Annotated in this window: 45 protein-coding genes (2 of these 45 running past the window's edge); 25 read left to right on the forward strand and 20 right to left on the reverse strand. The window is 72.7% G+C overall.

The features are described from left to right. The 4 genes in view from gmd to ACIRQF_RS08215 are tightly spaced (each overlapping or abutting the next) and all read left to right on the forward strand, a layout consistent with a single transcriptional unit that may run on beyond the window. On the forward strand, nucleotides 1-319 hold the end of the coding sequence (gmd, locus tag ACIRQF_RS08200) for a GDP-mannose 4,6-dehydratase (RefSeq protein ID WP_376634534.1). 740 nt of this gene lie to the left of the window's left edge; the window shows 319 of its 1,059 coding nt (coding positions 741-1,059); its start codon lies off the left edge, out of view; it ends in the stop codon at nucleotides 317-319. Then, nucleotides 316-1,383 (forward strand): hypothetical protein, encoded by a 1,068-nt coding sequence (locus ACIRQF_RS08205; RefSeq protein ID WP_404089959.1) that lies wholly within the window; start codon nucleotides 316-318, stop codon nucleotides 1,381-1,383. The genes gmd and ACIRQF_RS08205 overlap by 4 nt, the downstream gene beginning before the upstream one ends. Beyond that, entirely contained in the window at nucleotides 1,380-2,942 is a 1,563-nt protein-coding gene (locus ACIRQF_RS08210) for an oligosaccharide flippase family protein (protein ID WP_404089961.1), read from the forward strand. The genes ACIRQF_RS08205 and ACIRQF_RS08210 overlap by 4 nt, the downstream gene beginning before the upstream one ends. Next, nucleotides 2,905-3,942, forward strand: a complete 1,038-nt coding sequence (locus tag ACIRQF_RS08215; protein WP_404089963.1) for a hypothetical protein — start codon at nucleotides 2,905-2,907, stop codon at nucleotides 3,940-3,942. The genes ACIRQF_RS08210 and ACIRQF_RS08215 overlap by 38 nt, the downstream gene beginning before the upstream one ends. Before the next feature lie 50 nt (nucleotides 3,943-3,992). Here ACIRQF_RS08215 and ACIRQF_RS08220 read toward each other — a convergent pair whose 3' ends face one another. The 6 genes from ACIRQF_RS08220 to ACIRQF_RS08245 are packed head-to-tail and all read right to left on the reverse strand — an operon-like array spanning nucleotide 3,993 to nucleotide 10,350. Beyond that, nucleotides 3,993-5,060 carry an LCP family protein gene (locus tag ACIRQF_RS08220; RefSeq protein WP_376634526.1) on the reverse strand — a complete coding sequence of 356 codons (1,068 nt, stop codon included), beginning with the start codon at nucleotides 5,058-5,060 and terminating at the stop codon, nucleotides 3,993-3,995. Then, entirely contained in the window at nucleotides 5,035-6,174 is a 1,140-nt protein-coding gene (locus tag ACIRQF_RS08225; protein ID WP_404089966.1) for a glycosyltransferase family 4 protein, read from the reverse strand. The genes ACIRQF_RS08220 and ACIRQF_RS08225 overlap by 26 nt, the downstream gene beginning before the upstream one ends. Continuing rightward, a complete protein-coding gene (locus ACIRQF_RS08230) occupies nucleotides 6,171-7,316 on the reverse strand; it encodes a glycosyltransferase family 4 protein (protein WP_404089968.1) in 1,146 nt (381 codons plus the stop codon). The genes ACIRQF_RS08225 and ACIRQF_RS08230 overlap by 4 nt, the downstream gene beginning before the upstream one ends. Next, nucleotides 7,313-8,077 carry a WecB/TagA/CpsF family glycosyltransferase gene (locus ACIRQF_RS08235; protein WP_404089970.1) on the reverse strand — a complete coding sequence of 255 codons (765 nt, stop codon included), beginning with the start codon at nucleotides 8,075-8,077 and terminating at the stop codon, nucleotides 7,313-7,315. Before ACIRQF_RS08235 ends, ACIRQF_RS08230 begins: the two co-directional genes overlap by 4 nt. 2 nt (nucleotides 8,078-8,079) lie before the next feature. Next, entirely contained in the window at nucleotides 8,080-9,126 is a 1,047-nt protein-coding gene (locus tag ACIRQF_RS08240) for an MraY family glycosyltransferase (protein ID WP_404089972.1), read from the reverse strand. Nucleotides 9,127-9,138: 12 nt separating this feature from the next. Beyond that, nucleotides 9,139-10,350: an NAD-dependent epimerase/dehydratase family protein gene (locus tag ACIRQF_RS08245; RefSeq protein WP_404089974.1), complete on the reverse strand. Its 1,212-nt coding sequence runs from the start codon at nucleotides 10,348-10,350 to the stop codon at nucleotides 9,139-9,141. Between the two features lie 166 nt (nucleotides 10,351-10,516). On the opposite strand from ACIRQF_RS08245, the gene ACIRQF_RS08250 reads away from it, so the two are divergent. Beyond that, the gene (locus tag ACIRQF_RS08250; RefSeq protein ID WP_404089976.1) at nucleotides 10,517-11,779 is read left to right on the forward strand and encodes a nucleotide sugar dehydrogenase; all 1,263 of its coding nucleotides are present in this window, start codon (nucleotides 10,517-10,519) and stop codon (nucleotides 11,777-11,779) included. Between the two features lie 109 nt (nucleotides 11,780-11,888). Then, nucleotides 11,889-12,731: a class I SAM-dependent methyltransferase gene (locus ACIRQF_RS08255; protein WP_404089978.1), complete on the forward strand. Its 843-nt coding sequence runs from the start codon at nucleotides 11,889-11,891 to the stop codon at nucleotides 12,729-12,731. 183 nt (nucleotides 12,732-12,914) lie between these two features. Here ACIRQF_RS08255 and ACIRQF_RS08260 read toward each other — a convergent pair whose 3' ends face one another. Continuing rightward, nucleotides 12,915-13,883, reverse strand: a complete 969-nt coding sequence (locus ACIRQF_RS08260) for a GDP-L-fucose synthase family protein (RefSeq protein WP_404089980.1) — start codon at nucleotides 13,881-13,883, stop codon at nucleotides 12,915-12,917. Nucleotides 13,884-14,165: 282 nt separating this feature from the next. On the opposite strand from ACIRQF_RS08260, the gene ACIRQF_RS08265 reads away from it, so the two are divergent. After that, nucleotides 14,166-15,920, forward strand: coding sequence for an immunity 49 family protein (locus ACIRQF_RS08265; RefSeq protein WP_404089982.1), 1,755 nt, complete (start codon nucleotides 14,166-14,168; stop codon nucleotides 15,918-15,920). 66 nt (nucleotides 15,921-15,986) lie between these two features. Here ACIRQF_RS08265 and ACIRQF_RS08270 read toward each other — a convergent pair whose 3' ends face one another. From ACIRQF_RS08270 to ACIRQF_RS08280, 3 genes are read right to left on the reverse strand one after another with little or no spacing between them, the layout of a single operon-like run. Continuing rightward, on the reverse strand, nucleotides 15,987-17,300 hold the full coding sequence (locus tag ACIRQF_RS08270) for an adenosylmethionine--8-amino-7-oxononanoate transaminase (protein ID WP_404089984.1): 1,314 nt from the start codon (nucleotides 17,298-17,300) through the stop codon (nucleotides 15,987-15,989). Continuing rightward, the gene (locus ACIRQF_RS08275) at nucleotides 17,293-17,436 is read right to left on the reverse strand and encodes a hypothetical protein (RefSeq protein ID WP_404089986.1); all 144 of its coding nucleotides are present in this window, start codon (nucleotides 17,434-17,436) and stop codon (nucleotides 17,293-17,295) included. The genes ACIRQF_RS08270 and ACIRQF_RS08275 overlap by 8 nt, the downstream gene beginning before the upstream one ends. Next, nucleotides 17,436-17,600, reverse strand: coding sequence for a hypothetical protein (locus tag ACIRQF_RS08280; protein ID WP_376634503.1), 165 nt, complete (start codon nucleotides 17,598-17,600; stop codon nucleotides 17,436-17,438). Before ACIRQF_RS08280 ends, ACIRQF_RS08275 begins: the two co-directional genes overlap by 1 nt. Nucleotides 17,601-17,855: 255 nt before the next feature. On the opposite strand from ACIRQF_RS08280, the gene ACIRQF_RS08285 reads away from it, so the two are divergent. Next, nucleotides 17,856-18,284: a hypothetical protein gene (locus ACIRQF_RS08285; RefSeq protein ID WP_389752008.1), complete on the forward strand. Its 429-nt coding sequence runs from the start codon at nucleotides 17,856-17,858 to the stop codon at nucleotides 18,282-18,284. On the opposite strand, the gene ACIRQF_RS08290 is transcribed toward ACIRQF_RS08285, so the two are convergent. The 3 genes from ACIRQF_RS08290 to ACIRQF_RS08300 form a co-directional block, all read right to left on the reverse strand. Next, a complete protein-coding gene (locus ACIRQF_RS08290) occupies nucleotides 18,285-19,529 on the reverse strand; it encodes a hypothetical protein (RefSeq protein WP_404089988.1) in 1,245 nt (414 codons plus the stop codon). 183 nt (nucleotides 19,530-19,712) lie between these two features. Beyond that, complete coding sequence (locus ACIRQF_RS08295) at nucleotides 19,713-20,195, reverse strand: DedA family protein (protein WP_404089990.1); 483 nt, start codon at nucleotides 20,193-20,195, stop codon at nucleotides 19,713-19,715. A 343-nt stretch (nucleotides 20,196-20,538) separates the two neighbouring features. Continuing rightward, the gene (locus ACIRQF_RS08300; RefSeq protein ID WP_376634496.1) at nucleotides 20,539-20,952 is read right to left on the reverse strand and encodes a MarR family winged helix-turn-helix transcriptional regulator; all 414 of its coding nucleotides are present in this window, start codon (nucleotides 20,950-20,952) and stop codon (nucleotides 20,539-20,541) included. Nucleotides 20,953-21,160: 208 nt separating this feature from the next. Here ACIRQF_RS08300 and ACIRQF_RS08305 point away from each other — a divergent pair, with 208 nt between their 5' ends. The 4 genes from ACIRQF_RS08305 (at nucleotide 21,161) to ACIRQF_RS08320 (ending at nucleotide 25,085) form a co-directional block, all read left to right on the forward strand. Continuing rightward, a complete protein-coding gene (locus ACIRQF_RS08305; protein WP_404089992.1) occupies nucleotides 21,161-22,072 on the forward strand; it encodes an SDR family oxidoreductase in 912 nt (303 codons plus the stop codon). A 1-nt stretch (nucleotide 22,073) separates the two neighbouring features. After that, the gene (locus tag ACIRQF_RS08310; protein WP_404089994.1) at nucleotides 22,074-22,961 is read left to right on the forward strand and encodes an amidohydrolase family protein; all 888 of its coding nucleotides are present in this window, start codon (nucleotides 22,074-22,076) and stop codon (nucleotides 22,959-22,961) included. A gap of 11 nt (nucleotides 22,962-22,972) precedes the next feature. Next, nucleotides 22,973-24,559, forward strand: coding sequence for a long-chain fatty acid--CoA ligase (locus ACIRQF_RS08315; protein ID WP_404089996.1), 1,587 nt, complete (start codon nucleotides 22,973-22,975; stop codon nucleotides 24,557-24,559). A gap of 67 nt (nucleotides 24,560-24,626) precedes the next feature. Further along, nucleotides 24,627-25,085 carry a MaoC family dehydratase gene (locus tag ACIRQF_RS08320; RefSeq protein ID WP_376634490.1) on the forward strand — a complete coding sequence of 153 codons (459 nt, stop codon included), beginning with the start codon at nucleotides 24,627-24,629 and terminating at the stop codon, nucleotides 25,083-25,085. Nucleotides 25,086-25,272: 187 nt separating this feature from the next. Here the strand turns inward: ACIRQF_RS08320 and ACIRQF_RS08325 are convergent, their stop codons facing one another. Further along, nucleotides 25,273-26,400 (reverse strand): NADH:flavin oxidoreductase, encoded by a 1,128-nt coding sequence (locus ACIRQF_RS08325; RefSeq protein WP_376634488.1) that lies wholly within the window; start codon nucleotides 26,398-26,400, stop codon nucleotides 25,273-25,275. Between the two features lie 214 nt (nucleotides 26,401-26,614). On the opposite strand from ACIRQF_RS08325, the gene ACIRQF_RS08330 reads away from it, so the two are divergent. Together ACIRQF_RS08330 and ACIRQF_RS08335 are read left to right on the forward strand one after the other, a co-directional pair. Beyond that, complete coding sequence (locus tag ACIRQF_RS08330) at nucleotides 26,615-27,241, forward strand: hypothetical protein (RefSeq protein ID WP_404089999.1); 627 nt, start codon at nucleotides 26,615-26,617, stop codon at nucleotides 27,239-27,241. A gap of 104 nt (nucleotides 27,242-27,345) precedes the next feature. Further along, nucleotides 27,346-27,513: an FG-GAP-like repeat-containing protein gene (locus ACIRQF_RS08335; protein WP_404090001.1), complete on the forward strand. Its 168-nt coding sequence runs from the start codon at nucleotides 27,346-27,348 to the stop codon at nucleotides 27,511-27,513. A 126-nt stretch (nucleotides 27,514-27,639) separates the two neighbouring features. Here the strand turns inward: ACIRQF_RS08335 and ACIRQF_RS08340 are convergent, their stop codons facing one another. From ACIRQF_RS08340 to ACIRQF_RS08355, 4 genes are all read right to left on the reverse strand, one after another. After that, a complete protein-coding gene (locus ACIRQF_RS08340; RefSeq protein ID WP_389751998.1) occupies nucleotides 27,640-29,169 on the reverse strand; it encodes a SulP family inorganic anion transporter in 1,530 nt (509 codons plus the stop codon). 14 nt (nucleotides 29,170-29,183) lie between these two features. After that, complete coding sequence (locus ACIRQF_RS08345; RefSeq protein WP_376634480.1) at nucleotides 29,184-29,765, reverse strand: carbonic anhydrase; 582 nt, start codon at nucleotides 29,763-29,765, stop codon at nucleotides 29,184-29,186. A 69-nt stretch (nucleotides 29,766-29,834) separates the two neighbouring features. Beyond that, nucleotides 29,835-30,281 (reverse strand): hypothetical protein, encoded by a 447-nt coding sequence (locus ACIRQF_RS08350; RefSeq protein WP_404090004.1) that lies wholly within the window; start codon nucleotides 30,279-30,281, stop codon nucleotides 29,835-29,837. Between the two features lie 349 nt (nucleotides 30,282-30,630). Further along, a complete protein-coding gene (locus ACIRQF_RS08355; RefSeq protein ID WP_382480993.1) occupies nucleotides 30,631-31,632 on the reverse strand; it encodes a hypothetical protein in 1,002 nt (333 codons plus the stop codon). Between the two features lie 318 nt (nucleotides 31,633-31,950). Here ACIRQF_RS08355 and ACIRQF_RS08360 point away from each other — a divergent pair, with 318 nt between their 5' ends. Then, complete coding sequence (locus ACIRQF_RS08360; RefSeq protein ID WP_404090006.1) at nucleotides 31,951-34,023, forward strand: M4 family metallopeptidase; 2,073 nt, start codon at nucleotides 31,951-31,953, stop codon at nucleotides 34,021-34,023. Nucleotides 34,024-34,118: 95 nt separating this feature from the next. Here ACIRQF_RS08360 and ACIRQF_RS08365 read toward each other — a convergent pair whose 3' ends face one another. Next, nucleotides 34,119-36,719 carry a hypothetical protein gene (locus tag ACIRQF_RS08365; protein ID WP_404090008.1) on the reverse strand — a complete coding sequence of 867 codons (2,601 nt, stop codon included), beginning with the start codon at nucleotides 36,717-36,719 and terminating at the stop codon, nucleotides 34,119-34,121. Beyond that, nucleotides 36,716-40,717 carry a type VII secretion protein EccCa gene (eccCa, locus tag ACIRQF_RS08370; RefSeq protein ID WP_404091735.1) on the reverse strand — a complete coding sequence of 1,334 codons (4,002 nt, stop codon included), beginning with the start codon at nucleotides 40,715-40,717 and terminating at the stop codon, nucleotides 36,716-36,718. The genes ACIRQF_RS08365 and eccCa overlap by 4 nt, the downstream gene beginning before the upstream one ends. A gap of 345 nt (nucleotides 40,718-41,062) precedes the next feature. Between eccCa and ACIRQF_RS08375 the strand changes: the two genes are divergently transcribed. From ACIRQF_RS08375 to ACIRQF_RS08420, 10 genes are all read left to right on the forward strand, one after another. After that, entirely contained in the window at nucleotides 41,063-41,443 is a 381-nt protein-coding gene (locus tag ACIRQF_RS08375) for a hypothetical protein (RefSeq protein ID WP_389751986.1), read from the forward strand. An 82-nt stretch (nucleotides 41,444-41,525) separates the two neighbouring features. Beyond that, nucleotides 41,526-42,905 carry a type VII secretion integral membrane protein EccD gene (gene eccD / locus ACIRQF_RS08380; RefSeq protein ID WP_404090010.1) on the forward strand — a complete coding sequence of 460 codons (1,380 nt, stop codon included), beginning with the start codon at nucleotides 41,526-41,528 and terminating at the stop codon, nucleotides 42,903-42,905. Nucleotides 42,906-42,965: 60 nt separating this feature from the next. Next, nucleotides 42,966-44,441, forward strand: a complete 1,476-nt coding sequence (eccB, locus tag ACIRQF_RS08385) for a type VII secretion protein EccB (protein WP_404090012.1) — start codon at nucleotides 42,966-42,968, stop codon at nucleotides 44,439-44,441. An 88-nt stretch (nucleotides 44,442-44,529) separates the two neighbouring features. Then, the gene (locus ACIRQF_RS08390; RefSeq protein WP_376634465.1) at nucleotides 44,530-44,865 is read left to right on the forward strand and encodes a hypothetical protein; all 336 of its coding nucleotides are present in this window, start codon (nucleotides 44,530-44,532) and stop codon (nucleotides 44,863-44,865) included. A 64-nt stretch (nucleotides 44,866-44,929) separates the two neighbouring features. Continuing rightward, nucleotides 44,930-45,226: a hypothetical protein gene (locus tag ACIRQF_RS08395; protein ID WP_376634463.1), complete on the forward strand. Its 297-nt coding sequence runs from the start codon at nucleotides 44,930-44,932 to the stop codon at nucleotides 45,224-45,226. Between the two features lie 151 nt (nucleotides 45,227-45,377). Next, nucleotides 45,378-45,812, forward strand: a complete 435-nt coding sequence (locus ACIRQF_RS08400) for a hypothetical protein (RefSeq protein WP_376634461.1) — start codon at nucleotides 45,378-45,380, stop codon at nucleotides 45,810-45,812. 41 nt (nucleotides 45,813-45,853) lie between these two features. Then, nucleotides 45,854-48,049 carry a hypothetical protein gene (locus tag ACIRQF_RS08405; protein WP_404090015.1) on the forward strand — a complete coding sequence of 732 codons (2,196 nt, stop codon included), beginning with the start codon at nucleotides 45,854-45,856 and terminating at the stop codon, nucleotides 48,047-48,049. 49 nt (nucleotides 48,050-48,098) lie between these two features. Beyond that, complete coding sequence (locus ACIRQF_RS08410; protein WP_376634457.1) at nucleotides 48,099-48,665, forward strand: YbaB/EbfC family nucleoid-associated protein; 567 nt, start codon at nucleotides 48,099-48,101, stop codon at nucleotides 48,663-48,665. Beyond that, complete coding sequence (locus ACIRQF_RS08415; protein WP_376634455.1) at nucleotides 48,658-48,966, forward strand: hypothetical protein; 309 nt, start codon at nucleotides 48,658-48,660, stop codon at nucleotides 48,964-48,966. The genes ACIRQF_RS08410 and ACIRQF_RS08415 overlap by 8 nt, the downstream gene beginning before the upstream one ends. A 149-nt stretch (nucleotides 48,967-49,115) precedes the next feature. Continuing rightward, on the forward strand, nucleotides 49,116-57,671 hold the 5' portion of the coding sequence (locus tag ACIRQF_RS08420; RefSeq protein WP_404090017.1) for a hypothetical protein. 1,959 nt of this gene lie beyond the right edge of the window; the window shows 8,556 of its 10,515 coding nt (coding positions 1-8,556); the start codon lies at nucleotides 49,116-49,118; the stop codon falls past the right edge of the window.

Consider the following 57,671-nt stretch of genomic DNA (forward strand, 5'->3'; position numbering starts at 1 on the left):
CGTCGTGGCCACCGGCACGAGCTACAGCGTGCACGACTTCCTCACGATGTGCTTCGCGCACGCGGGGCTGGACTGGGAGCGCCACGTCCGCTTCGACGAACGGTACCTGCGGCCCGCGGAGGTGCCCGACCTCATCGGCGACGCCTCGAAGGCGGAGCGTCTCCTCGGCTGGCGGGCCTCGGTCCGTCCCCCGGAGCTCGCCCGCATCATGGTCGACGCAGAACTCGGCAGGAGCACGTCCGCGGTGCCGGGCCCGGCCGCTCCGGCGGCCTCCGCTGCCCTGCCGTCCGCCGGCGTCGTACCCGTACCCCCGCGGTGACGCCACCCCTGGTCCTGCAGGTCGCCAACGAGAGGGTGCTGGGGCCCTCTTCGCGATTCGTACGGGCCTTCGGCCTGCTCGCCTCGGACGGGCTGCTGCGGCACACCGTGGTCTCCCCGCTCGCCGTGCTCGGAGAGGGACGGGAGACGGCGCTGCGCCGACTCCACGCGGAGGTGGGCGAGTTGCGGCCCGCAGCGGTCTTCGTCCAGTCGCCCGGCGCCTTTCCCTGGACCGACGAGGACGTCCGGGCCCTGCTCTCCCTGCTCGGCGACCCGCCGGTCGTGTTCTGGGAGGGTGATGCCTGGGGTGGCCGCAAGCAGCTCACGCCGGCCTCCCAGGCCTGGCTCGGAGCGGCGGACCGCGTGCACTCCGTCGCGCTGGGCCCCCAGGCCGCGCTGCTGCGACGACACTCCCGCGCGTCCGTACGCTACGTCCCGCACGTACTGCCGCTGTCGTTCGACGACACCCCCGTCCCCTCTCCAGGCGAGGCCGTCGACGACGTCGTCGCCATGGGCAACTGCTATGTGCGGTTCGGCTGTTGGGAGCGGGTGGAAGGCGGTCTCGACCGCGCCCGCATGGTCCGCGGACTGCGCCGGCTGCCCGGCTGCCGGCTCTCGGTGTACGGGACGCGCTGGCGCGGGCGCGGGGCCCGGGGGCCGGCGCCGTTCCCCCGTCAGGTCGACATCCTCCGCCAGGGGCGGATCACGGCCGGCTGGGACCACTTCTCCGGATACCCGCGCTACTTCTCCGACCGGCTGCCCATCGCGCTGTACGCCGGACGCCCCCACGTCACCTCCCGTCAGCCGGGTCTGGACTGGCTGCCGGGCCCCGGGACCGGCCTGCACCTCTGCGCGACACCCGGGGAGGCGGTGAGCGCCGTGCAGCGTCTGCTCGCCACGGCCGACGACGAGCTGCACGCCGCCGGACTGCGCGGCCACGCCTGGGTGCGCGACCGCTTCACCGACCGGGAGGCGCTGCTGCACATGCTGGGCGGCCTGGTGGCGCTGCCGCTGCCGCCCGCCGATCCCTGGCAGGCCTTCGTCCGGCCCGTCGTTCCGGCATGAGGCCCCCGTCGAAGGACTCCGCCGTCCCCGCGGCGCCCCCTGCCGGGCGGCCGGCTTCCGCGGCCGGTCCGTCGCCGTCGGGGAGCCGCGCCCGTCACGCCCTGCACGGGCTGCTGTGGAACTACGCGGGCTCCGCGGCGACCATCGTGCTGCAGCTCGGGTACACGGCCTGCACCTCCCGGATGGTGCCGCCCGCCGCGTTCGGCGCCTTCGCCACGGCGGCCGCCGTGGCCGGGGTGCTCGGCTACTTCTCCAACAGCGGCGTGGCGACCTGTCTGCTGACCGCCGAGCGGCTCACCGCGCCCCTCACCTCGACGGCCCTGCGCATCGGCGCGGTGAGCGGCGCCCTGTGCTTCCTGGCGGCGCAGGCGGTCGCCTTCGCCGTGACCGCCCTGTGGGACATGCCCGAAGCGGGGCCGATGCTGCGGCTGGTCAGCTTCCAGTTCCTGACGCTGCCGGCGGCCCTCGCGGCGGTCGCCGCGCTTCGGCGCTGCGGCCGCACCCCGCAGGTCGTACGGCTCGAACTGGTCGGCCACACCACCGGGGCCGCCGCCTCGCTCGGGCTGCTCGCCGCGGGCTGGGCACCCATGGGCCTGGCCGTCTCCGCTCCGACGAGCTCGGCGGTCCTGCTGGCCGGCGCGCTGTGGCTGCTGCGGCGGCAGGACCTTCCCTCCGGCGCCCGGCCCAAGGTCCGCGGGCTCGTGGACGCCTCCGGCTTCTTCAGCGGGTACAGCCTCGCGCAGTACGTGTTCAACAGCGCGCCGCTGTGGCTGGCCGGGCGGCTCGGTGCCGGGGCCGCCGGACACTATTCGCGCGCGAGTCTGTTCACCGGCATCCCCCTGACCGTGCTCTCGCAAGGCATCAGCCTCACCGCCACGCCGGTGCTCGCCGCCGACCGCGGCCGGTCCCGGCAGGCCGTGACCGACGTGCTCTGTCTGGCCTCCGCGATCGCCTTCGTCGGTTTCGGCACCGTCGCCGGACTGGGGCCCGCCGCGCTGAACCTGCTGCTGGGGCCGGGCTGGGGCACGGCGGCCGCGCTGGTCCCGCTGCTGGCCGTGGCCGCGGCCCTGTCGTTGCTGACCTCGGTCGGCGACAGCGTCAACCAGGCACGGGACGACCGGCGTTCCCTGCTGGTCACGCAGGGGTGGGCGGCCGCCTCGATCGCCGTCACGCTGGCGGCGGTCGTCCCCCGGCACTCCCTCACGCTCCTGGCCGCGGCCACCGTCACGGGCCCGCTCACCGGCCACGCGGCGCAGTTGCTGCGCTGGCGCGCCCATGGCGTCGTCGCCCTGGCTCCGCTCCTCCGGGTCCACGCCGCGCACGTCGCGGCCGGGGCCGTGCTGGCGCTGGCCGCCCGCTGGGGTGCGTCGGCGGGTGACACCCCGGTCCACGGGCTGCTGCTCGGCGCCGCGGCGACGCTCGCCGTACTCGTGTGCGCGCTGCCGTTCCGTGCCCGGCTTCCGCTGTACGCCGTGGCCGAGCGCCACGGTCTGCTCCCCCGTCCGTCCACCTGGAGTCTCCGTGGCCAGTCCGCCCCTCGTCCTGCACGTCAGCAATGAACGTCCGCCCGTCAGTCCGGACTACGGCTTTCTGCGCGCCTTTCGCGAGCTGTCCGCCGACGGCGTGCTCCGGCACGAGTGGATCGCGCCGGCCGCCACGCCGGAGCGGATCGCCGGGCTAGCGGCCGGTGCCCGGCCCGACCTCGTCTTCGTCCAGTCGCCCCAGCCGCACCGCTGGACGGAGCGTGCTGTCGCCGGGTTGCTGCGGACGCTCGGTTCCCCGCCGGTCGTCGTCTGGGAGGGGGACGCCTGGGGTGGCCGCAAACGGCTGAAGGCACGCAACGTGGCGTGGCTGCGGCACGCCGACGGCGTCTACAGCGTGGCGCTCGGACGGCAGGCCGAGCTGCTGCGGCGGGCCGGCGGGCGTCCCGTGCGCTACGTCCCGCACGTGACACCGCTCTGCTTCGCCGACTCCCCCGACGAGGCGACCGAGCCGCGCGGCGTCGCGCTGGTGGGTTCCCTGCTCACCTACTGCGGTGTCGAACTCCTCGCGGACGACGGTGAACGCGCCCGCCTGGCACGTGAGCTGGCCCGCGTACCGGGCTGCGAGCTGTCGATCTACGGGCGGGGCTGGCGCGGCGCGCACGCCCGCGGCCCGGTCCCGTACGACGACCAGCTGACGGTGATGCGCCGCGCGCTGATCACCGTGGGCTGGGACCGCTTCCGCGGTCACTCCGGGTACTTCTCGGACCGGCTGCCGATCGCGCTGAGCGCGGGCCGGGTGCACGTCTCCTCCCGACAGCCCGACCTGGGCTGGCTGCCGGGGGCGGAGAGCGGCCTGCATCTCGCGGACACCCCGCGGGAGGCGGCGGAGCGGGTGCGGGACCTGCTCGGCGCCGGGCCCGGGCGGCTGCTCGCCGACGGTGTCCGGGCCGCCGCGTGGGCGCGAGCCCATCTGACCGAGCTGCACGCGCTGCGGCACATGCTGTCGGGGCACCTCCCGGTGCCCGCTCCCCGGTCGGGGCCCTGGCCCGCGATCGCCGCGCTCGGCTCCGTGTAGGGCGCGCCCTTCGGATCGGGCCGGGCCCGGGTGTCCGGCAGGCGCCTCGGTCAGGTCTTGGGACGCCCGTCCGGCCGGTAGGCGTTGTAGAGGTGGTCCGGCAGGGGCCTGTCCTCGCGGAGCGCCTTGAGCAGCGCCTCCCCCTCGCCCCTGACCATCTGGTAGTTGCCCCAGCGGTCCGGGTCCTCCACGCACGGGAGCGTGACGATCCGGACCCGGTCCGCGGGGATCCTGCCCGCGCTGCTCATCAGCGCGAACAGCTCTCCCGGCGATTCGAGGCCGGGGTCGGCGGTCAGCGCGGAGGTCGCGGCGTCGAGGAGCGGCCACAGCCGTGTGGGGCTGCTGAGCGTTCCCGCGTCGCGGAGTTTGCCGTAGAGCGAGCGGACGAACTGCTTCTGCCGCTCGATGCGCTGCAGGTCGCTGCCGTCGCTGACGCCGACCCGGGTCCGTACGAAGGTCAGCGCCTCCTTGCCCTTTACGAGCTGGTGCCCGGGGAGGAGCGTCACCCCGAACTCGGGTTCGCGAACGGGCTCGGTGACGTCGACCTCGACACCGCCGACGGCGTCGATGACCTTCTCGAACCCGGTGAAGCTGACGACCATGTGGTGGTCGACGCGGATGCCGGTGAAGCCCTCGAAGGTGCGGATGGCACAGGCCGCGCCGCCGAACTGGAAGGCCCAGTTGAACTGAGCGTACTGGGCCCGGCTGCGGCTGCCGTCGGGGCGCAGGCAGCTGGGGATGTTCACCATGAGGTCGCGCGGCACGCTCACGGCGGCGGCGCTCCTCCGGTCCGCGGACAGGTGCAGCAGGATCGTGGTGTCGCTGCGCTCGCTGTCCTTGACCGTCTCCAGGTCGGAGCCCAGGAGGAGGATGTTCTGGGCCTTCGGCGCCAGCGCCCGGGGGCGGGAGGCGTGGTCGGCGGCGAGGGCGCGGGCGGCCGCGTCGTCGGTGCGGATGTTCCCGTCGAGACGGGCGTACAGGACCGTGCCCGCTACCGCCGTCACCAGCAGGAGCAGCGCCAGTCCGAGCCCGGTCAGGGAGAGGATCCGCCGGGTCCGGGGAGGGCGTCCCGGGCGCGGTGCGTCCGGTCGGTCAGGTTCTGCCTTGCCTCGTGCCATGAATCAGTCCTTCCACGCCACACGCGAACCTGGCGGCCATTCCCTCGACCGTGTAACGCTTCGCATCCGTCTGGCATGCGCGGCGCAGCCGGGAGAGCTCGCCCGGTTCGGTGAGCAGCCCGAGGACGGCCGCCGCGTACGCCTCCGGGTCGTCGGGGGCGACCAGCGCGTTGCGTCCGCTCTCCAGGTACTCGAACTCCGGTCCGTGGTACGGCCACGGACACGTGATCAGAGGGGTGCGGAGTGCGAACGAGTCGACGGCGCACAGACCGACGGCGCCCGGCACGAGGAGGACGTCCGAGGCGCCGCCGAGCAACGCCTTGTCCCGGTCGCCCACGGTCCCGAGGTACGCCACCGGGCCGCCGGAGGCCTCGGCGGCCTGGACCAGCGGCCGGTGGGCGCCGTCGCCGGCGACGAGCAGCCGGAAGCCGGGCAGCCGCCGGGCGACGCGTCCGGCGGCCTCGATCAGGAAGGGGATGCGCTTGAGCTCGTCGAGGCCGCCGATGTACAGGCCGGTGCGGCCCTGGGTGAGGCCGTGGCGTTCGCGCAGGGCCGCGACGTCGGCATCGGTGACGGCGTCGCGGGCGGCGGCGAGCGCCGTCGTGTCCAGGGAGTTGTGGACGACGGTGACGCGGCGGCGGGGCAGCCCGGCCCGTACGGCATAGGCGCCGCCGGCGTCGGTGTAGGCGAAGAACCAGTCCGCGCGGCGGGTCAGCGCGGCCTTGGTCCAGCGGGCCGCGGGCCCGTGGGCCGACACATGGGTCCGGCCGTGGCCCCAGAGCCCGATGCGGGGGCCTCGCCCGGCCAGGAGCGGATAGGTGTGCAGATGGTGCATGGACTGGGGCAGGACCAGGGCGTCACTGGTGCGGGCGAGTTCGCCGATTGCGAGCCAGACGAGGTCGCGGCCCGCCACCTTCCACACGCGCTGGCGCAGCGCGACGGCCCCGGGCAGTTCGACGGTGTCGCGCCGCGCGGCGGACAGTCCGGTCGGCAGACCGTGGGCCACGGCCAGTTCGATGTTCCGGGCGTCGAGTTCGCCGCGGAGGCGGGTGAAGAAGGGCAGACGGTAGGCGGTGAGGTACGGCACGACCAGGCCCACCCGGGCCGCGGTCACGCCGTCAGCTCCAGGTAGAGCCCGACCATGCGGTCCGTCCAGGCCCGCTCGCCGTACTCCCGCGCGTACACGCTCCGGCAGTGTTCCCGCAGATCGGGGAAGACGCGGCCGGCCGTGTGCAGGGCGTCCGCGAGCGGGGCGTCCCACGAGGTGACCGCTCCGGTGCCCTCGGCAGCGACCGCGAGGGGCACGGACGAGCCTTCGAAGGCGAGGACCGGCAGGCCGGCCGCGAGGGCCTCGACGTAGACGAGGGGCACGGCTCCCTCGTAGCAGCGGCTGGTGAAGACCGCGCCGCGGTAGCCAGGGAGCAGCATGCGCAACGCGTCGCGGTCCATGGCTCCGAGGAACCGTACGGAGGCGGGCGCGAGAGCGCGGCAGTCCGCCTCCAGCGGTCCGCTGCCGATGACGTCCAGCCGTACGCCGGCGGGCCAGCGGCGCAGCAGTTCGAGGATGCCCTTCTCCTCGCTGAGCCGGCCGACGTAGACCCAGGCGGGTACGGAGGGGGTCGTCCCGGCGTCGGGGTCGGGCACGAAGTGGGGGATCAGCGCCATGCGCCGGGGCGGGATCCCGGCCCGCTCGTACGTCGCGCGACTCAGCTCCGACAGGACGACGACGCGGTCGGCGCGGCGCAGCAGCGGATCGGCGGACACCCCGCCCCGGGCCGCCCAGGCCAGCGGGAGGGTGGCGAGCCGCGAACCGCGGTAGCAGCCGTGGCGCAGCCCCGCCCAGCGTTCGCCGTCCGGACAGCGGGTGCACGGGGCGCCGTCCCGGTAGAGGACGGCGGAGGCGCACAGGGGGCGGTAGTTGTGCAGGGTCGTGACGAGGGGCCCGGGCCACCGTGCGGCCCAGGCGCGGCCGAAGTTGGGGAAGAGGTTGTGGACGTGCACCACGTCGGGGGCGATCGCCCGCAGTTCGGGGAGCGGAGTGCGGCCGCGGCCGCTCGCGACGGTCACCGCGCAGCGCAGCGGGTGCAACGGGCGGGTGGCCAGGTCGTCGGTGCGGGCGGCGACGATGTGGACCTCGTGGCCGGCCCGCCGCAGCGCGTCGGCCTGGTCGAGCGGCACCACGTTCTCGCCGCCGGGGACGGAGCCTCCGTAGAAGCTGTGGACGAGGGCGATGCGCAGCTTTCGCGGAGGGGTCATGTGCGGGCCCCCTTCCACACCGCCCAGATGAATCGGGGATGGCCCCACAGCACCCTGCGGGCCAGTCGGCGCGGTTCGCTGCACAGGCGGAACAGCCATTCCAGGCCGTGCCGCTGCATCCACAGCGGGGCCTGCGCCTTGTTGCCCGAGACGAAGTCGAAGGCGGCACCCACGGCCACGTAGACGGCGGGGTGGAGAGCCGCGAGGCGCGCCGCCTCGTGGTCCTGCTTCGGCGTGCCCAGACCCACCCAGACGATCTGGGCGCCGCTGGCGGCGATCCTGGCGGCCTGCGCGCGGCGCTGTTCGTCGGTGACGTCGGAGAAGGGCGGGGCCTCCGAGCCGACGATGCGGGCGCGGGGGAAGCGGTCGAGGAGTTCGGCGGTGAGGCGGTCGAGCACGTCCCGGGTGGAGCCCAGAAGGTAGTGGGTGAGCTCCGTCTCCTGGCCGGTGCGGACGACGTCGAGGAAGAGGTCGGGTCCGTAGACGCGGACGCGTGGGACCTCGCGGCCCCGGTGCGCGAGCCGGTTGGCCCACACCACGCCCTGCCCGTCCGGCAGGTTGAGCCGGGCCTCACGCAGGACGCGCCGGAGTTCAGGGTCGACGTCGGCCAGGGCCAGGGTGTAGGCGTTGCAGAGGTGGACGTCGGCCGGGATACGGGCACGGGCGAGGTCGACGACGAACGCCGAGGCCGTCGGCGGTGTCGTGGCCGCGACGGGCACCCCCGCGCAGAGGACGGAGGGCAGAGCGGGCACCGTGGTCATCGTCATCCCCTTGCAACATCGACGGTGGTGCCCGGTGCGGCCGGGCGGCCTGGCAGCCGCTGGGTGCGCGTCTGCGGGGTGTAGACGGGGACCCTGAGCAGGCCGAGGACCGCCGCGAGGACACCGCCCGCCACCCAGAGGGCCGCCGACGGGCCCACCACGCCGCGGTGCAGGAGCAGCCCGACGAGCACGCCCACGCAGGACGCGGCGCCCAGGACCGTCGCGGCGCCCGGCGTGGTGAGGCCGAGCAGGCGCAGCCGGTGGGCGATGTGGTCGGTGCCGCCCATGAGCAGGGAGCGGCCGGCCCGGCGGCGGGACACCATGACGAGCAGGCTGTCGGCGGCGACCACGGCGGACAGGGCGAAGACGGCCCCCGCGGTCGTCAGCGGCTCGTGGCCGTCGTGCACCAGCACGGTGGCCGAGGACAGGACGAAGCCGGTGAACAGGGAGCCGCAGTCGCCGAGGAAGATGCGGGCCGGATACCAGTTGTGCACCAGGAAGCCGGTGAGCGCGGCGGCCAGTGCGCAGAGGAGGAGGGCGAGTCCGTACAGGGACTCCGCCGCCGCGCAGATGCTCAGGCCGAACGCGGTCACCGCGCCGACGGTGCCCATCGCGCCGTCCGAGTTGTCCAGCAGGTTGAAGGCGTTGGTGACGAAGACGATCCACAGGACCGCCGCCGCCCCGAGGAGGAGTCCGAATCCCGCGCTGTGCACCACCAGGGTGGCCGCGCAGGCCTCCACGACGAGCCGGGAGCGCGCACTCATCGGGCGCAGATCGTCGACGAGTCCCAGGACGGCGATGCCTCCGGCGGCCGGCAACAGGGCTTCGGCGGCCGGTCCGAGCGAGGTGTCTCCCCACCAGGCCAGGGGGCTGACGGCGACCGTGCCGACGGCCACGGCCACACCGCCGAGGTGAGGGGTGGGCCGGGCGTGCGCCTTGCGACCCGCGGGGCGGTCGACGAGTCCGAGGCGCAGCGCCCACGTGCGCATCAGCCCGACGAGCACCGTGGTGAGGAGGAGTGCGGCGACGGCCGCGATTCCGTAGATCACGGTGACGTCCCGTCAGGGGTGGATCCGGGTGCTGGTGGTGTGCCCGGGCACCGGCGGCGACTCCACCCATCGGGTGCCGGGCGCCGGGAGGGGGACGCGGCCGTCCGGGATCGGGGCAGCGCCGTGGGAGGAAGGGACGCCCGCGGGCGGGCGGTCGGCCACGGGGCGACGGGCCGGAGCGGGGTCCGGCGGAACCGGGTCCTCGGCAGCGGCGCCGGTGGCGGCCCCGCCCTCCGGGGGCGTGGAGGCGGCGCGTCTCGCGTCGGTGATCGCCGCGTCCAGGACGTCGTCCAGCGTGTGCCGCGGGCGCCATCCCGTCAGTTCACGCAGACGGCTCGTGTCCGGAACGCGCCGCTCCATGTCCTCGAAGCCGTACCCGGACCCGTACGCCTCCTCGTAGGGGACGAGCCGTACCGGCGAGGCGCTGCCCACCCGGTGGACGATGCGTGCGGCGAGTTCGCCGATCGACGTCTCCTCGGAGGTGCCGACGTTGAACACGTGGCCTACGGCGCCGGGGTGCGCCAGCAGGCGCATCAACGCGTCCACCACGTCGGTGACATGGGCGAAGCAGCGCCGCTGCCGCCCGTCGCCGTGGACCGTCAGCGGCTCGCCGGCGACCGCCTGGCGGACCAGCCGGGGCACGACCATGCCGTACGCCGGGGACTGCCGGGGGCCCACGGTGTTGAACAGGCGCACCACGGTGACCGGCAGTCCGTGCTCCCGGTGGTACGCGAAGGCGAGGATCTCGTCGACCGCCTTCGCGGTCGAGTACGACCAGCGGGCGACGGTGGTGGCGCCGAGTACCCGGTCCGCGGTCTCGGTCAGCGGCCCGGAGGTGTTCTTGCCGTAGATCTCGGAGGTGGAGGCGAGCAGCAGCGGTCGGCCTCGGCGGTGGGCCGCCTCGATGACGTGCTCGGCGCCCCGCACGTTCGTCCTGAACGACCTGAGCGGGTGCTCGACGATCTGGCGGACGCCCACCGCGGCGGCCAGGTGGACGACGGCGTCGCACTGGCCGGTCAGCGCGTCGACCAGGCGTTCGTCCAGGACGGAGCCCTGCTCGAACCGCAGTCGGGGGTGCGACCTGACCTCTGTGAGGTTCGCCAGGTCGCCGGTGGACAGGTCGTCGAGGACGACCACGGAGTGACCCACGTGGAGCAGGGCCTCCGACAGATGAGAACCGATGAAGCCGGCACCGCCGGTGACCAAGTACGTGAGGGATTCCATGCGCAGCCCGTTCCGTAGATTTCCGGCCGACGTGGGGCCGAGTTGCGGTATCGGGGTGATCCCGAGAGGGCGCCCTGGCCGCCTTCGGTAAATTAGACGGTTTGCGCCCGATATCTGGTGATAAACACGATCCGTTTCTGTCACTCTTCGATCGGAGATCTCCTCCATGGGACCAACCGAGTCACCCTGCCGCGTCGCCGTCATCGGGCTGGGATACGTGGGACTGCCACTGGCGGTGGCCGCCGCGGAAGCGGGCTTCCGGGTGACCGGCCTCGACACGGACGAGCTGCGCACCAAGCAGCTGGCGGCGGGTGACTCCTACGTCGAGGACATCCCCTCCGAGCGACTGCGCTGCGCGCTCGACGCGGGGCTGACGATCAGTCACGACTACGCGGACGCTGCGGACTTCGACGTCTGCGTGATCGCGGTGCCGACCCCCCTGCGGGACGGGGCGCCCGACCTCACGTGCATCGAGAGCGCCGCGTCCTCCGTCACGCCCCATCTGCGGCCCGGCGCGACGGTCGTCCTGGAGTCGACCTCCTACCCGGGCACCACCGAGGACGTCCTGCGCCCCCTCCTCGAACACGGCAGCGGGCTGCGCGCGGGGCGGGACTTCCACCTCGGCTACAGCCCCGAGCGCATCGACCCGGGCAACACCCGGTGGCGACTGGAGAACACCCCGAAGGTCGTGTCCGGGATCGACGAGGACTCCCTCGCCGCGATCGACTCCTTCTACCGCCGGATCGTGACCCGCACGGTGCCGGTCTCGTCCCCGCGCACCGCCGAGCTCACCAAGCTCCTGGAGAACACCTTCCGCCAGGTCAACATCGCGCTCGTGAACGAGCTCGCGATGTGCGCCCGCCCGCTCGACGTGGACATCTGGGAGGCGGTCGAGGCCGCCGCCACCAAGCCCTTCGGCTTCATGCCGTTTCTCCCGGGACCGGGAGTGGGCGGCCACTGCCTGCCCGTCGACCCGACCTACCTGGCCTGGCAGGTGCGCCGCCAGCTCAGTCACGACGTCCGGTTCATCTCGCTCGCCAACGAGATCAACGCGCACATGCCCCGCCACGTCGTCGAGCGCGTGGCCACCGGACTGGGGCGGGAGCTGACCGGCGCCCACGTCCTGCTGCTCGGTCTCGCCTACAAGAAGAACACCGGCGACGTACGGGAGTCCCCGGCCGTCGAGGTGGCGAGGCTGCTGCACGAGGCGGGTGCCCAGGTGCGGGCGGTCGAGCCGCACGCGATCCCGGCCCACCTCCCGACCCATGTGCTGCGCGTGGAGCTGACGGCGGAGGAGCTGCGTCACGCGGACGCGGTCGTCGTGACCGCGGACCACGACGCCTTCGACTACGCGCTCGTCGAACGGCACGCCCGCTTCGTCTTCGACACCCGCAACAGATGCCGCTGGGAGGGCGTCGACCGGCTCTGAGCGGCTCGGCGGGGCCGAACGGCTGGACACCTCGAGTCCCACCGAACAGGCAGGGCGACATAGCCTGATTTGTCATAGGAACCGACGGACCAGCCCTTAACCTCCTTGCATGCAGAACCTGACCCGGAAGATCGCCGCCACGCCGTTCGCGCGGGCAGTCGCCCTGCCCCTGCGGCTGGCCACCGTCGCCCGCTACGACGCCCGACTGCTCCGGCGCTCGGGCAGCTGGCTCGTCCGTTCCCGCGAGCACTCCTGTTTCACCTACGAGTTGGAGCCCTCGAACCACGAGCACCTCTGCTGGTTCGTGAGCGAGGTGACCGGCGCCCCCGTGAAGGCCGTACGCGCGCACGTCCAGGAGGCGGAGGAGGACGCCGATCTCCGCAGGATCCTGAACGAGGGGCTGGCCACCAGCGTCCGGTCGGGGACCTGCGACCGCGAGGTGCGCTACGGACGGCGCGTCGCGTACTACGCCTTCGTCCGGACGCTCGCCCCCGAGCACGTGGTCGAGGCCGGCCCCCACCGGGGCATCGCCAGCAGCCTGATCGCCGCCGCCCTGCTCCGCAACGGCAGCGGTCGGCTCACCACGGTCGACGTCGACCCCCGGGCCGGCGAACTGATCCGGGGGCCGTACCGGGGCGTCGTGGACCAGGTCGTCGGCGACTCCGTGCAGGTCCTGGGCAGCCCACGGATCCAGGAGCGAGGCGTCGACATGGTCCTCCTGGACACCTCGGTGGGGCCGGACCACGAGGACGCCGAACTCGCGGCCGTGGGCCCGGCGCTCTCGGAGCACGCGCTGGTGCTGTCCAGCCGAAGCCATGCCTGGCCGTGCCTGGCGCGATGGTCCGAGGAACGTCAGCGTCGCTTCCTGCACTTCGACGACAGACCGCGCGACCACTGGCACCCGGGCAACGGCTTCGGGGTGTCGTTCCCCGATCGCGTGCGGCGGGGTTAGGCGTCCGGGAGTCGACCGGCCTCGTACGAGCCCGCGCACGTCGGTCTCTTACGAAGCAACACCCGCGCGAGGGTGGCCGGGAGGGACGCGGCCGTGAGCCCCGGGGCCGCCTTTCCCGTTCCGGGGTTCACGGACCTCGCCCGCGCAAGCGCGAGCGGTCGGGCCGACCGGCGGGGCCGGCGCTCAGAGCTGCGCCCGCCACCAGGAGTAGGTGGCGGCGACGCCGTCGTGCAAGGTGATCGCCGGCTTCCAGCCGAGCCCGTTGATCCGGGACACGTCGAGGAGCTTGCGCGGAGTGCCGTCGGGCTTGCTCGTGTCCCAGGCGAGCCGGCCCTGATAACCGGTCACATCCGCGACGATCGAGGCGAGTTCGCGGATGGCGAGGTCCTCGCCGCAGCCGACGTTGACCGGCTCGTCGCCGTCGTAGCTCCGCAGCAGTACGGTGCAGGCCTCGGCCAGGTCGTCGACGTGGAGGAACTCCCGGCGCGGGGCACCGGAACCCCAGAGCACGATCTCCTCGCGGCCCTCCTCGCGAGCCTCGTGGAGGCGGCGGATCAGCGCCGGCAGGACGTGCGCGGTCTCCAGGTCGAAGTTGTCGCCGGGGCCGTAGAGGTTCGTGGGCATCGCGGAGATGTAGGCGGCGCCGTACTGCTTGCGGTACGACTGGATCTGCACGATGCCGGCGATCTTGGCCAGCGCGTAGGCCTCGTTGGTGGGCTCCAGGGGGCCGGTGAGGAGCGCGCCCTCCGGGATCGGCTGCGGGGCGAGCCTCGGGTAGATGCAGGACGAGCCGAGGAAGAGCAGTCGCCCGACCCCGGCCGCGTGCGCACCAGCGACGACCGCGAGTTGGATCTGGAGGTTCTCCTCCAGGAACTGCACCGGGCTCGTACTGTTCGCCATGATGCCGCCCACCTTCGCCGCGGCGAGCACGACGGCGTCGGGGCGCGAGTCGGCAAGGAACGCGGCGGTCCGCGACGCGTCGCGCAGATCGAGCTCGGCACGGCTCCGGGTGATCACTTCATGGCCGTCCGCGCTCAGCCTCCGTGCGATGGCGGAGCCGACGAGTCCACGGTGCCCCGCGACGAACACGCGGGCCCGCTCGGGCAGATAGGACGTCGGGGCCGTCGTCGATTCAGTCATGGACCGGATCATGCCAGCACAAGCCCGTCTGAACACCTCACCTTGGGACGTGAGCCCGCAATTCATCCCATACGAAGGGAGATCGGTCGAGGCCAGTCGCGGTCCTGCCGGGGCCCGTCACCAGATGCGGACGCCACCTCCCGTGGCGGCCGTGCGCCTGACGGCGTCTTCGACTCACGTTGCCGTGGGCCTTGCCGAGCGGCCCGCCGGCACGGGCGCGGCCGGACCGGTGTCGACGACGCTCCTGATCGAAGCCCCTAGGCTGGTGCGGAGTTTCGATCAAGGAGCAGGACAGTGCGGATAGAGCGTCACCAGGTAGGCGGGGCCGCCGTGTCGGCGGCACGCGAGGACTTCACGAACCGCATCGGGGGTTACGTGCGGTCCCTGTCCCGGGCAGACCGGATGGGCACCTACGCATGGCAGTCGATCGCCGAGGAGTTCCTCGACTACCTGGGCGCCCTCTCCGTCGACACCCCCGACCTCGACACCCCGGAGGCCGAGGCCGCTCTCAAGGACGCTTCCGAAGCCGCGGCAGGGGCCGTCGCCTACGCGGCGTACCACCCGCACTGCAGCTTCCAGATCTCCCTGGACTACGTGAACTTCGGCATGAGCTACGGCCCGGGCGAGGATGCCCCCGAGGAGAGTGTCACGCCCGGCGAGTGGATCGACGCGCTCTGTCTGTCGGTCCTCAGGGACAAGGCCAAGTGGCACGGCGAGGCCTTCCACTTCGCCCGGGAGAAGTTCGCGGAGCAGGCACGGTCGACGCCCGCGGGCGAGCTCGCCACTGGACTGATGGCGGTGGTCCTGGACGACACCGGTGACGACGAGAAGTACCCGCCGAGCGCGCAGGCCAGGCTCGCCGCCGTCGACTCGGCCCTGCACCGTCTCCGTACCCGCGCCGCGGAGACCGGCGAGCCCCTCCTGGACCGGGCGGACGGCGCGGCGCTGTACGCGGTGCGCGCCCTGGCCGCCGAGGACCGGGGCGCGTTCGATGCCGCACTGGCCGACCTCCTGGTCAGGCACTCCACCCTGCACGGACTCTCGGCCACCCCGAGCAGCCTTCTCCCGCTCGTTCCCATCGCACTCGCCGCGCTCGCGTACCGGACCCTTGGTTGGGCGCCCGCCGTCCGCACCGACTACCTCCCGCGGATGCTGGTCACCGGCGTCGAGACCCGGGGGCCGCGGGTCTCGGGATTCGGCCGGGACAGGCGTCCGGACGCGGTCGCCGCGCTCGCCGCGGGTCCCCTGGTGGTCCAGCGGCCGGCCTGCGAGGGGGCTCTGAACCCGCGGGTCGAGGCCCTGTACGAGGAACACGTCCGGCAGGCCTTCACCGCCACCGACGCAGAACCCCTCGCGGTCGGGGGGCTCGAAGGCGTCCTCAACGACCAGGATCGCCTCTTCAAGTGGCGCGCGGTGGGCCCCGGCGTCACGGACGCGCAGCTCGCGGGCCTTCGGCTGGCCTCCCAGACAGGGGCGGCGCTGTTCCGCATCGCCCTCGCCGAGCCGGGTACGGAGGTCGAGGTGTCCATCGAGGGCCGCCGGCTGCGCTATCCGGCCAAGCGGGGCCGGGAGGCGGGCGCCTCGAACTGGCAGACGGCCACCGCGTTCGCCCTCGTCACCGGCGCCCGCGAAGACCTCGCTCCCCTGGTCCTCACCGGTCCCACCTTCGCCGGCCCGGACGGCTCCGCCTTCACCGCCTACCGCGAAGCGCTGCACGCCTATCTGAAGGGCACGGATCCCGAGGCGGCCGGGGAGCGGGCGCTGCAACAGGACGAAAGGGCGAAGGACTGGGGCTTCGCGATGCCTCCGGCCGTGCTGCTGTCACAGCTCGTGGAAGGCGACGAGGAGAGCTTCAACCTGGCCCTGGCCGACGCCCTCGAAGCCCACCGGGCCTACTACCAGGTCGCCGACCGCGCCGACGATCCCGATGCCTCCGTCAACCTCGACATCCTCGCCCTGGCCTGCCACGCCCGCCGCCGGGGCTGGGCCGTCCGCGTCGAGTCCCCCTACCTTCCGCACAACCTCCTGCAGGCCGTCGAACCCCTCTAGGCCGCCTTGCGGATCATGCCGGGCTCCGCGGTGTCCGGCATGATCCGAAAGACACGTCCCAGCCGCTCAGGCAGCGGTGGCGGCGGCCCGCACGGCGGCGCAGATCCTCGTCACGTCGGCGTCCGTGGCGATGTACGGCGGCATCGTGTAGATCAGATCTCCGAACGGGCGCAGCCACACGCCCTCTCGGGCGGCCGCTCGCGTCGCCGTAGCCATCGCGGCCCCGTCGAGGCGATGGTCCAGCTGCACCACGCCGATGGCACCGAGGACGCGTACGTCCCGCACGCCGGGCAGGTCCGATGCCGGGGCCAGACCGTCGTGCAGCCGTGCCTCGATCCGCTTGACCTCGCGCTGCCAGTCCTGCTCCAGCAGGAGGTTCAGCGAGGCGTCGGCGATCGCGGCCGCGAGTGGGTTGGCCATGAAGGTCGGCCCGTGGGCGAGTACCGGAACCTCCCCGCGCGAGATCCCGTCCGCGACCCGCGACGTGCACAACGTCGCCGCCATGCTGAGGTATCCGCCGGTCAGAGCCTTGCCGACGCACAGCACATCAGGAGAGACGCCCGCGTGCTCCCCCGCGAAGAGCGTGCCCGTCCGTCCGAAGCCCGTGGCGATCTCGTCGAAGATCAGCAGTACGCCGTGTTCGTCGCACGCCTCCCGCAGGATCGCCAGGTAGGCCGGCGCGTGGAAGCGCATGCCGCCCGCGTTCTGCACCACCGGCTCGACGATCACGGCGGCCAGCTCGTGGGCGTGCCGGGCGATCATTTCGCTCAGGTGTGCCGCGTACGCCGGGTCCGGTGGCGCATCGAAGCCGGAGGGAGGTGCCTGGGCGAAGACCTGTCGGGGCAGGGCGCCGGACCACAGGGCGTGCATGCCTCCGTCCGGGTCGCACACCGACATCGGCTGCCAGGTGTCCCCGTGGTAGCCGCCGCGCCAGGTGAGCAGTCGCCGCTTGAGCGGCCGGCCGAGGGAACGCCAGTACTGCAGGCACATCTTGATCGCGACCTCGACCGAAACGGAGCCGGAGTCCGAGAAGAAGACGTGCTGGAGCGGCTCCGGTGTGATCTCCACCAGCCGGGCGGCCAGTCGGACCGCGGGCTCGTGCGTGAGCCCGCCGAACATCACGTGACTCATCCGGTCCAGCTGGGCCCGTGCCGCCTCGTTGAGCACCGGGTGGTTGTACCCGTGGACCGCCGACCACCACGAGGACATGCCGTCGATCAACTCGTGCGTGCCGCCGCCCGGTTCGGCGATCCGCAGGCGTACTCCGGCTGCGGAGTCGACCACCAGCGGGGCGGCCTGCCCCGGCATGGGGCTGTAGGGATGCCACACGTGCTGCTTGTCCAGGGCCAGCAGCCGGCTGGTACCGAGGGCTTCAGACACGGGTCACCGCGTCCGTTCCGGCCCGTACGGCGAGGCCGTCGTCCCCTAAGGAGGCGGCCGGTCCTGGCGGGCCGGTGCGCAGCGGACGGGGCCGTGCGTCAGCGCGGCGGTCGTCGGGCAGGACGTGGATCCGCATCAGGAACTCCTTGGGTCGGCGGCCGGTCGCGCGCGGTACCGGCCCTCCGGGGGTGGCGCGGAACGTGCGCGCAGGAACACCTGACGCAGCATCTCCGAGGTGTCGTAGTCGGTGCTCGAGGCCGGCGCCTCGATGCTGTGGTCGACCGCGGGGTCGGGCGTCATGTCACCTGTTCTTCGAGTGGGGCGAGCAGGCGTGCTGCTCACGCGTGCCCGCAGCTTCCATAGACACTGTCTACCAGTGCACGTAGACGCTGTCTACCACCCGATGCGCCGTGTCGGAACGCCGGCCGCCCCACCACCGGCCTGAAGCCTGCCGACCGCCGCCGCATCGACCACCCCGACAGGGCACGCCTCGCCTCCCCTCCCACTCTGTAAGGTGCAACAAACAATCCGGCCACATGACAAACGGGGGGCGCCGTGAGCGACATGAAGGCTGACTACCACTCTGCGGTGCGGCCGTGGCACGCCTTTGCCGTCGGCTCGGTGCTTGCAGTGGCCGCGTTCTACGAGCGGGCCCAGGGGTTCCGGTCGGGCCGCCAGTACGTGCTCTGCCACGCGTCACCGGCCCTGAACCATCTCACCCTCACGGCACTCGCCCTCGTGGCAGGCGCCTTCCTCGCGGCGGTCGTCGGCGCGGCAACAGCGACCTTGAGAGGCAAGCCCTCTCGGCCCTCGTTCCTCGTCCTCTGCATGCTGGCCGCGCTGGCCCTCGTCATCACAGCCGACAGCGTCGACGCCCATGGTGAACAGCAGGCAGCGAACATGGCGGCCGAGCCCTTCAGCGAGATCAGCTGCGACTACACCCCGCAGGTCTACACGGCCACGCCCGGCTGGTTCACCTGGTGATCAAGCGGGATCCGAACGCGAGGCAGGCGAAGGAGACCGGCCGCCAGAGGCCAGGACTCGTGCCCGGGCCGCGGCCCTGACGTCGTCCGTCTCCATCGGGTCATCGCGCAGGACGGCGATCCGACCCAGAGCCTCCGGGCTCGGGGGCGCGGAAGCGATGCCCAGCAGCCGCGTCCTTTCCTCACAGTCCCAGAGGGCCTCGGTGTACACGCCTTCCAGGCCGTCGCGGTCGATGGAGGCCAACGCCTCCAGGTAGGCCGCGCGTTCGCAGGAGTGCGGGGTGTGGAGCCAGAAGCGCCTCAGGTAGGGCACCGCCGCAGCGGCGGCAGGTCCGAACAGGGCCAGGCGCCGGACCGTCCGGTCGGAACCGCACCACACCCGCGCCGCCCACTGCTCGACGAGCTCGTTCACCAGCCCCGGCAAGTCCTCGGGACGAGGATGGTCGGCCAGCACCTCCGCGCCCAGCCTGGCCAACCAGGGGCGCTCCTCCCGCGCCCAACCGCGCGCAGCGGCCACGGCGAGGGGACCCAGCCGCTCGACGGCCCGCCCGAGCCACGGCAGGGGCCGCAGGCCGTCCCGCGTGCCCAGCGAGGGAACCAGCGGGATCAGACCTTCCGAGGGTTCCCGATCGTTCAGCGCGCGCAGCGCCTCGACCTTCCTGGCGTCGTGGGCCAGGGGGTCCGCCAGTACGGCGATCAGTTCGCCGGTGCCGAGCCCGGTCAGCGACGGACGCGGGACGGACCTCCGGACCTCGATCCCGAACCTCGTCCACGGCTCGTCGCACCACGGAAGTTCCGTTTCCGCACGCATCCGGGCACGTGCGACGCCGCCGAGGTCCACCCACCACTCCAGCGGCCAGCCGGCTGACATCAGCTCCAGCACACTGACCCAGTGCGCGCCCGTCCGGACATACGCCCGGAGCCCCTCCCTCGCCCCGCCCGATCCGGCCAGCGCCAGCAGCAGCAACACCTCACAGGCCCGCAGACAGGCCTCCTCCTCCCCTGCCAGCTGGTCGACGACCGGTCCGGGAGACAGATCCAGGTCCTGCAACAGCCGTGCCAGGTAGAGGGACCGATCGTCCGTCCCGTCCCACCGCCAGTCACGACGGATCCCGTCGTACACGAACGCGCCGGATCCCCACGGGTCCCGGGCCGCCCGCATCGCACCCAGGCCGCGTCCTCGTTGCAGGAGACCTTCGACGGATTCGGCGTCGGCGTAGGACATCTCGAAGTCTTCACTCATCATCACCGGGCACCCTGCCCGACTCGGCATCCATCTGCCAGGCGATATCGAGGGGGCTGCCGGCCGAGGGGGCTACCGGCCTAGGGACTACCGAACAGACCCGCCCGAGTTCGCGTTCATCGCGCATGAGCAGCCGGCGTCGGAGTCAGCCCTCGCGCCGAGGGGCTTCGCCCCGACAGGACGGGCTCACGCCTCCTCGACCGCGGCGTCCCGGGAGGGCAGGGCCGCCCGGCTTCTGCGGTACACCACCAGCCCGCACGCCGCGAGGAGAAGGGCGGCCACGACGGACACGCCGAGGGCCGTCTGCTCGGCGAAGAGCCTTCCCAGTACTTCGAGCACGCCGATCCCCGCGGTCGCGTAGATCAGCGCCCAGGCCGCTCCACCCAGGAACAGGGCGGGGAGGTAGCGCGGCAACGGCATGCGCATGCTGCCCGCGAGGAAGTTCGCGGCGGTCTGGAAACCGACGGTCAGGAAGGACACCGCGACCACCGGCGCGCCCCACCGCTGGATCGCCTTCTCGGCGCGCCGGAACTTCACCGAGGAGATCCGCCCCGCGAACCTGCTGCGCCGGGCACCGGCGCCGGCGAGCCACCCCACGGCGAACGTCCCGCCGGCGCGCAGCAGGACGATGGCGTAGAGGGCTCCGGCCGTGAGCGCGATCTTGTTCACGACGCCTCGTCCCGGGCTCCGGGCACGACCCAGGGACGCCCGTCGTGCACATGGGCGTCCCGTTCGGCGGGCGCACGACGCGCACCAGCGCGGTCACCGTCTCGCACCTGCACCCTGCCCCCTGCCCGGTCCGTCCCATGGGTTGCCGCCTGCGGCGAGGCGACGGACATCGATCCGCCCACCCAGACGCCAGGCAAGGTAACCCTAACCGAACCACCTTCTGGGGGGGTACAGGGCATCTCTCCCAGAGCATCCTTCCCGGGGCACCTCTCGCTCCGAGGAAGGGCAGGTGAGGCACGGCATCGCCGCGGCTCACCGACGGCGAAGGTCCCTGCTCCTCCGCCTAGGAAAGAGCCCGCCACGCCCCGACCAGGGCCTCACGGAACGCACCGACCTGTTCGGCGCTCATGTCGGCGACCATGCGCTCCTCGAGCGCGCGGGCCGGTCCGGCGTACTCGGCGAGCAGTCGTCGTCCCGGGTCGGCGAGCAGGATGAGGCGCTCGCGGCGGTTGGCGGGATTGGGCTCACGGCGGACCAGGTCACGGCTCTCCAGGGCCCGGACCATGTCCGCCATGGACTGGGCGGTGACGAAGGAGTCCCGGGCGAGCTGTGCGGCGGAGATGCCGTCGTGCCGCTCCAGCACCGTCAGGGCGGTGTACTGCAGCGCCGTGATCCCGGCGGGTTTGAGCAGCTCGTCGAGTCGGGCGCGCACCGCCAGCTCCGTCCTCTTGAGCAGATAGAGCAGCGACGTGCTCACGTTCGTCCTCCCCTGGTGACGGTCCGCGCGGGTGGCTCGTCGAGCCCCCGCAGGCGCGCCGGCCGTGACGGCAGCGCTCCCCCACCCTAGGCCATTGACAGGAATCCTGTTGATTCCACAGACTGACGTTCATCAGGATTCCTGTCGATCCCGGCGGTGTGCCGGGGCTTTCGACATCCCCTTTTCCCCCTTACGCGAGGTACCTCTCATGGATCTTCAGGGCAAGGTCGCCGTCGTCACCGGCAGCGGCCGCGGTCTCGGACTGGCGTACGCCCAGGCCCTCGCCGCGGCCGGTGCCGCCGTCGTCGTCAACGACGTCGACCAGGCCGTCGTCGACGCCGCCGTGGCCTCGATCACGTCCGCGGGTGGCACGGCCACCGGGGTCGTCGCGGCAGTGGGCGACAGCGAGGCGGCCCGGCAGCTGGTGGACGCGGCGGTCACCGAGTACGGACACCTGGACGTGCTCGTCACCAACGCCGGCATCCTGCGCGACCGCGTCCTGTGGAAGATGACCGACGCCGACTTCGACGACGTCGTCCGCGTCCACCTCCGCGGCACCTTCACCTGTGCCCGCGCGGCGGCCGTCCGCATGCGCGAACAGGGCAGCGGCGGCCGACTCGTCCTCATCTCCTCCCCCGCGGGACAGCGCGGCAACTTCGGCCAGACCAACTACGCCGCCGCCAAGGCCGGCATCGTCGCCATGGCCCGCACCTGGGCCATGGAACTGGGTCGCGCCGGCATCACCGTCAACGCCGTCGTCCCCGTCGCCGCCACGGAGATGACCAAGACCATCCCGGCGTTCGCACCGGTCATCGAGGAGTCCGAGCGCACCGGCAAGCCGCTGCCGGACTGGCTGCGCAAGGGCGAGGGCCTCGGCACCGTCGAGGACGTCGCCGCGCTGATCACCTTCCTGGCCTCGGACGACTCCGCTGGAGTGACGGGACAGGCCATCGGCATCGGCGGTGACCGCCTGGCCCTGTGGGCGCACCCCCAGGAGAAGGCGGTCGCCTTCGCCGACGGCGGGTGGAGCGCCGACGCCATCGCCGCCGAGTGGCCGGGAGGTGTCGGAGCCGAGCCCGAGTCCTACGGCATCCCCGCGCCCCAGGCTCCGGAGGCGTGACATGGCGGATCTCTCCCTTGACCTCGCCCGGATCACCGCCATCGACGTGCACACGCACGCGGAGGTCTCCAAGGACGGCCGCGGTGCGCTGAGCCCGGAGCTGTTCGGCGCCTCCGAGACGTACTTCAAGGCCCATGGCCACCGGCAGCCGACCATCGACGAGATGGCCGACCACTACCGGGAACGCCGGATGGCGGCGGTGGTCTTCACCGTCGACGCCGAGCACGCCACCGGCCATCCGCGGATCTCCAACGAGGAGATCGCGGAGAGCTGCGCCGCCCACGCCGACGTGCTGATCCCCTTCGCGAGCATCGACCCGCACAAGGGCCGGGCGGGCGTGCGCGAGGCACGGCGGCTGGTGGAGGAGCACGGGGTGCGCGGCTTCAAGTTCCATCCCAGCATCCAGTCGTTCTCGCCGAACGACCCGCTCGCCTACCCGCTGTACGAGGCCATCGAGGAACTCGGCGTCCCTGCCCTCTTTCACACCGGCCAGACCGGCATCGGCGCCGGTGTTCCCGGCGGCGGAGGCATCCGGTTGAAGTACTCGAACCCGATGCTGGTCGACGACGTCGCCGTCGACTTCCCCGAACTGCGGATCATCCTCGCCCACCCGTCCTTCCCCTGGCAGGACGAGGCCCTGGCCGTGGCCACCCACAAGCCGCACGTGTACATCGACCTGTCCGGATGGTCCCCGAAGTACTTCCCGCCGCAGCTCGTCCGCTACGCCAACACCCTGCTCAAGGACAAGGTCCTCTTCGGGTCCGACTACCCGGTCATCACTCCTGACCGGTGGCTCGCCGACTTCGAGAAACTGGACATCAAGCCCGAGGTCCGGCCGAAGATCCTCAAGGAGAACGCCGCCCGCCTGCTCGGCCTGCTCACCGACTGAAGGAACCGCTCGTGTTGAACCAAGGCATCGGCTCCTGGCCCGCGCGCCGGGCCCGCAAGACCCCCGACCGGATCGCCGTCGTCCACGACGGCCGCACCTGGACCTACCGTGAACTGCACGGCCGGGTCCTGCGCCTCGCGCACGCCCTGCGCGCGCTGGGTGTGGCGCGGGGAGACCGGATCGCCTACCTCGGGCCCAACCATCCGACGTTCCTCGAGACCCTGTTCGCCGCCGGCACGCTGGGCGCGGCCTTCGTCCCGCTCAACACCCGGCTGACGGCCCCGGAACTGGCCTTCAACCTGGCCGACTCGGGCAGCACCGTCCTCGTCCACGCGCCCGAGCACGCGGAGGCGGCCCGTGCGGCGGCCGTCGAGGCACGTGTACACCACCGGGTCGTGCTCGCCGGCCCTGCCGAGGACGGAGCGCTCGGGTACGAGGAGCTCCTGGCCGACGCCGCGACCGCTCCGCTGGACGAGGCCGTGGCACCCGAGGACCCGTGCATGATCATGTACACCTCCGGCACCACGGGGCGCCCCAAGGGCGCCGTCCTCTCCCACGCCAACATCACCTGGAACAGTGTCAACGTCCTCGTCGACACCGACCTGGCCCACGACGAGGTGACCCTCGTCGTGGCCCCGCTGTTCCACACCGGCAGCCTCAACATGACCTGCCTGCCGACCCTGCTCAAGGGCGGCCGGGTGATCCTCCTCGGCGCCTTCGACGCCGAGCGGGTCCTGGAACTGATCGAGGACCTGCGCGTGACGTACATGTTCGGCGTCCCCACCATGTACGACGCCATGGCCGCCCTGCCCCGGTGGGAGACCGCCGACCTGTCCAGCCTGCGCACCCTCAACTGCGGCGGTGCGCCGGTGCCCGCCCGCACCATCGCCGCGTACCTGGACCGTGGCCTCGCCTTCAGCCAGGGCTACGGCATGACCGAGGCCTCCCCCGGGGTCCTCTTCCTGGACCGGGACCAGACCGCCGCCAAGGCCGGCTCCGCCGGGGTGCCGCACTTCTTCACCGACACCCGGGTGGTGCTCCCGGACGGCCGCGAGGCGGGGCCCGGGGAACGCGGCGAGATCCTGGTCCAGGGCCCCCACGTCATGACCGGGTACTGGCGACGGCCCGAGGCCACCGAGGACGCCTTCTCCGGCGAGGACGACGGCCGGGTCGGTGCCGACGCCGGTACCGGCGGGCGCTGGCTGCGCACCGGCGACATCGCCCGGCTCGACGAGGACGGCTACGCGTACATCGTCGACCGCGTCAAGGACATGTTCGTCTCCGGCGGCGAGAACGTGTACCCGGCCGAAGTGGAGGACGCCTTCCTCACCCATCCCGGTGTCGCCGAGTGCGCCGTCATCGGCGTGCCCGACCCCATATGGGGCGAGGTCGGCCGCGCCGTCGTCGTCCTCCGGCCCGGCGCCGGCGCCGACGAGGACGAGCTCCTACGTCACCTGCGGGGACGGCTCGCCAAGTACAAGATCCCCAAGTCCCTGGTCCTGACCGGGGAGCTGCCCCGCACGGCCTCCGGCAAGATCGTCAAGGCCGCCGTGCGCGACGCGTACGCGAACGGTCCGGACGTCCGTCCGCGCGCCTGACGAGCACCCCGACATCCACCCCCGCGAGCGGCGTCCGCCGCTGCCCGCGCCATCGGAAGGATCCGCCATGCCCACGACCGCCCACGGCCTCGACGAGCTCAAGGCCCTCACCGGAGCCGACCTCGGACGTACCGACTGGCTCGACATCACCCAGCAGCGGGTGAACACCTTCGCCGACGCCACCGACGACCACCAGTGGATCCACACGGACCCTGAGAAGGCCAAGGACGGGCCCTTCGGCCGCCCGATCGCCCACGGCTACCTCACCCTCGCGCTCATCATCCCGCTCTTCGGCGAGCTGCTGGAGATCACCGGCACCACGATGAGCGTCAACTACGGGCTGGAGAAGGTCCGTTTCCCCAGCCCGGTGCCGGTCGGCGCGAAGATCCGCCTGCACGGCGCCGTCGGCGCTGTGGAGGAGGTCAAGGGCAACGGCGTCCAGATGTCGCTGACGTTCACCGTCGAGGTCGAGGGCAGCGACAAGCCGGCCTGCGTCGCCCAGGCCGTCTACCGCCACTACGCCTGACGGGCCCCGGCGGAAGCCGCGGGGGCGGCACCCACCCTGTGGCAGGTCATGGCCGGTACCGCCCCCGGCTCCGTCTCCTCAGCCGGCTCGGCCGCGGCGCTCCGTGCCGGCCGCGGCGAGCGCGGGCGCGGTGAGCGCGGGCGCGCCGAGTGCGGGCGCGCCGAGCCGCCGGCTTGCGGGCACGCCCCTAGCTCAGCGTCTGCAGCGCGGCCGCGTCGTACGCCTTCAGCTCGTCGATCCGCCCCGCCAGGACCTTGGACGCCCACTCCGGGTCCTGGAGCAGGGCTCGGCCGACGGCGACCATGTCGAACTCGTCGCGCTCCAGCCGGTCGAGGAGGTTGTCGAGGCTGCCGAGCTCGGCGCCCTGGCCCGCGAAGGCGTGGATGAAGTCCCCGTCGAGGCCGACCGAGCCGACGGTGATCGTGGGCCTGCCGGTGAGCTTCTTGGTCCAGCCCGCCAGGTTCAGGTCCGAGCCCTCGAACTCCGGCAGCCAGTATCGACGGGTGGAGGCGTGGAAGGCGTCGACGCCGGCCGCGGCGAGCGGGGCCAGGATCGCCTCCAGCTCCTCCGGGGTCTCGGCGAGACGCGCGTCGTAGGCCTCCTGCTTCCACTGCGAGTAGCGGAAGATCACCGGGAACTCGGGCGAGACGGCGGCGCGGACGGCGGCCACGATCTCCGCGACGAACTTCGTCCGGGCCACGGCGTCGCCGCCGTAGGCGTCCGTGCGGCGGTTCGTCCGCTCCCACAGGAACTGGTCGAGCAGGTAGCCGTGGGCGCCGTGGAGCTCGACGCCGTCGAAGCCGATGCGCTCGGCGGCCGCGGCGGCTTCGACGAAGGCGCCGATGACGTCGTCCAGGTCACGCGCGGTCATCGCCTTGCCCTCGCCCTCGGTGCCGTCCACGCGGATGCCGGAAGGGCCCACCGCGGGGGCGTCGGCGTACGGGGCCTGGCCCTGCTTGCGCACCATGCCGATGTGCCACAGCTGCGGCACGATCGTGCCGCCCGCCGCGTGCACGGCCGCCGCGACCTCCGCCCAGCCGGCGAGCTGCTCCTCGCCGTGGAACCTCGGCACCCGGTCGCTCTGCCCGGCCGAGTCGTGGCCGACGTAGGTCCCCTCGGTGACGATCAGGCCGACCCCGGCGGCCGCGCGGCGGGCGTAGTACGACCGCACGTCCTCGCCGGGAACGCCGCCGGGCGAGAACATGCGCGTCATCGGGGCCATCACGATGCGGTTGGGGATCGTCAGGCCGTTCAGCGCGACGGGCCGGGACAAGATCTCGGCCGCACGGGAGGCGGGGGAAGCGGTGACGGTCACGGGGACGCTCCTCATAGCTACTGCTCGACAACCTTGACGCTTGAACACTTCATGCAACGAAAAGAAGGTAGGGGTAGATATTTCAGATAGTCAAGCTTCTCCGGGTCGGGGTGGCCCCGCGGCCGACCTCGACCTCCGGTCGCCCGGCGGTCCCGGGAGGAGTCGGTTCACCCCACCCCTCACGGGGTGAAGATCTCGAACTAGTCTTCGCACCATGGCCTTGCGACCTGACGAGTTCTACGACCACGCGCTCGCCGCCGCGGACGGTGAGCGTCGGCTCCCGCTCGCGCGCATGACCGGGTGGAGTGTCAGCCCGTTCGAAGCGGACGGGCTGCGCGTCTCACCTCTGCGACCTCCGGTCCTGCCCGAGCCTCCGCGGCACGGCGAGGACCGGTCGGACTGCGACGCGTGCCGTGACCGCGGCAACGGGATCTGGTTCAACGACAGTTGGCGGCTCACCCGGATCCCCGGAGTCGGTGTGCCGCTGGTGCTCATGCTGCATCCGATCGAGCACCACGACATGGCCGACCTGCCCGACGAGCTGGCGGCGGAGTTGGGGGTCCTGTCCACTCACATCGTCCGCCACGTGCAGGCCCTGCCGCACATCTCGCGTGCCCACGTCTACCGCATCGGCGACGGAGGCGCGCATCTGCACATCTGGTTCTTCGCCCGACCCGAGGGGCAGAGCCAGCTGTACGGATCGTGGATGCCCGTCTGGGACGACCTGCTCCCGGAGTACCCGGCGGATGTCGCGGAGGCGGACGCGGCGATCGTGGCGGACGCGCTGATCGCCTCCGTCGGGGGTCGCCGCTCGGCCGCCGACGCATCCCCGCGCGACTGAATCGCCGACGGACACCCACGCCCGACTCGGCGTGCGTCGCGCCGACGTGTACGCAATTGCCGCGGGCTGGACCCGCGGCGCGGCCCTTCGACAAGCCGGTCCAGGTGACCGGGGGATGGAACTTCGCCCAGACCGTCGCCGCCCATGACATCGACGGCGACGGCAAGGCGGACATCCTCGCCAGGGACGACTCCACCGGCACGCTCAAGGCCTGGTCGGCACGGGGTGACGGCACCTTCGGGGCCGCCCGTGACGTGACGAAGGGCTGGTAGCACTCACGGATCGGCGTCCGACCTCAGCGGGCCTCGTACCGGGGATGCGGCCCGCTGAGGTCTGACGCCCTTTCCGGGCCGGGTCGGCCCCCGCGGCGCGGCCGTTCCCCCGCCGCGGGCCCGACCTCAGTGGGGTGTGCCGGCAGACTCGGAGGCGCGGGGGCGCTCCGGTACGGCGTGCAGGCGGACGGCGTCCGGGCCGTGGGGGCTGTGGCGGGCCGCCCAGGCCTCGAGGGCGGTACGGCAGGCGTGGTCGAGGTGGTGGACCTGGGAGAGGTCCAGTTCGACCGGCCGGTCGTGGGGCAGCGCCTCCAGTGCGTCGAGTATCTTCGGCAGGCGCAGGAAGGTGACCGTACCGGAGAGACGCACCCCGACCGGGCCTTCGCCGTCGTCGGTGCGGTCGATGCGCAGGTGGGAGGCGTCCCAGGCGGCCTTCGCCACGGAGAGGACGAGGCCGATCAGGACGCCCTCGAACATGTTGACCGCCACGATCGACACCGCCGTCACCACCAGGACGAGCGCCTCGCCGCGATGGGTGCGCCAGAGGGCGGCGACCGACCGGAACGGGATCAGCTTCCAGCCGGCGTGGACGAGGATGCCGGCGAGGGCCGCGAGGGGCACGTACGCGAGGGTGGCCGGCAGGAGCGCGGCGAAGAGCAGCAGCCACACGCCGTGCAGCACCCGGGACGCCTTGGTCCGGGCACCGGCCTGCACGTTGGCCGAGCTGCGCACGATCACGGCGGTCATGGGCAGGGCGCCGAGCAGGCCGCAGACGGTGTTTCCGACGCCTTGGGCGACGAGTTCCCGGTCGTACTGGGTGCGCGGGCCCGCATGCAGCCGGTCGACGGCGGCGGCGCTGAACAGCGACTCGGCCGAGGCGATCAGCGCGAACGCCAGCACGGTGCCGAGGAGGGCCAGGTCGGCGAGGCCGGAGAGGGAGTCCGTGCCCGGCAGGCGTACCGCGTCGAGCACGCCGCCGACCCGTACCGTGGCGACGGGCAGGTCGAACAGCCAGGTCGCCCCGGCGGCCAGCAGCACCGCGACCAGCGCGCCGGGAACGGCCTGAGCGGCGCGGGGCAGCCGCCGCCAGGCCACCATGACCAGGACGGTACCGGCGGCGACGGCCAGGGAGACGAGGGCGGTGGTGCTGTCCAGGGCCTTGACCAGGGCGGCGGGCAGCCCCGCGAGCTTGGCGAGGCCGGAGGCGGGGGCGGGAATGCCGGCGGCGGCGTACAACTGGCCCGCGATGATGACGAGTCCGATGCCCGCCAGCATGCCCTCGACCACGGACAGGGAGATGGCCCGGAACCAGCGCCCCCACCTGAGCGCGCCCATGGCGATCTGCAGGAGCCCGGCGAGGAGCACGACGACGCCGAGGCCGGGCAGTCCGAAGGCGCGGACGGCCTCGAAGACGAGCACGGTCAGGCCGGCGGCCGGTCCCGAGACCTGGAGGCTGCTGCCGCGCATCAGGCCGGTGACGACACCGCCGACGATGCCGGTGATCAGGCCGAGTTCGGCCGGGACGCCGGACGCGACGGCCACGCCGATGCACAGCGGCAGCGCGACGAGGAAGACGACGAGCGAGGCGGCGAAGTCCTGCCGCAGGTGGGGGAAACGGGAGAGGGGGCGGGGGACGCGGGAGAGGGAAGGCGGCATGCGGATCTCCCCTTTCACAGGGTCTCGAAGGTGTCGGTCAGGGGGCGGTACGCGCTGACGGCGCCGGTGTGCACCTCGTAGTACCAGCCGTGCAGTCGCAGCTCGCCGGACGTCAGGCGGCGCTCTACGCAGGGGTAGGAGCGCAGCCGGAGCAGCTGGGCGAGGACGTGGCCCCGTACGGCGTCGGCGACGGCCGGGTCGTCGGGGCGGCCGGGTGCGCCGTCGGGGGCCGCGTGGGCGAGCCAGTCCCGGACGGCGGGTACGGCGCTGAGGTCGTCGCCGCGGACGAGGGCGCCGACGGCGCCGCAGTGGGAGTGGCCGCAGACGACGACGTCGCGCACGCCGAGGACTTCGACGGCGTACTCGATGGTGGCGGTCTCGCCGGCGGGGGCGGTGCCGGCGTACGGGGGGACGATGCTGCCCGCCGTGCGCAGTTCGAAGAGTTCGCCGGGGCGGGCGCCGGTGATGAGGGCGGGGACGACCCGGGAGTCGGAGCAGGTGATGAACAGGGCGGCCGGGGACTGTCCCTGGGCGAGCGGGGCGAACTCCTCAGGGCGCTGTCCGAACCGGCGGGCGTTGTCGATGAGGGGCTGCATATGTGTATTCCTCCTGGCGCGCGTGGGGCGCGTCGGGCTGACAGGACGGCTTCGCGTTGGTCCTGCCCGTCAGCAGCGAAACACCTGGAGTGCGGAGGGTGCGAGGGCGCGCGTACGCGCGGCGTCCGGGCCGTGCGGGTGGTGCCGTCTCGCGCGCGTCCCGCCGTCGGCGGGCGTCCGTGGCTCCAGGAGGACCGGTACGGGCGGGAGTTCGGCGGGTCCCGCGTGGCACGGGGTGGTGCGACGGGGAGTTGCGCGGCGCCGTCCGTGGTGGCGTGCGGCGGCGCGGCTCGAGGTGGCGGTGAGTTCGCCGTCGTTCGAGGGGACGGTCTCGTACGGGGTGGGCGCGGCGGCCTGGACACGGGGCGACGGAGCGGCGGTTCGAGGCCCGCACTCCGCAGCGGGGCTCCCGCTGCCGCAGGTCACGGCGAGGACGAGGGTGAGGACGAGCGTGAGAACGAGGGTGAGCCTGGAGGCGGCTCGGGGTGTCGTGGCGGGATGCCCGGTGGACGTCATGAGCACTTCCCTCCCCCGGGTCGCACTGTCATCGGAATTCACCAAAGCAAGTTCAAGCTGAGGTCAATGAACAGTAATACGCGCACGTGATGTCACCCGCGTAACACCCGGTGAACAGGCCCGGTTTCCGACTGGAACCAGCCGCAAGTTGACGCGATCGCCTACGGGATCGGCGCCAGGGCGCGTCCGGTCCGGGGGCGCGGACGTCCGCTGCCGCCCGCGCACCGCAGCACGACGGGGCGCGGGCCGGCGCATGCTCCGGCCGGACGCGGCTCCGGCCGGACGCGGCTCCGGCCGGCTGTACCGGGTCACCCCCCTTACCTCGGGGTCGCGCCGATCCCGTCTCCGCTCAGTGCCACTCCCAGCGCAGCGCCCGGAAGCCGGGCCCCGGGTTCTCGAAGACCGCGTGCACCCGGCCGGCAGCGCTGATCCACACCGGTTCCGCCGACAGGGGCTCCCCGGTGACCGCGGCGCTGCTGCAGCGCCGGCAGCGCACCGGCACGGCATCCGGGTGGAAGGCGACCTCCAGGGTGTAGAGGAGGGCGGGGGCGTGGAACCCCCGCCCGCACTCCTCGGCGCGGCGTCCCTCGTCGGGGAACCGCAGGGTGTACTCGATCAGCGTGGTCCCTCCCTCGGACAGCGTGCGGTCCAGGAACAGCTCCGCGACCACCAACGGCACGCTGGGGTCCGAGCGCAGGCGCCCGAGGCGGGCGTTGCGTACGTCGGCGAACTCGGGCAGCGCTCCGTCCGGGTCCTCGCCCCGGAGGATCACCACGCAGCGGTCCACCCCGTCTCGGGTCGCCTTCAACGTCAGGCGGGTGGTCAGCCGTGCTCCGGCACCCCGCGCGTCGAGCTCGTAGCTGTCGTGGGCGGCGACCCGGAGGAGGCCGTCGTCCGTGCTGCCCAGCTCGGCCAGCAGCTCCGGGAGGCTGACGAACTCCCGCCACAGGTGTTCCGTCTCCACCACCTCGTCGTCCCGGTGGACCCAGCGGCCCCGGGGGCGGCGCGGGCCGAGCAGCGAGACCAGGCCGTCGGTGGGAACGCCCAACAGCTCCTCCAGGAGCCGGACCGCCCGCCGGGACTGCGGGCGTTCGGGGCGGCTGCGGCCGCGCCGCCAGTAGCTGAGCGTGGTCACGCTGATCTCCACGCCGCGCTCGGCGAGTCGGTGCTGGATACGTTCGAGACTGAGCCCACTGGCCCGCACGGCGGAGTCCAGGGCTGCCTCGAAGGGGCCGGTGCGGAGCACGTCGCGGAGATCGGCCGCTCCTTCTCGCGGTCGTACGGCCTTCAGCTCCTGCAGCCGTGGGGCCTGGGCCGTCCGCTCGAACCGTGTCGTGCCACTGGTCTTCACCAGTCTCTCGCCTCCTGCACCGACGTCGCGTGCCTGGGGATGGAGGCGCTGCCGGGAACAGCGCGCTCGTGGGGGGATGGAGGCGCTGCCGGGGAACAGCGCGCTCGTGGGGGGATGAAGCGGCCACAGGCTAGCCACGACAAGGCCGGATATCGACGAGACGTAAGACACTCTGTGAACAGTTTTGACCAAAGCTCAGGGCGGGGCGGGGCCACGACCGGGAGGGGACGGGGGCACCCGCCTCTTCACAGCGCCTGCAATTAAACAGAGTTGGGGCTCGTTGACCCGGGTTCCCGACGGCGGCCACGATCCCGGCCCATGAAGAGAACCGTTCTTGCCGCATCGATCTCGCTGGCCGTCAGCGGCCTGCTGATAGCCGGCGCGGGATCCCCCGCCGCCGCTGCCCCCACGGCTCGGCCCCACCCGCCCAAGGCCGACAGGAACCAGGCCGTCCAGGACGCCCGCGAGTCGATCGCCGCCCACCCCGGCGCGGTGCGGGCGAGCTCCGACGACACCTTCGCGTCGGCCTCGGTCCTGGTCGACCAGGACGGCACGCGGCACGTGCACATGACGCGCGCGTACCGCGGCCTGCCCGTCCTCGGCGGTGACGTCGTCGTGCACTCCGCACCCAGCGGCGCCTTCCGCGAGAGCACGCTGACCCTCAAGGACAGCCTCTCCCTCCCGGTGACGCCCAAGGTCGGCGCCGGGCGCGCGGAGGCCCTGGCGCAGAGCAGGTTCCAGGGCAAGCGGGCCAGGACGACCAGCAAGCTCGTGGTGGACGCCCTCTCCGGGACCCCGCGCCTGGCTTGGCAGGTGACCGTCGACGGCACCGCCCCCGACCAGTCGCCGAGCCACTTCAACGTGCTGGTGGACGCCCTGACCGGCAAGGTCGGGCAGACGTGGAACGCCTTCCACACCGCCGACGGCACCGGCCACGGCTACCAGGTGGGCGACGTCCCGCTGACCACCACCGCGGTCTCGGGCGGCTACCAGCTCAAGGACGGCACCCGCGGCAACGGGGAGACCCGTGACGCGCAGAACCTGACCGCCACCAACGACAGCCCGCCGACCGGCTGGGGCAAGGCGTTCACCGACACCGACAACGTGTGGGGCAACGGCGCGCTCAGCGACCGCGCCACCGTCGCGGCCGACGCCCACTACGGCATCCAGGCGACCTGGGACTACTACAAGAACGTGCACGGCCGCAACGGCATCAAGAACGACGGCGTCGGGGCCCGCTCGTTCGTGCACTACGGCAACAACTACGCCAACGCCGGCTGGGACGACACCAGCTTCAGCATGATCTACGGCGACGGAGCGCCGGGCGACAAGCCGTTCACCGAACTCGACGTCGCCGGCCACGAGATGAGCCACGGAGTCACCTCCGCCACCGCGAACCTGAACTACTTCGGCGACGCGGGCGGCCTCAACGAGGCGACCAGCGACATCTTCGGGACCCTGGTGGAGTTCAACGCCAACAGCGCGGCGGACGCTCCCGACTACCTCATCGGCGAGAAGATCAGCTCCACGCCGCTGCGGTACATGGACGACCCCAAGAAGGACGGCGTCTCCCAGAGCTGCTGGACCACCGGCACCAAGAACCTCGACCCGCACTACTCCTCCGGCGTCGGCAACCACTTCTTCTACCTGCTGGCGGTCGGCTCCGGCTCCTCGCAGTGGGGCAACAGCCCCACCTGCAACGGCGGCACGGTCACCGGCATCGGCAACGCCGCCGCGGGCAAGATCTGGTACCGCGCGCTCACCACGTACATGACCTCCGGCACCACCTACCCCGAGGCCCGTACCGCGAGCATCAAGGCCGCCATCGACCTGTACGGCGCGAGCAGCAGCCAGTGCGCCGCGGTCGAGAAGGCGTGGAGCGGCGTGGCCGTCGTTCCCACCGCCACCACCTGCGGTGCCGGCACCCCGCCGAGCGGCACCAACCTGCTCGCGAACCCGGGCTTCGAGTCCGGCGCGGTGAGCTGGACCTCCAGCACCGGCGTGATCACCAACGACGCCGGCGCCAGCCCGCGCTCCGGCTCGTACTACGCCTGGCTGAACGGTTACGGCAGCGCACACACCGACACCCTGTCCCAGTCGGTGACCGTCCCGGCCACGGCCACGGCGCCCAAGCTCAGCTTCTACCTGGCGATCGACACCCAGGAGTCGGGCACCACGCCGTACGACACGCTGAAGGCACAGGTCGTCTCCGGCACCACCACCACGACCCTGGCGACGTACTCCAACGCCACGCCGGGCAGCTACACCCAGCGAACGCTCGACCTGTCGGCGTTCAAGGGCAAGACCGTCACGATCAAGTTCACCGGCACCGAGGACTCCTCCGCGGCCACGAGCTTCCTGATCGACGACACGGCGGTCACCACCGGCTGAGCCTCCCCACAGGCTCCGCGGATGCGTGAGGCGGGCCCGGCCGGTGGTCACCGGCCGGGTCCGCCGCGTGCACGGGGCGGCCGGTGGCCCGAGGTTCAGTGCAGGACCACTCCCGGGGCCACGTGGAAGCGGGTCGCGTCGGGGACGGGGCGGCGGTCGTGGGGTTCGAGCATGTCCCTGCGCTCGAACCATTCGGTCAGGCGGGTGCGGGCCTGCTCGTCGCGCTTCCGGGAGCGCTCGTCGGCCCCCTCGGTCTCCGCCGGGGAGATCTCGCGGAGCAGAACGCGGATCGTCGCGGTGTCGTCCTCCGGCAGCTGGAGGGCGAGGACGGAGAAGGCCGTGCCCGGGGGGAACACGACCTCCGGTTCGTCGTCCGTCCCGCTGAAGACGGAGGTCCGGCGGCCGGTGGTGGACCAGATCCCGAACTCGACGGCGCCCTCCAACTCCGCGTCGCACGCGGGGACGGCCGCCACCGCCGCGGGCTCGACGAGGACCGTGCCCGGCACGTACCGGTCCAGCGGCACCCGCTCCTCCGGGATGGCGAGCATGACCGCCCCGTAGTGCCCCGGCAGGCGGCGCAGGCCCGATTCCAGGCAGCGCAGCAGCGGGGTGAAGGGGCCGGGCGCGGCCGCCCGCGCGGCCTGGGCCAGTCCCGCGCGCGAGCCCGGGTCGGGGGCGTCGGCCTGGTACACGGCGATCGCCACCAGGTCCGGCTTCAGTCCGTCCTGCGCCAGGAAGCGCAGCGACGGCAGCCGGGAGGCCAGCAGCTCCGCCTTGCTCGCGAGGATGTGGTACTTCTCGCCCAGGAGTTCCCGGAGAGCCGCTCGGTCGTCCGGGCCGCTGCGGCCGCCCGGCATCGACGGGGGGACGGGCATCGGCGGAGCGACGGAAGCCGCCCGCACCGGGGGCTCCGGTTCCCCGCGCACCGGCGACTCCGGTTCCACGCGCAGCGGGAGCTCCGTTTCCCCGCACACCGGAGGCCCCGGTTCCCCCCGCACCGGGAGCTCCGTTTCCCCGCGCACCGGCGACTCCGGTTCCACGCGCAGCGGGAGCTCCGTTTCCCCGCACACCGGAGGCCCCGGTTCCCCCCGCACCGGGAGCTCCGTTTCCCCGCGCACCGGCGACTCCGGTTCCTCGCGCACCGGATTCGAGGCCGAAGTCGGGGGCAGGGGCGGCGCCGGAGTTGCTGCCGGGGCCGATGCGGGGGTCGGGGCCGCGTCGGGAGGCTCGCTCGCGGCCGGGCGCGGGAACGGTCCCGTACGGGGTTCGGGGGCGGGCTCGGGCCTGGCAGCCGGTGTCGGCACCGGGCGGGGATGCGCGGAGCCGAGCCGGCGCAGGTTCAGTTCTCCTGCCCAGGAGCGGAGCTGCTCCTCGTCGGACGCGTCGCCGTGGAGCAGGAGTCCGTACGGTTCCGTCGCGCCGAGGTCGGGCAGCGCGGCCAGCACGGCGGGCAGTGCCCGCCGGACCTCCGGGCCGAGGGGCCGCTCCCCGTCACCCGCGATGAGGACCGGGCCGGCCGGGTCGGGGCGCACGGTGCGGGGGCGGGCGTCGGTCACCCCCTCCGCCGGGCGCAGCCAGAGTCCCGCCGGAACGAGTTCGAGGACCCAGTCCTCCAGGTCCGCGCACGCGTACTGGGCCGGGCCCGTCGCCTCCGGGCCGGACGGCGCCAACCACGCGGACGGCACCACCCGGTGGTGTGCGGGCGAGGCGGCGAGTTCGAGCAGGAGGGGCTGCCAGGTGGGCGCGCCCCGTGCGTCGAGGAAGGTGGTGGCATGGGCGTCGGCCGACCGTACGGGGAGGCCGATCGCGGCCCGCACCGTGCGGTCGAAGCGGTCGGCGAGGGCCACCGCCATGGCGACGAGGTCGGCGGGGTCGGCCCACGGCGCGGCCAGCAGGAGGTGCCGCGCGTCCGCCGCGTCCGCCGGCGTCCGGTCCAGGAGTTCGACGGCGGGAAGCGTGGGGCGGGCCGGTGATCCGACACCCAGGAGGAAGGTGTCGGGGGCGACGCCGATCAGCGGCTCGACCGTCTCGGGCGGTCCTCCCAGCCACACTCCGCCCGGCACGGTGCGCGTGTCCTCCCCCGGTCCCCCTCCCGGCCCCTGGGTAGGTGTCGCTCCGCATCCGTGCACGCCGCCCTGGGACTCCGCCACGACGCGGACGGGCGGTGCCGGAGGAGGAAGGGGTTCCTCCGTCTGCCGCTGCTCTCCTTCCCGCCCCTCCTCCCACTCCTCCGGTTCCTCCTGCGCCGGCGGTTCCTCCGGCGGCCACCCCGGGCCCAGTTCGACCGGCTCCTCTCTCGGTTCCGCCAGCCACCAGGTGCCCGGTGCCGCGAGTCGCAGCGTGCCGTCCGGTTCGACGGTGACCGCTCCGTCCGGGGCGACCACCGGGAAGTCCGCCGTCGTGGCGACCGCCTGGACCGGGCGGCCGCCGCCCGGGCCCTCCGTGGCGAGGCCCGAGGCGGCGAGGACGAGGCGGGTCGCGCCGCGCTCCCCGGCGAGGGCCACCAGGTCCGGAAGGGCGTGGCGGAGGACCGGTGCCGCGTCCGGTGCCGCGGCCAGGACCAGGAGCGCGCCGGGCAGTGGGGGCAGCGCGCTCAGGACGGGTGTCAGGGCGGCGGCCGTCTCGGCGGAGGCGATCACCAGGTGCGGGCCGACGGGGTGGGTGCCCGATGCGGTGGCCGGGGCGGGGGTGGTCATCCGGCGTGTCCGTTCTGCGGGGCCTGGCCGTCGGGGTCGAGCAGCGGGGTCTGGAGCTGCACGGTGCGGCGGCGGGTGATGTGCAGCGCGCGTCCGGTGGGCAGCACCTTCGGCTTCGTGCCGCCGAAGAGGTAGCCCTCGGTCGGCGGGCAGGAGAGCAGGACGGCCGGGGTGTTGACGTCCTGGAGCCTGCGCAGGAGCGGGTCGGACAGGCCGCGGCCGGCGCCGTTGGCGGAGCGGGCGACGATGACGTGCAGGCCGATCTCCGCGCCCTGGGCGAGGTTGTCGAGTACGGCGGCGAAGGGGTGGGCCGCCATCGAGCCGTTGACCAGGTCGTAGTCGTCGACGAGCACGAAGAGTTCCGGGCCGCTCCACCAGTCCCGCAGCCGCAGCCGGTCCGGGGTGATGTCGGCGGCGGGGACGCGGTTGGCGATCGCCTTGCCGGCGCCGGTGATCATCTGGCGCAGCGGGTCCGCGGAGACGGCGTAGCCGAGGCGGTATTCCTCGGGCACGGTCTCGTACATCTCGCGGCGGAAGTCGACCAGCATCAGGCGGCCCTGGTCGGGGGTGTAGGCGCGCATGATCTGGGTGGCGATGTGCTTGAGGAGGTTCGTCTTGCCGGTCTCGCTGTCCCCGACGACGATCAGGTGCGGGTCCTGCGCGAAGTCGTGCCAGAGCGGCTGGACGTCGTTCTCCTCCAGACCGAGCGGGATCCGCAGCGAGCCGTGCGGCTCCGGGAGGTCGGCGGCGTCGAGGACGAGGGGAAGCATCCGGACCTCGGGGGCGCGCGGGCCGGTCCAGTGGTCGGCGACGACGTCGACGAGGTCGGCGACGCCCTCGCCGAGGTCGTGGACGGTGCCGATGCCGTCCATGCGGGGCAGCGCGCACAGGAAGTGCATCTGGTCGGCGGTGATGCCGCGACCGGGGATCTTGGGGACCTTGCCCGCGGCGCGCATGTTGACGACCGAGTCCACGGCGTCGCCGAGGCGCAGTTCGAAGCGGGTCTGGAGCTGGTCGCGGAGGGCGCCGGTGATCTCTCCCCAGCGGGTGGTGCCGACGAGCAGGTGGACGCCGTAGTTGAGGCCGCGCTGCGAGATGAGGGTGAGGGGCTGGACCAGGTCCATGAAATCCTGGCGCAGGGTGTTCCAGCCGTCGATGACCAGGAACACGTCGCCGTGCGGGTCGTCGGGGAGTTCGCCGGCGGCCTTCTTGCGGCGGAAGGCGGCGACGGAGTCGATGCCGAGTTCGGCGAAGTACTTCTCGCGGCGGGTGATGACCGCGTTGACCTCGGCGATCGTCCGGACGACCCGGTCGGGGTCGTGCCGGCCGGTGACCCCGCCGACGTGCGGGAGGCCGCGCAGACTCGACAGGGCGCCGCCTCCGAAGTCCAGGCAGTAGAACTGCACTTCGGCCGGGGTATGGGTGAGGGCGAGCGCCGTCATCAGGGTACGGATGAGGGTGGACTTGCCGGACTGCGGGGCGCCGGCGATGCCGATGTGGCCGTCGGCTCCGCCCAGGTCGGCCACGAGCAGGTCGCGGAGCTGCTGGAAGGGCCTGTCGACGACTCCGACCGGGACCTTGAGCGTGCCGCGTACCGGGCCGTCGGCGGTGAAGCCGTGCTCGGGGTCGGGGCCGATCGGGGGCAGGAGTTCGTCCAGGGTCGGCGGCACGTCGAGGGGCGGCAGCCACACCTGGTACGCGGGCGGACCGGCGTCGACCAGGCGTTCGGCGGCGATGTCGAGGAGCGTCCCGGTCTCCTCGACCGCCGTCTCCTCCTCCGGGTCGGGGGTGACGGGCAGCACGCGCGGGGCCACGTACTCGGTGCCGAGGGCGACGACCTGGCCTTCGATCACCGAACGGCGGGCGGCCGGGCGGCGCTTGGGCAGGTAGGTGCCGGAGACGTAGGCGGCCTTGAAGCGGGTGAGGGTGGAGATGTCGCTGCGCAGGTAGCCGTTGCCGGGCTGGGAGGGGAGCTGGTAGGCGTCGGGGACGCCCAGGACGCCCCGGGACTCCATGGCGGAGAAGGTGCGCAGGCCGATCCGGTACGACAGGTGGGACTCCAGCTGGTGCACGCGTCCTTCGTCGAGGCGCTGGGAGGCGAGCAGCAGATGCACGCCGAGGGAGCGGCCCAGGCGGCCGATCATGACAAAGAGGTCCATGAAGTCGCGGTGGGCCGCGAGCAGTTCGGAGAACTCGTCGACGACGACGAAGAGGGTGGGGAGCGGGTCCAGCGGGGTGCCGTTGGCGCGGGCGGTCTCGTACTCCAGGAGGGAGGCGTAGTTCCCGGCGGCGCGCAGCAGTTCCTGGCGGCGGATCATCTCGCCGTGGAGCGCGTCGCGCATGCGGTCCACCAGGTCGGCCTCGTCCGCGAGGTTGGTGATGACGGCGGAGGTGTGGGGCAGGCCGTCCAGGCCGAGGAAGGTGGCGCCACCCTTGAAGTCGACGAGGACGAAGTTGAGGATCTCCGAGGAGTGGGTCAGGGCCAGGGCGAGGACGAGGGTGCGCAGCAGCTCGGACTTGCCGGAGCCGGTGGCGCCGATCAGCATGCCGTGCGGGCCCATGCCGCCCTGGGCGGATTCCTTGATGTCGAGGTCGATGGGGGTGCCGTCCGGGCCGAGGCCGAGGGGGACCCTGAGCTTGTTGGACTGGTTGCGCCGCGCCCACTGTTCCTTGACGTCGAAGCGGTGCAGGTCGGGGATGCCGAGGAGGCCGGCCAGGTCGAAGTCGGTCTCCAGGGGTTCGCCCGCGTCGAAGCTGTCGCCGAGTCGGTACGGGGCCATGGCGGCGGCCATCCGGGTCGCGGCGACCGGGGTCAGGCCGTCGGGGACGCCGAGCGGGGTGATCTGGTCCTTGCGGTTGCGGTCGGCGCCGACCATCTCCAGGGCGGCGGGGCCGTCGGGTGTGCCGGTGATCCGCAGCCGGAGGGTGAGCCGGCCGTGCTGCCAGTCCAGGGTGGAGCCGATGTCGACGACGGTGGCGTTGCGGTAGCCGCCGAGCGCGGCCCGGTGGGGGGAGGCGAAGACGGCTCCGTCGAGGACGACGACGGTGTACGGCTCGTCGCGGCTGGGCGAGGCGTCGGGCTCGAAGGGCGGCCGTGCGCCGAACTCCTCGCCGAGCAGCTGCTCCAGTTCGCCGATGCTGCCGGCGACGAGCCGCAGTGCTCCGGCACCGTCGGTCTCATGGGGGTGCAGGGCGTGCGGGAGCCACTTCGTCCACTCCCAGTGGGCGCGCCGGTCAGGTGCGGCGACGACCGCGACGCGCAGTTCGTCGGGCGCGTGGAAGGTCGTCAGCTGGGCGAGGATCGCCCGGACCAGGGCGCGGGACCGGTCGTCGTCGGGGCCCGTCCCGGTCTCGCCCCCGGGCCGGGTGCTGCCGTCGGCGGAGTCCGCGTCGGTGCGGATCAGGACGTGGGCGAAGCCGCGCAGGTGGATGGCGACGGGCTGGTCGGCGACGGAGCCGTACGCGTGGATGAAGCGGCGCAGTGCGTGGGCGCCGAGCGGTTCGAGGTCCTCAACCGGCTTGGTGGCGAGCGGGGCGAGGCGCACCGCGAGGCGCTGGGAGCCCCGCGCGATCCGGACGTCGCTGAAGTCCGGGTGGGAGGAGCGCCGTTCCCACAGGCGCGAGGTCCGCACCAGGAAGGGCAGCTCTGCCGGGTCGGGGTGGCGCCAGGCCAGGGCCTCCTGCTGGCGCAGGATCTCCTTGCGCACCTGTCGGCGCATCTGCGCCAGGTAGCGCAGGTAGTCACGGCGTTCGCCGGTCAGTTCCTGCTTGCGGTCGGCGTTGCCGCGCATGATCTGGGTGACGACCATGCCGATCGCGGACACGGCCATGGTGCCCATGGCGATGTACGTCATCATGCCGCCGTTGGGGCGCAGGAAGATGAAGACCATGGAGAGCGAGGAGAGCGCCATCGGCACCATCGTGATGATGCTGCCCATGCCGTTCTGCTTCTCCGGCAGGCCGGGGGGCTCCTGGAGCTGGATCTCGCCGTCGGGCATCTCGGGGCCCGGCCGGCGCGGCGGGCGGTTGACTTGCACCACGCTCAACGAACTTCGCTCCTCACGCCGGCTTCCGCCTGGCGGCCGACTCTCTGCGGTTTCCTCGTCAGTCGGGAACGGACGGGTGGTGCGGGACGGTTCAACCGGTCCGTACGGTGGCTTCGGAGGAACCCCGGATGAACCCGGCGGCCGCGGGGTGCGTTGACCGCTGCGGCATGGAGGGAGCGGAGGAAGGGGTGAGGCGTGCGTGCTCACGGATGCCCGTCGGGTCGCCGGCCCGGCCGGTCGCCGGGGTGGGCCGGGCGATGTGCGCACGCCCGTCGGGGCGGTGTCGGGGGGAGAGCGGTGTACGAGGACGAGGACGACGGGACGGGCGAGGTGCGGGCGCTGCTGCGCACGTGGTTGCCGGGCGCCGGCCCGGAGGAGGTGGATCCGCTCGGCGGGTCCGTGACCGGGCTGGACGTACCCGAGGCCACCGCGTCCGAGGTGGCGGACGCGCTCGCCGCGCTGCTCGGGTCCGCTGCCCCGGCCGACCCGCCGGAGCCGGAGGCGCTGACGATCGCGCGCGTGTTCGTGGTCGACGAGCATCCGTCGGCGGCCGGCTGGAGCGAGGGCGAGCGGCGGTCGGTGGCCGAGCTGGCCGCCGTGCTCGTGGCGCGGTACGGCGAGGAGGGGGTCGAGGCGCTCGTGCGGGAACTGCGGGGCGAGCCGCGCGGGGGCGGCTGAACCCGCCGCCGGGGTGCTTCCGTTCCCCTGTCCGCCGAGGGCGTTCCGGCCTCGGCTGGACAGCAGGAAGGACACGCGGGCAGTGAGCGGTAGCGCGGTGGCGGGGCTGTGCCGGTTGAGGTTCCACGGGCCGCACAGGGTGGTCGAGCTCTCCGTACCGGCCGACGTCCCCCTGGCGGACCTGTTGCCGACCGTTGTCGGCTACTCCGGGGACGACCTGGACGAGAAGGCCGTCGAGGCGGGCGGTTGGGTGCTCCAGCGGCTCGGCGAGGAGCCGCTGGACGAGGAGCGGACGGCGGAGGCCCTGGGGCTGCGCGACGGCGAGCGCCTCTATCTGCGGATGCGCCGCGAGGCGCTGCCGGAGGTGCACTTCGACGACATCGTCGACGGCGTCGCGGCCGGGCTGGAGCGGCGCGGCGACGGCTGGCACCCCGCCCTGGCCCACCACCTGGCGCTCGGCGTCGCGTTGCTCGCCCTGGCGGGCGGTCTCGTCCTCCTCGCCCTCTCCGGCGGCCTCGGTTCGCTGCGGGTGGTCGCGTCGGCCGGCACCGGGTTCCTGCTGCTCCTCGGCGCCGGCAGCGCCGCGCGGGCGGTGGGCGACGCCGGGGCCGGTACGGCGCTCGGCGCTGCGGCGGTGCCCTATCTTGCGCTGGCCGGCGCCCTGCTGCCGGCCGGGGAGAGCGACCTGACGGCCGCCCGGCTGCTCGCGGGCGGTTCGGCGGCGGCGGGCGCGTCGGTCCTCGCGCTGGCGTCCGTGGCCTGTTCGGCGCCGCTGTTCCTCGGGCTGCTCGTCAGCTCGGTCGCCGCGTCGGCGGCGGGGGTCCTCGTCCTGGCGGGGCTCACGGCCTCGGAGGCGGCGGGGGCGCTGGCCGTGCTCGTGGTGGCGTTCGGGGCGTTCCTGCCCGGCTTCGCCTTCCGGCTCTCGGGGCTGAAGCTGCCCGCGCTGCCGCGCCGGGCCGAGGAGCTGCAGGAGGACATCGATCCGTACCCGGCCCAGGGGGTCGTGGACCGCAGCGCCGTGGCCGACGCCTATCTGACCGCCTTCCACGTGGTGACCGGCGCCCTGTGCGCCGCCTGCCTCACGGTGATGGCCCCCGCGCCCGGCTGGGCCCCGGTGGCGCTCGCGGCCGTGCTGTCGCTGCTGCTGATCCTGCACGTCCGGGAGGTCGGCTCGCGGTGGCAGCGGTTGGCCCTGATCCTGCCGGGCGTGTACGGGCTCGCCCTGCTCGTGACCGGGTGGGCGCTCTCCCTGGGACCGACGGGCCGGCTGGGCCTGCTGACGGGCCTGGTGGCGGCCGCGGCGGCGCTCGCGATCTTCTCGTGGACGGTGCCGGGGCGACGGCTGCTTCCGTACTGGGGCCGGGCCGCCGACCTGCTGCACAGTGCGCTGGCGCTGAGCCTGATCCCGCTGGCGCTGACCGAGTCCGGGCTGTTCACGTGGGTGCGCGGGCTCACCGGCTGAGCGGCGCCCCGGACACACCCCCGACCACCACCGACGTACCTTTCCCACGCAGGAGTTCACATGCAGTCCAGACGCGACCAGGTGCAGGCCCACCTGTTCGTGATGAGCAGGCTCGGGGCCGGGATGACGCGGGGCGAGCCCGACGCGCTGGACCTCCCGACCCGGCGGACCACCCGTGGGGTGCGTACCGGACTGTTCATCGCCGTGATCATCGCCCTGGTCATGGGCCTGTACGGGGCGATCAAGCCGGGCGGCGCGACGGGCTGGGCCAGGCCGGGCACCCTGGTGGTCGTCAAGGAGACCGGAGCCCGCTACCTGTTCGTCGGCGGGGAGCTGCGGCCGGTGCTCAACCAGGCCAGTGCCCGGCTGGTGGCCGGGGAGAAGATGACCGTGACGCAGGTCGGCCTGAACTCGCTCGGGGCGGTGCCGCGCGGCGGACCGGTGGGGATCGTGGGCGCGCCGGACGGGCTCCCTCCCGTGTCCGCTCTGGCCCGGGGCGACTGGCTGGTGTGCGGCCTGGCGGAGGCCGCGGCGAGCGGACGGCCCGGGCCGGTGGTCTCGGTGGCCGTCGGGGCGGCGGGCGTGGGCCGGGCGCTGGGTCCCGGGCAGGGCGTCCTGGTGGCGGCCTCGGACGGCAGCGACCACCTGCTGTGGCAGGGGAGGCGGCTGCGCCTGGGTGCCGGCGCGGGGACGGCGCTCGGCTACGGCACGGCCGCTCCGTTCCCGGTCGCGTCGTCCTACCTCAACTCCCTTCCGGTGGGCCCCGATCTGGCCCTGCCGGAGATCGCCGGGCGCGGCGCGCCCGGGCCCGCGCTCGCCGGGCGGGAGACCCGGATCGGCCAGCTCTTCACGGGCCCGGGCGGCGAGCCGTACGTCCTCACCCGCAAGGGCCTGGCAGCGCTCGACCGCACCCGCTTCGAGCTGCTGCGCGGCGACCCGCGCACGCAGCGGGAGGCGTACGCGGGAGCGCCGGCGGTCGCGGTGGCGGTCGGCGCGGCAGATCTGGCCGCTCACCCGGCTCCGGCCGGGACCCTGCCGGGCGCGGGCCTTCCTGCGACGCCGCCGGAGTTGGTGGCGCCGGGTGCCGGGCAGGGCGTGTGCACGGCGGTGCGGCCGGCGGCGGACGGGGGGTCCGGCACTCTGGTGACCGTGGCCGACGCGGCGGCGGTCGCGGGCCGTCCGGTGACGCCCCAGCCGGGTGTGACGGCGGCGTGCGGCGCGGCGGACCTGGTCTCCGTACGGCCCGGGGGCGGCGCGCTGGTGCGGGCCCTGTCCGGGGCGGGCGCGGCCGGGACGACGTACCTGGTCGCGGACAACGGCGTGAAGTACCCGCTGCCGACACCGGAGTCCGCGAAGACCCTCGGCTACGCGGGCGCGGCGGCGGTGGGGGTGCCGGCGGCGCTGCTTCGCATGCTGCCGTCGGGGCCGGCCCTGGACCCGGCGGCGCTGGCGGCGGCCGGGGTGCTCGAACCGGCCGCGGGCCTGCGGACGCCGGTCTGCGGAGCGGAGCCGGCGGACCCGAAGAGCGCGCGCTGACCCGCCGGCGCCCCTGGTGAACCCCGGGCCGTGAGCGGCCCGTTCACCCTGCCGGGAACCCACCGACCGGACGATCGAAGGAGATCTGGTGACCACTCCCCACGACACCCTCAAGGTGTCTTCAGCGGTACTCACCCAGACCCTCAACGAACTGGAAGGGCACCTCCAGACGATGGAGCGGTCCTACACCCAGTCCGAGGACATCGCACAGCAGGTCTCCGACGCCATGAAGTCGGCCGCCGGCACCAAGTTCATCGCGAAGATCGAGAACTGGCAGCGCGGCTACCGCACGGTGATGGCCGAGTACAAGGACCTCCTGGATGCCGTCGGCGTCACCAGCAAGGTCATGGAGGACACCGCCGGCGAAGCGGAGGCGAACATGGACCTGTGGAGCGGCGACGTCTACGACGTCCTCAGCAAGTGACGCAGACGGAGCGCCCCCTCCCCGCTTCCCTCCCCGTTTTCCCTCTCCTGTGTAAGGAACGCGCATGAGCGAAATGTCAATGGAGATCAAGCATGGCGTGCTCGAGGACGCCAATGCCCAGATGGTGCAGGTCGCCGCCGCCATGGACGGGGCGCTGGACACGATCCTGAAGCGCCTCGACGCCATCAAGGCCGAGTTCACCGGTGAGGCGGCAAAGGAGTTCGACGAGTTCCAGCGGGCCGTCAGCCTGCTGGACGCCGACCTGTCGGGCCAGTTCAAGACCGGCGCGGACCTGCTGGCGGACGCGCACGGCATCATCCGGAACGGCGACCGCAAGAGCGCCTATCTCTTCCAGCGCTGAGCCGCTCCCCCGAACCCGGCCCGCCGCCCCCCGCCGGCGCGCCGGGTTCCGCCGTTCCCGGGCCGGTCTGAACCCCGGGGTGCGGAGCTTCCGTTCTCCGTGCCGGACGGCCCGGACGACGTACGACCGAGACTTCGGCAGGAGAGCACTCATGGGAAACCCGAGCGGCGGCGAACCGCACGACGAGACGGTCACGTCCATCACGGACGACGTGCTGCGCGACTACGCGTGGAAGTTCAACACGCTGCTGCAGGACTTCCAGGACCCGTCCGTGATGGCACTGCTCTCCTGGGAGAAGGGCATCGGCAACAGCAAGCTCCTGCCGGGGAACGTGAAGGAGCTGGTGAGCGCCCTGTCCGTGCAGGAGGGGTTCGCGTCGCTGTGCAAGGAACTGAACAGCGCGCTGGAGGCGTTCCGCAAGATCGCCAAGACGGCCAACCTCGACCTGATGTTCGTCAAGGAGACCTTCCAGAACGCCGACGACGAGTCCATCGACGTCACGGAGATGTGGGAGATCCTCAACGACATCCAGCGCGGCGCCGGCGCCGGTTCGGGCACCGGCTCCTCCCCCTCGACCGGCAACTAGCAGGAGCGCCGACGCCTCCGGAAGGGATTCCCGCGCACCCCATGGCAACCTTCACCTGGGAACAGGCCATCAAGGTCCTTCTTCCCGACACCAACTCGCTGACGAACCGCGAGGCGGTGACGGCGGAGAAGTGGCGGTCGTCGGAGACCGCCCACATCGAGATCGTGAGCGGCGACGGCAAGGCCTTCTCCGAGAAGTTCGACGTCTCCCACATCATCCCCCTCACGCAGAACGACTACGCGAACGGCGAGCAGCAGTACTCGTGCGTGATCGGGTTCAACCTGGACTGGAAGAACGTCCTGGACAGTCCCTCGTCCAAGTTCAACCTGTTCCACAGTGACGCCGGCAAGGTCCTGACGGAACTGCTTTTCTCGAAGACGCGCAACTCGGGAGCCGTCAGTTTCGCCTCCTTCGACGCCGCGGCGGAGGTGGTCCACGGTGCCCACGCCTGGCTGGCCAAGTGGGTCCCGATCATCAAGCGCTGGGAGGAGAGCGTCGACGCCGACGAGAGCGAGTGGAAGGGCAGCGCGGCCGGAGCCTTCAGGAAGTTCCTCGACGTCATCTCCACGGAGATGAGCAAGGTCCAGCTCGATCTCGCCCAGCCACAGCCCACGAAGGGCGCCACGGGCTATCCGAGCACGTTCGACTTCTCCGTGCAGAGCGGCTACGAGACGCTCATCGGCGATGCGAAGAAACAGCTCAACGACTCCCTGTACCAGATGTACCTGGCCCTCGAGAACTGGTGGTGGCCGCCGGGCTCGGCCGCGATGAACCCCGACGCCAGCCCGGTCTGGCGCATGCGTGACGCGCTGGCGGCGGTCATGACGGGCGCCACGTGCACCTTCACGTGGAAGGTGCAGACCAGCGGTGGTGAGAACGCCCCGACCACCTACTACCCCGTCGACCCGAAGGTCGTCGACAAGGGCGGATCCGACGTCAGCCAGAAGTTCTGGCTCGACGGCGTCGAACTGGCCGCCAAGAAGACGTGGCTGGAGAAGCTGCTGCCGCTCGACACCGCCGCGCAGACACACATGGGGAAGGTCGACACGGCCTACCTCGCGCTCGGCGGTGCGCTGCGCGAGGGCATCTACCAGCCCCGCCTCCAGATGCCCACCGGTGGCGGTGCGGGCCCCTCCCCCGAGGTTCCCCCCGGAGGGGGCGGTCCTGGCACGGGCGGCGGGACCGGAGGAGGCTCCGGGAAGGGCGGCCCGGGCGGCGGGATCGGCGGCGGGAAGGGCGGCGGAACCGGCGGCGGGAAGGGCGGTCCGAAGACCGGGCTCCCCGACACCCTCCCCGGCTCGGGGAGCGGCGGCGGGCCGGGGTCCCCGCCACCGACGGGCCTGCCCGGCTCCGGTTCCTCGGGCGGCGGCGCCCCCCTGCTCGACAGGAACGGGAAACCCGTCACGGGCGCGGACGGCAAGCCCGTCATGCTGCCGCCGGGCTCCCGCATCGGCAAGGACGGCAAGGTCTACGACGCGAACGGCAAGCCGGTCCTGGGATCGAACGGCAAGCAGATCGTCGCCCCGCCCGGCGCCAAGGTGGGACAGCAGCAGCCGGCGCCCGAGGAGACGCCGGGCAAGGGCCTGCCGGGCTCCCACTACGACCAGATCCGGCTCCCCGAGGGTGCGAAGGTCCTCCCGGACGGCACCGTGGTCGACGCCAAGGGCAAGCCGCTGCTCGACTCCAACGGCAACCCGTACGCGCTGCCCAAGGGAGCCACTCTCAAGGACGGCATCGTCGTCGACGCGAGCGGCAAGCCCCTCAGCCGCGCGTACCAGCTGCTGACGAACGCCGAGCACGCCCTCGACTCCCGCCCCACACCGCACCCCACGACCAGCGGCGGGCCCGGCAGCACCCACAGCAAGCCGCTGGACCACCTCGGCGGCGCGGGAAGCGGCGCGAAGAGCTTCAGCGGCACGGCGACCGGCGGCAGCACCGCGCTCGGCGACCGGGCGGCGCGCTCCGCCGGCCTTCCCCCGCCGGGCACCGGCGCCACCGCCTCGGCCGGCGGGGACACCGGCGGCCGGCAGTCGTCCGGCGGGACGGGCACCGGAAGCGGTACGGGCGGCGGCACGCACACCGCGCAGCCCCCGATGATGCCGCCGATGAACCCCGGCGCGGCCGGCGGCGGCCAGCCCAACCAGGGCAAGGACCGGCAGCGCACCACCTGGCTCACCGAGGACGAGGACACCTGGGGCACCGACACCGGCTCCGTCAGCGGAGTCATCGGCCGCTGACACCGGCCTGCCACGACACACCTCTTTCCTCCCACACGAAAGGCGGCCCATGGCCATCGACTTCGACGGCATCCTCAAGGACGCGATGGCGGCCCTGCACGACCAGCGGGACAAGATGCTCGCGGCCAAACGCGAACTGGACGCGGCGACGGCGTCCGCCACCTCCAAGGACCACATGGTGTCGGTGACGGTCGGCCCCCAGGGCCAGGTGGTCTCCATGACCTTCCACACCAGGGCGTACCAGTCGATGGCGCCGGCCGAACTGGCCGCCGCCCTGGTCACCGTCCTCAACGAGGCGCGGGCCGCGATGGGCAGCCAGGTCATCGAACACATCAAGGGCTTCCAGGACTTCGGCGGACACCTGCGCAGCGTGACAGGGCTCGCCGGCACCCCCGTCGAGATGGACGAACTCCTCAAGCCGCTGCGGTCGATGGCCCCGTCCTTCGGCCTGGAGGAGACCCTGGGCGAGCTGAAGGCGGCCAAGCAGGAGGAGTTCGCCGCCGAGGAGGACACGAAGGCCGTCCGCACCTCCGAACAGAGCGCGAAGCAGGAGGAGTTCGCGGCCGAGCCCGAGAGCCGCATCCCCACCGGAAGGCAGGAGGAGTTCAGTGGCTGACGATCTGAAGGTCCTGAGCGACCTCAAGAACAAGTTCGCCCACTACGAGGACTACCAGCGCTGCCTCACCGGACTCAGCCGGGCGATCGTCGAGATCAACCGGATCAACAAGGAGTCCGCGGGCCAGGACGAGATCGGCAAGACGTACCACCAGCAGGTCGACCGGCCCACCGAGAACCTGACCGAGACGCTGAAGTACGTCACCAAACGGCTGGGCATGGTCGTGGACGCCGGGAACCGGACGTCCGACATCATGGCCACGTCGGACGAGGAGGCCGGGTCCCGGTCGGACGGCTTCTGAGACCGGGCCATGTCCGCGCGGTCACACCCCCGCTGAACCGCGCGGACGGTCTCCCCGTCCTCCGGGCACAGCCGCCCCGCTGAACCGCGCGGACGGTCTCCCCGTTCCTCCGGGCACAGCCGTCCGCCCGACCAGAGGACCTCCACACCATGGCCATCAACCCGCCGGAAGGGATCGCCGACTTCCTCGCCTTCGTGTCGGGCATGGAGTGGCCCGAGGCCGACGAGGACCTCATGCGGCGGGTGTCGGAGCACTACGGCGCCATCGCGCGGGACCTGGAGACGCTGTCCGGGTACGTCATCGAGCTCATCCCGATCGTCAAGAACGACTTCGACGGGGAGGCGGCCGACTCGTTCCTGCTGGCCATGAACGACCTGACCGGCCAGACGGCGGGCGCGAACCAGCTGGAGCAGACCGCGGAGCTGTCCCGGCAGCTGTCCGAGGTGGCGCTGAAGGTCGCCAACCAGGTCGAGTACACCAAGATCATGGCGATCCTGCAGCTCGTGCAGTTGCTGGCCGAGATCCTGTTCGCCACCCTCTTCTCCGCCTTCACGTTCGGCTCGGTGTGGGGCCCGGTGTCGGCGCTGTTCGCCGCGACGCGCGAGGGTCTCCACCAGCTCTTCCGGTGGCTGCTCCAGACGATCATCAGCCAGACCTTCATCGGGATCGTCGGCGGCGTCTTCCAGGACACGGTGATCCAGCTCTACCAGCTCGGCGCGGGCCACACCACGAGCTGGAACACGGAGTCGCTGATCGACTCCATCAAGCAGGGCGCGCTGAGCGGCGTGGTCGCCGGTCCGCTGGAGATCCTCTCCCACTACGGCGGAAAGCTGCTCGGTCGGCTCCTCGGCGGCAGGACCCCCGGTTCGATCCTCAGCAAGCGGGTCGACCTCGTGCTGAACAAGGTCGACGACAAGCTGGACGACATCACGCCGAACCCGAAGCCCGACGTCCCGACGGGCGGGGCGGGCGGTGCGGGCGGTGCGGGGGCGAAGTCGAAGCTGGACGACCTCGCGTCGAAGACGGAGAAGGAGCTGCCGCCGACCCCGCCCAACAACGCGACGCCTCCTCCGGTTCCGCCGAAGACCGTCGGCGACGGCGTCGTCGCCCCGCCCGCCACCGGCAGGACGAAGCCGGAGACGCCGGGCGGTGCCACGACCAAGGACAAGCCGAACGCGCCCGCGACGGGGAAGCCCGGGGCTCCTGCCACGGGCAAGGGGAACACCCCGAGCACAGTCAAGAACGACGTCCCCACCCCGGGCAGGACGGACGCTCCGGCCACGGGCAGGACGGACAGGCCCTCCGGGGACAAGAGCGACGTCCCGACCGCGAACAAGACGGAGACCGTCGGCGGCCACGAGGCTCCCGGCGCGGGCAAGGCCGCCGCTGGGGACACGCCGACGGCGGGAGCTTCCGCCAAGACCCCCGACGCGTCGACGGCCGGCCGCGCCGCCGGTGACGCCGGGACCCCGCTGGACGACCTCCTCGCCACCAAGGAGGCGCGGTCGGCCTTCGCCAAGGACGTCGGCGAACTCCTCGGCGGCGTCAGCCGCAATCTGGAGACCGGCTTCCTGCGGTTCGGCGAGGGCACCATCGCGGACTCGTTCTCCAAGAAGATGGGTGAGGTCTTCTCCCAGCACCTCGGGCAGGCGGGTGCCAAGGAGGCCGGCGAGGCGTTCGGCGAGATGCTGAGCCGCAAGTGGGTCCGCCTCGGCGCGGACCACACGGAACTGCCGCAACTCCTCACCAAGGCGCTGGGCGACTTCGGCACGCTGCAGCCGCTCAGGAACCTCGCCCACTCGATGCCGGAGGTCGTCGCCCGCTCCCAGCACGGCAACGCCCTGGCCCGCGTCTTCAAGCAGGAGAACCCGCTCCAGGGCAGTCCGATGTACCAGCTCGGCGGAGCCGTCGCGTCCCTCCTCAACGAGGGCACGAACGAGATGCTGAGCGAGGGCTTCTACAACCTGATCTTCGGGGACGGCACGTTCAAGGTCAGCGGCGGGCCGTTCGCCTCCGGTGTGGCCATGGGCGCTCTGAGCGCAGGCCTGCACCGGGCCTTCGAACCGGTCATGGTGAGGTACCAGAACTGGGTCCTCAGCCACCAGCACGCCGACAACCCGCACGACAGCAAGTACTTCGGGCTGCTGCACCCCATCAACATCGCTTCGTTCGTGGCGAACATGACGGGCAACCCGGCACCGTGGCCGGTCCCCCGTCCCATTTCCGAGGCGCAGGACCCGAACTTCCTCCGCGACATGAAGGACATGGTGAAGTGGGTCTTCTCCCACCCCATCACCGGCACCCCCTTCTTCGCCGAACTGCCCCCGCGGCCGGACGTCACGGGCGGGAGCGACGGTGACGACGCCTTCACGCCGCTCGACCTGGACCTGGGCACCTCGTTCGGCGACGACATCGCCAAGGACCCGCTGTTCCGCACGGAATCGGACGGCGGCACGTCCACGGACGACGGCGGGACGACGGAGGGCGACGAGGACTCGGCCGCGGCCACCCCTCCCTCCCGGGCCACCGTCTCCTCGGACCTCTCCGCCCTGCTGGGCGGCGCCACGGAGCCGGCCGCCTCCGTGGCGACGGACCCGGCGCGTGACCCGGCCGCGCCGCATCCGGTGACCCAGGGGGGTGGTGACCGCTTCGACGTCTCCGGGTCCCAGGAGACCGGCTCCCCCACCCCCACCGAGACGCTGGGCCAGGTCGACGAGGCGACGGGCCTCCCGCTCCACCCGCTGCACGGCGAGCGGGTGAAGGCCGCCGCCCAGGGCTACGACTACCTCCTGCCGTACGACGGCACGGAATACGCCGAGCCGCCGGTCCGGATCGCCACCGTGGCCGCGGACTCCCCGGTCCCCGACACCGCGGCGCCCGGCTCCGACGTGCCCCCGCCCGGCGACGGCGGTGGCGACCAGGACGGCGACGGGGGCGACGGTGCCGTCCCGCAGCCCGACGCGGCGGTCCGGGACATCCCCTCCGGTATCGCCGTCGGCGTCCTCACCCCGGCCCAGACCACGGCGCTCCAGGCGATGCCCCGCCGGCCCGGCGTCTTCGTCGTCGGCATGCACACCGACCCGCGCACCCCGCACGACCCCGACGCCGTTCTCAAGGCGCTCACGGACGCCCACGACGAGGGCAGGCTCGACGATGTCACCGAGATCCGGTTCACCGCGTGCGGCCTCGCCTCACCCGTCCACGAGAACACCGTCAGGACCGTCATGAGCGGCCTGTGGAAGCACCGTGCCACGACGGGCACGACGACCCCCGACCCGCTCACCGCCCGCGCCGCCGACGCCCCCGTCTGGTACGTGCCCACGACCGGCGGCGACGGGGCGGACGGCGTGACGGCGGGCGCCCAGCTGCTCACGGCCCGGCACATCGGGCTCACCCCGGACGGGAAGATCGCCGTCGTCGACGAGGGCTCCTGGCACGTGTACGGCGACAGCGGCGACGCGGACCGCACGCCGGTCCGTACGACCCCGGACCCCGACGCCCTCCCCGACGACGCGGTCCGCTTCCTCTTCCGCACGCCCGCGGTCGACGCGGAGCACCCGGAGGCGGTGAAGTTCGGCCCGAGCGGGTCGATGCCGTCCGGCAACGGTGAGGCATCCGGCTCCGGTTCGCATTCCAGCTCCCGGTCCGACTCCGCCTCCGGCAGCGCGTCGAACCAGGCGCCGCCCGGTGAGGGTCCGCCCGCCTGGGCCCGGGACGCCTCGATCGAGGACCAGGTCCGGATCCGCTACATGCAGGCGTCGGAGGCGTTCGAGAGGCGTCTGGCCGCCCACCTGTCCCAGCTGCCGGCGGTCCGGGACCTCGCGCGGTTGATCTCCCAAGTCCTCTGGAGCAAGCTCAAGGACAGGCCGCGGGTCCACGAGGAACTGGGCACGGACAGCCTCGAGATGCCCGGCGCCGTGGGAGCCGACCGGGAAGCGTTGAAACGCGTCGTGAACGAGGGCAACCTTCGCGAGCGCATGACCCTGTTCTTCAACGCCATCTCGTCCCTGGCCCTTCCCCAGAGGATCCAGCGGGATCCGAGCCAGCCCGAGTCGATCAGGAGGGAACGTCCGCAGCGGACCGCGAATCCCGCCCTCGCCGACTACCGCGAGGCGGAAAAGAGGATTGCCGAGCTGCAGAGGCCCGGTGGGGATCAGCAGGAGCTCCAGAGGGTCAACGAGAAATGGCGGGCGCTGGATTCCGTCCTGAGGCCCTTCAGGGAAGCGGATGCCGAGCCCTCGCTGAGCCGGTCGGAGCGGCGGCGCGCTCTGAACAGGAGCGGGAAGCTGCGGTGGATTCCCGGCGGAAGCCGTTTCACCCTCGACATGAGCACCGCGCTGCAGCGCGCGAGCGAGGAACGGGGACGCCTGGTCACGGCCGGTACGTCGGGCTCGGGCTACTCCTTCCACCGGTACGCCCAGCTGATGGCCGACCGGTGGGGGATCCAGGTCGACCACCGGACGCTGCGGCTCGCGATCGTCGCCACCTTCGTCGGGCAGGGCCACCACTCCCTGCCCGAAGTGCTCGCGGGTTCGTCCGCCTTCGCGGAGACCCTCGGTCACCAGTATCCCGGGCGGGACGACATCGCCGCCCTGCTCATGCCCGCCGCCGCGAACGCCCCGGGCCGGGAGCACTACCGTCTCCTCGGCCTCCTGCCCGACGGGGAACTCCGCGCCCACGTCGCGGAGCGCGGACTGTTCCCCGACGAGATCGCCGAGGAGTACCGGCAGCAGCTCTTCCGGGAGTACGCGGCCCGGGAGGCGGCGACCGACCCCGACCCCGATGCCATGGACGTCGACGTCGAGGAGCCCGGTACGGCGGACGCCGGCAGCGGCACGAAGCGCTCCCGCGAGGGCGATGACGACAGGAACAGGAAGTACCGGCGCGACGACGGCAGTCCCGCCGTCCCCGAGGACTCGCCGCACACCCTGCCGGGACACATCCGGCCCGAGGAGGTCGCCCCGGCCGTCCGGCCGATCGCCGCGGACCGGTGGTCGGCGTGGAAGTGGGCGCCCGGCCGTCAGGACGTGCCGTCGCCGGCCCGGGTCCGTACCGAACGCTTCGACCCGGCGGCGGACCCGGACGTCACCGGCCCGTTCCCGGGCACGGCGGACGAGCGGAACGACGACGGGACGCTCGCGGGCCGGCGCACCCTGATCCGCGCCGACGTGCAGCGCTTCACGGTGCCTCCGGACGGAGACGGCGCGCCGGGCGGGGCCGTGCGGCTGGTGCAGGTCACCCTGCCGGTGCGCGTCGACGACGCGTACGCGGCAGGCGACGTCGCCGTGCTGCGCGACCGGATCCAGGGGCTCCTGGACCGGTACGTGAACCTGGGCTTCCGGCTGCCCCGCAGCCGCGACCAGCTCCACATGGAGGTGGTGCTCGACCCCAGGCCCGCGCACCGCGGCGGCGTCAACGGGGACGACGTGGTCACGGTGAGCCGGGACGCCGGTCCCGGAGTCAGGTCTGACCAGCTGCACTTCCGGCTGCACGCCGACGACGCGGATCCCGGCGTCCGCAACCGCGACGACGCCATGCTGCTGCACGAGCTGCTGCACTACGCGGGTCTGCCCGACCGCTACCACGACGCCGAGACGCTGTTCCGGCACACACCCGGCCGGGCCGACGCGTCCGGGGTCATGGCCACGGCCGTGCTGCCCGACGGCACCCTGCCGCGCCGCTACCTGGAGGCCATCGAGGACGTCTCGGAGTCCGGTTCCGTACTGCACGACAACGACGGTCCAGCGGGGTGGGCCGAGCCGCAGACCGTTCCCGTACGGGACATCCCGGCCGGAATCGCCGTCGGCACCCTCTCCCCCGCCCGGACAACCGCCCTCCAGGCACTCCCCCGGCGCCCCGGCGTCTTCGTCGTCGGCATGCACACCGATCCCCGCACCCCCCACGACCCGGACGCCGTCCTGCGGGCCCTCACCGACGCCCACGACGACGGCCGGCTCGACGGCGTCACCGAGATCCGCTTCACCGGCTGCGACCTGGCCACCCCCGTGCACGAGAACACCGTCAGGACCGTCATGAGCGGGCTGTGGAAACACCGTGCGGCGACGGGCTCGGAGACCGGGCCCCTCACCGCCGTCGCCGCCGACGCTCCCGTCTGGTACGTGCCCGGCGGCGACGGGCTGTTCACGGCGCGCCATGTGGGCGTCACCGCCGACGGCAGGGTCACCGTCTTCGGCGACGGCGCGGACTGGCACCGCTACAGCGACACCGGCGCGCCCGACCACACCGCCGCGAGTACCCCCGTCGGGGACGACGGGGCCCCCGCCGACGCCTTGCGGACCGCGCACGGCGACGGCCCCGCGCACGAGGACGCCGTCAGGTTCGGCGACGGGGACGAGGAGTCGGAGACGTCCTCGTTCAGCCTGACCTCGGCCGGTCTGGTCCCCCGGGAGTGGACCATCGACTTCGGCAAGGGGCGGAAGACCCTCGGCGAGGACGGCCTGGCGGTCGTCCGGGGCCTCGCGAGAGAGCTGTTCCCCGAGCTGGTCCGCCGCGCCGACGGCCCGTCCCAGGTCCCTCTGGAGATCCGGGTCGCCGCGGGCGGCAACAACCGCTTCCCCGGTGCAGCGAAGGAGGTGGGTCTGCACCGTGCCCGCGCCGTCGCCGACGCGCTGGAGGCGGAGATCGGAAGGCTGGCGACCGAGCGGAACCTTCCGGAGGTGCAGCGCCTGGTCGAGATCATCGCGACGACGCGGGGCCGGGACGTCACGGGGTCCGACCTGACGGGCGACGCCGACGTGTCGGAGCTGCGCCGCCGGGGCACGGTCCTGGCCGAGCTCCACCCCCTCCGGAGGAACGTCGAGCGGTCCGCCACGATGAACCTCGCCGAACTGGCGGTGTTCCGGCAGCTGGCGGACCTCACGGACTCCCGCCGCATGACGTTCTCGCTCGACGAGCTGCTCGGTTCGCGGGTCTACCAGGCCTCGGGGGCGACCCCCCTCGACGAGCACAACGTGGTCTTCCGCCTGGAGACCCGGGAGGCGGACCGGAGCACCCGGCGGGACTGGGCCTCGGACCTGGTGACGTTCACCGCCGACACACGCGTCGAGGTGGTCTCGTTCGAACGGACGGAATCCGGACGCAGCCTGGTGACCCTGCGCGAGGTGGACCCCCAGGACCGGGAGGACCGACCGCTCGACGAGCCGGCCCGGGACGCCCCGGTCATCGGCCTTCCCGGCGTCGGTTACGCCGGGCCGAGCCGTCCCTTCGACTCCACCCTGGTCCACCGCAAGGACGAAAGCCGCTACGAGTTCCGGAAGGCGCTCTACATCCACCGCGGTGAGGTGGAGGTGGAGATGACAGAGAAGGGACCGCACGTCCGCTTCTACACCGCGGTCACCAACCAGACGCCACTGACGATCGACCGGGAGTCGGGAAGCGTCACCGCCCGGTACAAGGACATCCAGCAGGATCCGGAGACCGGCAAGGTCGTCCTGTCCACCGGCCCGAACATGGGGGGCACCCTGTGGACCGGCATCGGCACGCCCGCGCGGGCCGTCGCCTGGGCCATGAAGTACAAGGCGGAGAACCCGGACACCAACCTGCCGCTCATCCGCTCCTACCTCATCCCCCTGCACGTCTACCACGAGATCACCTCGACGGCGGTCCCGGAGGGTGACGTCAACGCTCTCGGCGACCCCTACCGTGGCAGCGAGTCGCTCGTTCCCCAGGGACTTCGCGATCCTCACTCCCTCACCGAGGACGAGACCTACCGGAAGCAGTGGAAGGCGCAGGAGAAGGGATCCGCCCGCGACCCGATCAAGGGCCCCGCGCCCCTCGCCGACCGGACCCTGAACACCGATCAGCCCGGGGAACGCAACCAGTTCGGCATCCGGGGCGATCACCTCGCCCTGTTGCGCAAGCACATCCTGCCGAAGTCCCTCATCACCTACTACGAGCGGGACGACAAGCAGGACCTCACGCCGGAGGACGAGGGCACGGAGCACGCCAGGAACGGCAAGACCCTGCACGTCGACACCCTGCGCGACCGTCTCGGCATCCCCGGCGTCGGCGCGCCCCAGCTCTCGTCCGACTACAACCCCTGGGTCCAGAACAAGAAGCACGTCAACAGCTCCGAGAAGCTGAGGAGCATCTCCCTCCAGCTGCGCCAGTTCTACTCCACGTGGCAGCAGTCCCGGCAACAGCCGGCCGACCGCAGGCCGAGCCTGCTCCTGGAGCCGGACGCGAACGTTCTGACGTACGACAAGCGTCTGGAGCTGCTGGAGAAGTTCCTCAAGGAACACAAGACGCATCTGGGCTACGCGGACGACGCCGAGCCCGACCTCGGCTTCGTCCACCGGCCCGACGACAAGGACACGTCCGACGCCGATGCCGCCGCCAAGGCCACCGTGGAGAAGTTCATGGTGGACACGGTCCTGGCCTGGGCCTCGCACGCCGAGATCGGCCATCTCCTCTCGCGCCAGCACCAGGAGGTCAAGGGCGACCGCAACGTCAGCGACGCGCCGCTGGTGCACGACTTCGACGAGATGCGGCGCCGGCGGAAGGAGGACGTCCACCTTCAGCACCAGGCGGGTAGGGACCTCACCCGGCTCTGGCGGGAGGGCGAGCCGACCCACCGGCTGATCAACCGCCTGATCCGGGACTACCCCGAACTCTCCCTCCTGTACGGGGAGATCTGCGCGCCGAGCGAGAAGTACACCTTCTTCCAGCACGCCCAGATGGTCCTG

It is taken from the genome of Streptomyces sp. NPDC101191 (assembly GCF_044767915.1).
In the GTDB taxonomy this organism is placed as follows: domain Bacteria; phylum Actinomycetota; class Actinomycetes; order Streptomycetales; family Streptomycetaceae; genus Streptomyces.

What these genes read in the sequence shown, in the direction of transcription:
- ACIRQF_RS08210 (WP_404089961.1), top strand. Translation starts at nt 1,380, where the DNA reads ATGAGGCCCCCGTCGAAGGACTCCGCCGTCCCCGCGGCGCCCCCTGCC.
- ACIRQF_RS08220 (WP_376634526.1), bottom strand. Translation starts at nt 5,060, where the DNA reads ATGGCACGAGGCAAGGCAGAACCTGACCGACCGGACGCACCGCGCCCG.
- ACIRQF_RS08230 (WP_404089968.1), bottom strand. Translation starts at nt 7,316, where the DNA reads ATGACCCCTCCGCGAAAGCTGCGCATCGCCCTCGTCCACAGCTTCTAC.
- ACIRQF_RS08235 (WP_404089970.1), bottom strand. Translation starts at nt 8,077, where the DNA reads ATGACCACGGTGCCCGCTCTGCCCTCCGTCCTCTGCGCGGGGGTGCCC.
- ACIRQF_RS08245 (WP_404089974.1), bottom strand. Translation starts at nt 10,350, where the DNA reads ATGGAATCCCTCACGTACTTGGTCACCGGCGGTGCCGGCTTCATCGGT.
- ACIRQF_RS08250 (WP_404089976.1), top strand. Translation starts at nt 10,517, where the DNA reads ATGGGACCAACCGAGTCACCCTGCCGCGTCGCCGTCATCGGGCTGGGA.
- ACIRQF_RS08255 (WP_404089978.1), top strand. Translation starts at nt 11,889, where the DNA reads ATGCAGAACCTGACCCGGAAGATCGCCGCCACGCCGTTCGCGCGGGCA.
- ACIRQF_RS08260 (WP_404089980.1), bottom strand. Translation starts at nt 13,883, where the DNA reads ATGATCCGGTCCATGACTGAATCGACGACGGCCCCGACGTCCTATCTG.
- ACIRQF_RS08275 (WP_404089986.1), bottom strand. Translation starts at nt 17,436, where the DNA reads ATGCGGATCCACGTCCTGCCCGACGACCGCCGCGCTGACGCACGGCCC.
- ACIRQF_RS08280 (WP_376634503.1), bottom strand. Translation starts at nt 17,600, where the DNA reads ATGACGCCCGACCCCGCGGTCGACCACAGCATCGAGGCGCCGGCCTCG.
- ACIRQF_RS08290 (WP_404089988.1), bottom strand. Translation starts at nt 19,529, where the DNA reads ATGATGAGTGAAGACTTCGAGATGTCCTACGCCGACGCCGAATCCGTC.
- ACIRQF_RS08305 (WP_404089992.1), top strand. Translation starts at nt 21,161, where the DNA reads ATGGATCTTCAGGGCAAGGTCGCCGTCGTCACCGGCAGCGGCCGCGGT.
- ACIRQF_RS08310 (WP_404089994.1), top strand. Translation starts at nt 22,074, where the DNA reads ATGGCGGATCTCTCCCTTGACCTCGCCCGGATCACCGCCATCGACGTG.
- ACIRQF_RS08320 (WP_376634490.1), top strand. Translation starts at nt 24,627, where the DNA reads ATGCCCACGACCGCCCACGGCCTCGACGAGCTCAAGGCCCTCACCGGA.
- ACIRQF_RS08330 (WP_404089999.1), top strand. Translation starts at nt 26,615, where the DNA reads ATGGCCTTGCGACCTGACGAGTTCTACGACCACGCGCTCGCCGCCGCG.
- ACIRQF_RS08340 (WP_389751998.1), bottom strand. Translation starts at nt 29,169, where the DNA reads ATGCCGCCTTCCCTCTCCCGCGTCCCCCGCCCCCTCTCCCGTTTCCCC.
- ACIRQF_RS08345 (WP_376634480.1), bottom strand. Translation starts at nt 29,765, where the DNA reads ATGCAGCCCCTCATCGACAACGCCCGCCGGTTCGGACAGCGCCCTGAG.
- ACIRQF_RS08350 (WP_404090004.1), bottom strand. Translation starts at nt 30,281, where the DNA reads ATGACGTCCACCGGGCATCCCGCCACGACACCCCGAGCCGCCTCCAGG.
- ACIRQF_RS08360 (WP_404090006.1), top strand. Translation starts at nt 31,951, where the DNA reads ATGAAGAGAACCGTTCTTGCCGCATCGATCTCGCTGGCCGTCAGCGGC.
- ACIRQF_RS08365 (WP_404090008.1), bottom strand. Translation starts at nt 36,719, where the DNA reads ATGACCACCCCCGCCCCGGCCACCGCATCGGGCACCCACCCCGTCGGC.
- eccCa (WP_404091735.1), bottom strand. Translation starts at nt 40,717, where the DNA reads ATGCCCGACGGCGAGATCCAGCTCCAGGAGCCCCCCGGCCTGCCGGAG.
- eccB (WP_404090012.1), top strand. Translation starts at nt 42,966, where the DNA reads ATGCAGTCCAGACGCGACCAGGTGCAGGCCCACCTGTTCGTGATGAGC.
- ACIRQF_RS08395 (WP_376634463.1), top strand. Translation starts at nt 44,930, where the DNA reads ATGAGCGAAATGTCAATGGAGATCAAGCATGGCGTGCTCGAGGACGCC.
- ACIRQF_RS08400 (WP_376634461.1), top strand. Translation starts at nt 45,378, where the DNA reads ATGGGAAACCCGAGCGGCGGCGAACCGCACGACGAGACGGTCACGTCC.
- ACIRQF_RS08405 (WP_404090015.1), top strand. Translation starts at nt 45,854, where the DNA reads ATGGCAACCTTCACCTGGGAACAGGCCATCAAGGTCCTTCTTCCCGAC.
- ACIRQF_RS08410 (WP_376634457.1), top strand. Translation starts at nt 48,099, where the DNA reads ATGGCCATCGACTTCGACGGCATCCTCAAGGACGCGATGGCGGCCCTG.